Raw genomic sequence first — 42,237 nt, 5'->3', positions numbered from 1 at the left:
ATGTATTAATAACCGGCGGCATATCGGTTATTTGGGTTTTTAAATTTGCTTGTATGTTTTTATATGTGGTCAAAACTTCGGCTGCACTGTTAGTGGCCTGGGTCATATTAGTGAAATCGTGAGTTTGCCCCGAAATGAAAGCATAGTACTGATTATATACCGATTCGATTGCGTTACCGGTTTGCAACATGCCATCGATCATCAATTGATAATAATCTAATGATACTATGGGCATGAAAATGTAGTAATTGAAATTAGCAAACTTTTTTTGCCTCTCTACAAATTAAACAGACACTGATTGCACTTTTCACTAAGAAAGTTAAAGCATTATCAGGCCAAGACTCTTCTCCACGTATTCAACTGCTATTACGCCTCTATCCAGATCTAATTATACCGGCTTAATCGGAAGTTGGAGGTATGAGGCTTGGGCCCCTCCCGTATGGATTATATGCTGTCCCTTATTTTCGGGAACAAATCCGGGTGTCCCGGGCATAATCGCTCCCAGATCATTTTTTGCGCTGATTACCAGTCTTAGCTGTTGGTCCGGATAAAAAACCATGCCTATTGGGAAAAGGTCAATCTCTATTTCGGCTACTTCACCCGTTTGCAATTTCTCAACCCGGTCGAAACTGTGTGACGGAACTGCATCGGTAGAAAGCTTTTCGTCCAAATGCCGCGCCGATACGCGCAACCGGCCATTGGATCCTTTGTATCGGAGAACAGACCCACCACGCTCGGTGAGGTCTTGCATCAAAGCACCCTGATTAGGTACTACGAACTGTTGCAAATGATTGCCGTGGCGATCTAACTTTTGAAGTAGAATAAACAGGTCCATGTCGTCAGCCCCGGCAGCTTCTACCCAAAGATGCACCTTAGGATACCCAACCATAACGACTTCCTGATCGAAACGAATCGTAAAAGATGCCAGCCCCGGATCAGCTTGAGTGTCATACGCTACTTTAACTTCTTGCGAAGGTGCTTCCGGGGTCAGGGTACGTGATCTGCCGTTGAGGTAGTACCTCTTGAGGGTAACATCTTGTGGGGGGAATTCATTTGCCGGCTGATTGATATGGTCACCACCCTCAAAGTCGTGCAATGCGTACCGTACCCTCGGCGTCTGTTCCCAGCCATTTTCATTGCCCTTCAGGTAATGGTCGAAAAAGCGGCGCAGATCTTCAATATTGGCGTCTTCGTAATAGTCCGGCCATTCCTGCGTATTATGGATACGCAGCCATTTCTCTGCCGAGGCCATTCTGCGCCAGGCTCGGAAGGTACCTGCGGTATGCAGTGTGTTGGAATAACTCGCTACTACAAAGGCGGGCACGGTAATCTTATCGAACCGCGCAATTTTATCCTCCCAAACCTCATGGTTGGCCAGTGGATATCGTAACGCTTCGGCAACAACATCTTCGCGCTGCCCCTTGCCAACCTGGTTGATCTCTAATCGTTTTGTGAAGTGAAGGTCTGGCATGCCGCCGCGCTTCGTGAGGTCCCGATATGCGTCACTCAACCCTTCCCAAGGGTTAATAGCGGCCAAGTGGGGTGGCTGTTCGGCAGCAATGAACCACTGCGAGAAGGCGAGATAAGAGGTGCCGCTCATGGCCACCTTGCTGTTACACCAAGACTGAATAGCAAGCCATTCGATCAAATCATAGCAATCCTTTCCTTCCTGCCGTCCAATCATCGAACTGTCGCCTTCGGAATGGGCGATACCCCGGGCGTCAGGATTGCAAATCGCGTAGCCTTGCGCACACCAATAGGCGGGGTCGGGGCCCTCAAATTTCGCCAGGCCCGAGAGCATGCCGTTATCGAGGCCAAGCATATCGAAAAGGCCGGTCGTTTTGGGAGCCGTCCCACCGCTTTTACCGTATGGGCTCCAGGCGATAATAACAGGAACTTTTTCGGTGCTCACGGGCCGGAAAACATCAACGTAGATTCGTACGCCGTCGCGTAAGGTGATCAAAACGTCCTTTTCAAAGACAATATCAACCGGCAAAGGCCGGAATTTAGGGGCCACCTGAAAACCCGCCGGTAAGGTTCGAGTGCCCGGGTCAAGGTCACTTAGTAGTCCATGTTCAAAACCTCCGTTGTATGGGTAAGACGGCACGAAAACCTTCCTGAACTTTTCACTTTCATTTTGTAAATCTTCCATAGTACTATATTTAATTTTTAATGCGTTCTATTTACGACTAAAACAATACATGCGAAAATTAATCAAGGGATAACGATATAAATCTAACATTAAAAGGTATTCAATTCAAACAAAATACCATCCCACTGCTAAGAACCCAGTAGATGTAGAAATATTGGTTTAGAAAATGTATGGTTTAAGATCTGAACAGTAATATCTGGATTCCTTTTATGTTAGGTGGTTTATTTCGGCGTAATCTCAGACGAATTATAGGTAAAAATCTTCCTTTTACTCTCCGGTTCTTTTACCATAAGCTTTTTAAACACTGCTTTATGCACATCATCCAAAACTATAGCCGTCCTGAAATCGGCTTTATCAGCAGTTATCGATAATCCCGCAACCTGAATATTACGTGCATGGCGTATATATACTCCCCATGAAGGCAATTCGCCGAACATGTTGTATTCAGGATAGCTATCTGGCTTTTAGGGGATATTTTTCATATTATCAGTAGTTATTTTAGCCATCGCTTTTTCTGCGCCTCCCGGAAACTTGATGACTATGTTTTTAAGCGATACGTTACTGATTATTTGATCGGGCATCCCGCCAATTACTATACCCGGCATGGCTTTAAGCGGATTTTTTTCTGTGCGGATCTCCACATACACATTTTGGATAGACACATTTTTAATCTCGCTTTTGCGAGTAGGCTTGCGAGCGCCTGCGCGCAAAAAGATCGCATTACCAATGTTTATACCTACTAATCCGTCAACTCCAATATTTTCAATTGTCGCGCCGTCAACCGCTTCTAATGCGATTGCAGAACGGTTAGTGTCAAAAACTTTGTTATTTAGTATTCGGATGTTTTTAAAACCACCTAATGATGCTGTACCAAACTTGATACCGCTGGCATCAGTCGTCATGCTGTTGTTTTGGATCAGAATATTTTGGTTAGCGACATCGGGACTTAAGGACTTTAGGCAAATGCCATCATCGCTGCTGTCGAAATAAGAATTTGTAACTTTAAAATTATCGCAATCAACAATATCAATGCCGTCATTGTTCCAAAACGCGCGACTTTCCACCCGGATGCTATCAATTGTAACATTTTTACACTGATTATAACACTCCGTCCAGCAAGCCGAATTTTTAAGGGTGATATTTTTGATCACTACATTTTCACAGCCGAAAAGATTAACGATCATCGGCCGCCTGTCTTCGTCGGGACGATTTATTGAGCCACCTTTTTCTAAGCCCTTTCTTAGCAATTCACCTACGTTAGCTGCAAGTTCCTTACCCTGTCCATCAATAGTGCCCTTACCTGTAATGCTTATATTATGCTGATTGAGACCCAAAACCAGTGCAAGTGATGTACTGAAATTATGGTCGAAAGCCGTGTTTTGCCGGTCGTAATCAAAAGGATTAACAGAGCCTAATAACACGGAACCCTCATCCAGTTGAATCGTTACATCCGACTTAAAATGAATGCAACCTGTTAGATATTCTCCGGCCGGAAAAATTAGCCGACCACCACCATTTTGGCTGATATAGTCAATACCATATTGTATAGAACGCGTATTAAGTACAATGCCTCCCGCTTGTATACCAAAATATGAGGCGGCGTAGTCTTTAGCTGATGCAGAAAACGTATTTGTTAAAGCCGTGGTTGAAAGCACTAACGTAAGTAAGACTGTATTTTTATATACCTTGGTCATGTCCATGTTGTTACATTATTAACAATCTAACTTAATTGCTTCTGAAATTGTGATACTTGCTTTGCGCTCAATTTAAAACAGCAGCCCATCCGCCATTGCGGACCATTTTAATCGCCAGCTTATCGCCTGCTTTCACTTGAATCGTCTTTTTGCGATAGTCCATGGCCTGTTTGCCGGCATTGATCCCGTCCTCAAAATAAGTCATTGTATAGGTTTTGCCTTTATCTAAAAAATCGAAGTTCAATTCAATATCCCTTGATGGTTGTTTACTATTGGTTATGCCTCCGATAAACCATTTATCACCTTTGCGTTTAGCGGTCACTGCCAATTCGCCTACTGTCGCAATCAATGGTTTCGTTTCGTCCCAAGTGGTTGGTACGCTACTAATAAACTCGGTGCAATCTGCGTTTCGGTAATAAAGGGTAGGGTTATCGCACAGCATTTGCACACCACTTTCAAATACCACATACATGGCTAATTGATTAACACGGGTGCCATTTGCTGATGCGTTTGGCCGGGTAGCCTGATTAACATCCGGTTGCATATTAATCATTGCGCCAGGTGTAAAATCCATCGGACCGACGGCATTACGCATGAACGGCAAATAAATACTGTTATCCGGAAAACAACCTTGCATTTGTTCCAGTCCACGCACACCTTCATACGATATCAGGTTCGGATATTTGTACTCTAAACCCGATGGTTTAAAAGCACCGTGGAAATCAACAAATATTTGATACTTAGCGGCCTCTTTAACCACATTCTCGTAGTAGTTAACCATCCACTGGTCGCTACGGTCCATGAAATCAATTTTAACACCTTTAATGCCCCATTCCTGAAAGGTTTTAAACAAGCCCATATTATTATGGACGGTTAACCAAGTCAACCACAAAATAATATCAACATTTTTAGTTTTGCCATAGCGAATCAATTCTTTCACGTCAACTTTGGGGTTAGGCGTATATGGGTCGGTAGTTTTGTTGGCCCAGCCTTCGTCCATCACAATGTATTTAATACCGTATTTCGAGGCGAAATCTATGTAGTATTTATAAGTATCCAGATTATAACCCGATACAAAATTCACATCAGGCCCATAAGGCGTGGCATCATTCCACCACTCCCAGCTGGCCTGTCCCGGTTTGATCCAGGATGGATCAGCTATCACGCTTTTTGAGGCCAATTTCAATGTCATTGTATTAGTCATTAGTTGGCGGTCGTCTTTAGTAATTACAAAGTAGCGCCAGGGAAAATTGCGGGCGCCAATTGTTTTGGCTATATAATCGGCTGATTTTAAGATTTTTTGGCTGCGGTCGCCGTCTGGCCCAAACTCCAGTGGTGCTTTCGGAAAAGTAGCCTCGGCACCGCTGCCTGTACCTTTTAGAAACATGCCCGGATAATCTGATAAATCAGACTCACTGATCAGTATCTTGTATCGATTTTTGGTATCGATCAACGCCGGCAGGTCGGCCATTTTATCAGTTGCTTTCCAGTTGGCCGATTCGACATGCTGGTAAAGTTCTTCATATGATGTTTTAAAACTGTTATTTTGCTGTAAATGCAGCAGGTAATTACCGGGGAAATTTACCGAGAAATCTTCATTCAGAACTTCTATATTACCTTTTTTGCTGGTGATAAAACGATAAGCAACCCCATCATCAAATGCACGAAACTCAACAGCATAATTGCCTTTAAAGGTCAACAGCAAGTCGTTATACGTGCTTCTAATGGTCGAAAACTTAAGCGGTACGTAAGGTTTAATAATTTCCTCTCCTTTTGTTTTCCTGGCCGAGACAAGTATTGGGTTTTCGCCGAGTGTGCCATCGTTCAGGATCAGTCCCAAGTGATTATTGGTCAATAAGTTCTGGCTACCGCCGGCTATTGAATAGTATATTTTGTCGCTAAGGTTAATGGAAACTTTTAATTCACCATTAGGCGACACCAACTCAATGGGTTTCCTCTGTGCCAAGACTTGAGTTGCCATACCCAAGAATAAGATAAGGCTATTGGCTACTTTTTTAGATAATTTCATTTCTGATTTATAGTATAATGTTAAATTTTTGTAGCTATTAATAGTAAAGTTGCGGCAATTAATATCATGCACTCGGTGGCGGTTATTGTTCCTTGTTATCAATCAAAAGCAATTTCAATCCGGATTGGAAATCACTATTGATCCTCTGATGTAAAGGTTGCAGCAGGAAGTCCTTCTTTATTGAATAAGGTTCCAATACTTTCATCGCTCCAAGCGTATCTCACATAAAAAGGATTAATAACTGATGCGTTGCTGACCACTACTTTATTCTCTACTATTTTTGCATCCGCTTTTACATAAATTTTATCCGCACCTGCTATCTCAAAGTTATTTAAACCATTAGCCGATGAAACTAACCCCCCTCCTACAGATTCAAATTCTATGTTAATTTCTTTGCCCGAGATTATTGCCTTTTTGAATAATGGGCCTGACGCAACAAGAGATTTTTCGCCGTATTGGTTTTTTAAAGCAAATAGCGCTAACCGCTCACCGACTTGCTGTTTGTAAGGTGGGTGCGCCGTTCTCAGATAACCAACATCGAGTGTACTTACCATTCCGGTATGATGAAGGTACAATCCGTAGCGTTGCGCATCTCTCAACTTTTGCCCTTGTTCATGCTGATCGACGGCTTCATAAATATATGGTGCTATTTGCACATAGTAGAACGGTAGCTCTTCTCCCCATTGATTCCGCCAATCTTTAATTAAATTTGGGAACAGTCGTTTATATTGCTCGGCCCTGCCAACATTCGATTCGCCCTGGTACCAAATAATGCCTTTTATAGTATACTGTACTACAGGATTAATCATCCCATTGAAAAGGACTGTCGGAGAATTGCTATTGATCTTCGTTGTGTTGGTATTTTGTGTTTCCTGTTCTTCAATTATTTTATTAAAATCAATCATTTTTGATAAGTAACCTTTGCTTGTCCAAGCCTCCACCGGTGTCCCTCCTATGGAAGATTGGATGATACCAATTGGAACGTGAAGTTTTTTGTACAGAGCCTTCGCGTAGAAATATGCGGTCGCACTAAAATCACCAGCAGTTTGGGGGGAGGAGGATATCCATTTACCATCAACTGAACCTAACGGGATTGTTGATATCTTAAATGGTATTTTCATGAATCTAATGCTGGAGTACTCCGCGTTACTTATCTCTTGGGCAGAATTGAATATGGTATCGCCCGGTGGCCAGCCTTTTAACGGTATATCCATATTCGACTGACCTGAGGCAAGCCAAACTTCGCCAATCAGTACATCTTTTATATCAATAGTTTGCCCTGCGGCCACAATAACAATGCTATAAGGCCCACCCGCCTGCGGAGTTTTTATTTTCAAGTTCCATTTGCCGTTTGCCCCTGTGATGGCGCTCGCTCTTTTACCCCAACTACCTGAAACATTAACTTTTTGCCCCGGAGTTGACGAGCCCCAAATATTAACTTTCGCTTTTTGTTGAAGAATTACGTGGTCTGAAAAAAGTTGACAGGCTGTCAACTTTTTTTCTTTGTTTATATTTAACGAATAAGCAGTTCCATTAACTGTAACTATTATTAAAACAAGTAAGAATTTGGCCATTATACGGCTCAAATAAAAATGGTGCGTCATCCGTAAAATGTTTTTTAATTATTACAATTTATTTTGCTCCTTTTCAAGTTTACATTTGAAAACTGGGAGACACAAAGAACAATGGTTAGCCTATTTATAACGTATCAATTCGTACATATTTTTTGACAAGCGATACAAATAAGTCACTTCCCGGTTGTCACCATACTGCGCACAAACACATTCATAATTTCCATCAACCAATCTTTTCGCAAAATCATTGACCCGTTTTGCATCCCGTGTGGATATACTTTATAGGAAACAATGGCAACGCCAACTAACACAATAGTGACGATACCAATTAGTAGGATTAAAACATTTATTCTTTGATTTTCAGACCTGATCAGTTTCTGAGCAGCAAGAGTTAAACATCCGTTAAAGTCTTTTCCTGTAACTGGCTTTCAAAAAACCGCGCTTCAGCCTTTGCTCCATTTAACAACAATTCGGCATCGTCTAATTAGCACCGTTTTAATAGCCTTGTCCCGAGCCTGAAAATGGCTAAGGTTTGTTTGGTTGACGATTTTATATCACTAATGGCGGCTATCTTTAACTAACTTGAATTTGAATTTTTAAGAAAAGTGGAGGGATGGGTTTGAATTAAGTTGGTTTATAAGTCAAAAACCGCCTTTTAAAAAAAAGGGGGTGTATCATAAGGCAATTTGGAACAATGGTCGCCAATTAAATTTGGGAACGAGGTTTTGTAGGGAATTCAAAGCAGTTCAAAATTTAATTCTGACATCAACTGTTGATTTTGATTGCCAAATTTTGTGTTCCTTGCAGCAAATGGTTCGGCTTAGTGCTGTTGCGGCTATTAGAATCGATGTTATTAAAAAAGTAGTAAATGATAGATTACAGATTTTTTTTTCTGCCGACAGAGAGACCACAGTTCGTAAAATTAGAGTTTACGGAGCTTTTTTGAAATATAGGCCAAATCACTTAAGACCAAAAAAAAATTGATATCCATCGCCAGTAATTCGGGTTGCTCTGCGGCAGCGAAATGCCCACCTATAGGCATCTCTGTCCAGTGCTGGATATTGAAGCCTTTTTCAATGTAAGAACGGGGAGGTGTGGGCAATTCCTTGGGGAACTTCGCAAAACTAACAGGAACTTTTACAAATTCGTTCTTACCAAAGGTCAAAGGGCACTTACTATTTTCGTTATAGATTCTCATGGAGGAATAAATTGTTTGAGTAATCCAATAAAGGGTAACGTTGGCGAGCAGCTCGTCTTTGGTAAAGGTGTTTTCAATATTCCCGCGGTTATCGCTCCAGCCATTGAATTTTTCAATGATCCAGGCGCATAATCCAACAGGGGAATCGTTAAGGCCATAAGCAGCGGTAAGTGGTTTTGTCGCATGCATATATGCATAGGCACCCTCTTTTGCCGACCATTCCGCCCCTTTCTTCTGAAAAGCTAATACTTCATCCGACAATGGTTCTCCATCAGGTAAATACGGTTTATAAGAACCCGAAATATAATTTAAGTGCAAACCGATAACCTGTTCAGGATAATGCAGGGCAAGCCAGGAGCTTACACCAGAACCAATATCACCACCTTGAACACCGTATCGGTCATAGCCAAGGGCTGGCATTAACTGGTGCCAAAGATTAGCCACAAACGCGCTGTTGCAACCGGGCTGTGTTGGCTTACTTGAGAATCCAAAGCCAGGAACTGATGGGATAACAAGATCAAAAGAGAAATCAGGATCTTCAGTAAGTAAGGGTATCAATTTCATCATTTCCAGGAAGGAGCCTGGCCAACCATGGGTAATCAGTAATGGAACGGATCTTTTTCCTTTACCTTTGATATGCATAAAATGTATCTGGTGGCCTTCGATGTCCGCAAGGAAATTCGGATGGGCATTGATCGCATTTTCTGTTTTTCGCCAGTCAAACTTATCCTGCCAATACGCTGTAAGATCTTTCATGTAAGAAAGATCAGCACCGGTACCCCAACCGTAAGCCGGAAGTGCATCCGGCCAACGGCTAAGTTTTAATCTTACTTTAAGATCATCAAGTATCTCCTGTGGGATATTGGCAGAAAATGGCTTTATAATAACAGGGCTTGAAGTTTTTATATTGTCCATAAAATTACCGGCTTTTATTTGGAAAGGTAAAGAAAGAGAAGCTATCGTAATACAACCTGTCTTAATTAGTTCTCTTCTGCTAAGCATATTCACAACGTTTAATTCAATACATTAATCTTAATTTGATAAAGCGTAAAAGTAATTGATAATTAAATGCAAAAAAATGTCAATTTTGTATTGATTAATGAATTTTACGCATTAAAAAATGGATATCCAGCAAATCAGAAATTTTTTAAAACTATCGGAAGAACTTCATTTTTGGCGGACCGCGAATATGATAAATATTACCCAGTCTGCTCTGAGTAGACAGATTAAGACACTGGAAGAAGAATTAGGCGTATCACTTTTTGAGCGTAATAAACGTAATGTGAAATTAACCCCATCAGGTATATTTTTAAAAAATAAATGGTCGACACTTCTGAATGACCTGAATGAAGTGCATGTATTTGCAAAAAAAATTGGAAAAGGGGAAACAGGTCATATCCGAATTGTTCATCCCGATTCAATTTCGTTCTCAATGCTGCCAGAACTTCTGGCCCGTGTCGCTGAAAGTTATCCCGGAATAACCATTGATTTGCTTCAGCTGGTGTATGAAGATGCCCAGCAATCGTTACTGGAGTATAAAAATGATTTGGCATTTACCAGACAGGTTAGCAAGTTGCCGGACATCAGTTCAAAGTTAATTAGCAGTTTGCCTGTTGCGCTTTTTGTCCCGAAGTCGCACTCGTTTGTAACATCTGATGACATTACCAATACAAGTTTGGCTAAACAGCAATTCATTCTTCCAATTGCTAATGCAAGAAGCAACTTTTATTTTTTCGTACAGGAGATCTTTAAATTTTATCAAATAAAACCAGTGGCTACCTACCATTCAGATTTCGGGTCAAGTGTGCTTGGATTAATTTCCAGAGGATTAGGTGTTGCAATCTTACCGATAAGTTTCGTTCATCACGGCACACCAGGAATACGAGCACTCGAAATTCCCTTTAGTACGGATCTGTATGTTAGCTGGCGTAAGGACGACAGAAGCCCTGCAGTATTGAACCTACTTGAGATAATTGCAGATTTGAGTCTAACGCATCAGGAAAGTTAATAATCACAACTCCTGACTGGAAAATAAAGGGAAATATTTGCGGCAATCGCAAAAGTATATTGGTGGAACATTCTCGGGGCGATGACGCAACAGGTGTAGATGATCGGGTTTAAATAAGGCAGAAGTAAGTAATGGTAAACCCGAGATTGATTTTTTTTCAGCCCCGTCAGTAGGTGTAATATCTATAATGACTGTATACTACTGATGCGTTAAGTTTTACTAAACAAGTCTACTTGTTCTTTGACATTTTGAATGGTTTGATCTTCTGTTAACAGGTCCCTCGGCGGGGTTTTGTCAAAAGCAGAAATTCCAAGAATCTGCATGATTTCGTAAATGGAAAGGGTGCTTTTTAGTTTATGCTTTACGCAGGCTATGATCAGATACGTGCAGATAGCAGTCCAAACGTGGATATTCACAGCGTTTTCTGATTGTCCCCACAAGGATTTGATAGTTAGGTTCTGTTTTATCCATTTAAAGAAAATCTCTATCTGCCATCTGTTTCGGTATAATCTTGTAACTTCCAAAGCGGAGACATCGAAGTTGTTGGTCAGAAATGCCAGTTCGGCATCTTTTTCCTCATCGTAATATTCCACCAGTCTTAACTGTTCGGGGTAAAGTTTTTTAGTCTTGACACCATTGAGCACAATGACCTTGTCGCCTCTGAGACCTGAACGGGGATCAATGTTGAAATTGCTTTCAATAATTGAGTAATCCATAACATCTTTCGCCCTGGTGATAAAAGATGCACCACAGTTTTGGATATTGTATAATACCTTAAAATCAACATAGGCTTTATCCATAAGGTATATTGCGCCCGGAACCGGAACTAATACATCAAGCGCGTTGCTGTCATGATATTTTCCATCAGTAACCAGGATAAAGGCAGGTATATTGCCCCTTAAGTCCAATAACGTATGGATTTTGATTGCACCACGCGAATACTTTCCAGGTGCCCAACTGAAAAGTTTCAGGCTCAGGGAAACTGTTGTGGAATCCAAAGCGAATACTTCGTTGTCAATATCCACATTAGCGATAGGTTCATTGGCATACATCGGCCTCACCTCTCCAATCAGGTAATTACCAAAATCGGCGAATATCTGACAATCCCTGTTTTCATTTGCACGGGACAAGGTAGACTGATTTACATATGTCCTAATCCCCAGATGGTACAACTTGCTTCTATGGGCCTTCAAGCATCCACAAATATCCCGAAGCGAGTTACGAGAGGTCAACTGGCCGAAGAACAGTTGGATGAACTGGTTCCAGCAATTGAAATCTCTTGTCCTGAAATCACCTTTATACTTTGTAATATATTTCTCAAACTCGTACCTGTCTATAAACTGCAAAAGTTGCGCAAAAACATATTTCCCTGAATTCATAGCCTTTAAAAAGGCCAAAACTAAAAAGTCAAATCAAAATCAAAAAATCAAAGAATGACTATAATGTATTTATATTCAGCTATTTACAACAATTTATAAAATCTTAACGCATCACCACTAATGACTGTAAATGAATTATAGATATTTGCTTTTATCACTCAAACAATCGACCGTTAGCTTCCCATGAGAATTAAGAATGTTCAGGATAAATTGTTTGTAATATAAAAGATGGTTCGGTAGTACCAGAATGGTTTTATAACCCAAACGATCCATATTGCAGGACAGCTAAAATTCCTTTAACTCATTCAATACGTAGATTTGATCTTTAAAGTGGTTCGAATTACGTCCCGTATTCTAGGTTAAGCACAAATCCAAATCATTGTTCATAAATATTTTCAGGCTGCTTTTCTATAGTTTTCAACATACAATTCCCCTCTCTTGACTAATGAGAACATTCTTAAAATAAGCTTAAACTTTACATTGTTTAGAATGATTTTATAGTGCTTATTTTTAAGCTTGCGTTCTGCATAACTACGTATTTCAGCATCATGGGTTATGGCCGCTTTTGCCACTTGGTTAAGCTCTTGCTTTAATTCTTTATTAGCCATCTGACTTATGCGTTTTTTCCCATTAACGCTAGTACCTGAAGTATGTTCAAAAGAGACGACTCCTACAAAGACTGCATATTTTCGGGCATCAGTAAAGCTGACGAAGTTTTCAGTGTAAGCAATCGTCATCCAGGCGTTTATCGGCCCAATGCCTTTAATGCTTCTAAGTATCCTGTAGTTGAACAGCATAGTTGGATTAGCTGTTATTAACGTTGTTATCTCTTCCTCAATCAGCTTAACATATTTCTGGTTCGTCTTTATCTTTTCACTTGCAACTTTTATGATCGGATCCTTCTGATTTGATCCATAAATATGTTTTCTTTCTTTAACCGTTGCTGATAGGCCGGCAGTTTCCCTAACCAGTCTTTTCCGGAAGGATAGTAATTGTTTAAGCTGCAGTACATTATTATCCAATGGTTTAGCCTGTTCGAGCTTTTTTATCTTTTCTTCGCCATACTGTCCGATGCGAAAGGAGTCTACCTTGTCACTTTTGCCTCTTGTCATTCCCATCGATCTCTTGATTTCTAAGCCAGATATCCGGCAATACGCAATCGATATTGATTCACAAAATTGAATGAACCGGTACTCGTACCCGCCAGTAAATTCCATCACAACAAAGGTTTGCTGCAAATCGATTTTATTTGCTTTTGACCATTTTTTCAGATCAGAAAATCCCTTAATGGAATTCTCAATTTTAATGTGCAGCTGTTGCTCTGCACAACAAATGTCAAGTGTCATCTACGCCCAAACCACATTTGAAATTTTCCATAATCAATCATTTTAACGGTTAAAATTGCCTTTGCCAAAAACCTTTGATGGGTCGAGATACTATCCTAGTTGGGCCTTGGGCAATATAAAAGCAGGGGACTAATACTGGACTAAGTTCTTTAAACTAGTCTGGGGAATAGTTCACCCCTGTCTTTTACAATAACGTTTTCAACAAAGTTTTTGATTGTTAACACCCCCCAGCCCCCCCCATTTCCAACAATCATCAATAAATGATAATTACAAGGTTTAAGAACAAAGGTCTGGGGAGCTTCAATGAGCAGGCAAGAGAAACCTTTTGCCTGCTTTTCGTTAAGATTAACCCGATAAAGGCTGTAGCCGTCGTTGTCCCGATAATCACTTCCAGGCATAGCCACTGAACTCAATACTTTTAAATTTAAAGAGGGTTTGATAAATTTTGATGGGTAGTAGATTTAATGATTCATGATTTTTTACTCTAATAATCTAATTTCGTTCTTTTAAACAGTTCAGGTAAATATAATTACCTACTTTCCTGCCTTGGGTTTCGCCTTGCATAACGGCATTTCTAAAGTGGAAACCTACATAAATTCTCGAAAGCGAAACTTCCCTTGCCGCATCAGAAAAATTTGTAAAGCTGCGGGTAACACCGGGAAGGGCATTACTGCTGCAGGAAAAAGCCATAGCATCCGTGTTAAAAAAGTTTTTTAAAACTTCTGCTGCTGCACCGCCATCAAGCGCGTGGTTTGACGGATAATCGGGTACCGGCGGTGTTGGCGGCGATAACAAGTTCCAGGCCGCATCGCCCGCTGTGTTGGGATTGCCATCCGTTTCGGCCAGCCTTACCGCAGTTATCGGCCTCCAAAATTTATAATAAAATTTACCGTCAAAAGCACTGATGTTAGCATCGGCTTCTGCCATTTGCAGCAAAGCCAGCAGCCGTGCTGCCTTCCATCCGTTCAAGTGTTTCTGTAAAATTAGCGTGCGGGCAATCCGGTTCCAGCTCAGCGGAATATTGTCCAGCCAGAACAAGCCAATTTGTGTCTGATCTGTACTGCGTGCGGTACAGCCCTTACAGCCCAGGGTTTTGATCTCATTAAAATCGGCTGTGTAAGCATCGCTGTTAATGGCGTAGGGTGCCGGCGCTCTGAACTGATCTGCAGAGGTAACACTAAACGTTTTCACTTTCCCCCAGCCTGGCAAAACAACCAATCCGTTGTAAGGCGGCATATCAAATGGTGGCGTAGCACGGTACTCTCCCGGCAGAATACCCGGGGTAAAGGGATATTGCGCAGTCATAGAACCATCGTTTGCTCGTTTGTCCAGCATCGCTTTTGCTGCCGCCTTGCCAATTGCTATTCCTTTTTCCCTTCCTGTAGATAGATCTGCTAAACTGCTGTTCAGCAAACTATCCGTTGTTGTTTGCTGAACAGGAAACAGCGCTAACATCACATCATGAGCAGCCTGTGCAACCGCCGCATCCGGACTAGCTTCGCTGTCGTTAGAGGTAATTGAAGTGTAGGTGTCGTATTTTGGAACAATAGCGTTCAAAGCATCGTGCATAGCCAGGTTAATCATGGCATATATGCGTGATTCGGGCATCGGTTGTATACCGGTGGTTTTGGCAACTGCCTTAGTCCCGGCTTCGTTCCATTTCAGTACCATCCCGGCACTGTAAGTTTCGGTAACGTCGGGTGTTGATGGTTTGTCTTTTTTGCAGGATAACATACCGATGCTGATCACGGTAGTACACAAGAGATAAAACATTGGCTTTTTCATATGTTGATGGGTTGATTTGCCCTAAACATAAATGGAATATCTATCCCCAATTTAAATAGTAGCTATTTACCCACAGTTTGCCGACCGACGGCTGATTATAAAAGACGAACCACATTTCCTTGTGTTTACCTGTTGTTTGTTTGCGAAATCATGCTGTATGACTTCAATTAATGGCCGATGATATTTATCCGCTTAAATTGGGTAACTTTAGATAGATATGCATATCAGTGATAACAAATTAGACTATAAAGCTTTGGTGCGGAGATTTTTACTTCACCTGCTCTTCTGGGTCCTGATCGTGACCTATTTTGCCTGGGGTTTCGGGTTTAACCTTAATTATAAAAAATCGTTTTTAAACGCATTGTTTTACCTGCCGGGCCACATGTTCATCGTGTACGTATCTTTGTATTTGCTGGTGCCCCGTTATCTTATTACACGAAAATTCCTTCACTTTTTTGGCGGCTTGTTTTTAACAGTGGCTTGCTGCACTGCTTATGCAAGGGCGATGCAGCTCACCCTGGGGGCTAAAAGTAACCCGGGAGATTTTACCATGACCACGGGCAGGGCTATTCTTCCTTTTTTTCATGTTGGCGGTATCGCCATTTCTATTAAGTTATTAAGCTATTGGTACAAACAAAAGCAGCAAACCATAGCGGCGGAACAGCAGCGAACTATAGCTGAACTGCAATTATTAAAGTCACAGCTTCATCCTCACTTTTTATTTAATACGTTAAATAATTTGTATAGCCATACACTGGAACAATCGCCAAAGGCACCAGAAATTGTGTTAAAGCTTTCTGCGTTGCTCCGGTTTATGATCTACGAAAGTTCAGATTGTATTGAACTGGAAAAGGAAATTATGCTGATGGAGCACTACATCTCGCTGGAAAAATTAAGATACGGCGAAAGGCTGGATGTATCTACAGTAATTACTGGCGATACAAACCTGCATCAAATTGCACCTTTATTATTGCTTCCGTTTTTGGAGAATGCATTTAAACACGGCACCAGTAAACAACTTGATCAATGTTGGATAAGCCTCACAATGTCGGTTGATGAGGGTTTACTGTATTTTAAACTGGTAAATAGTGTTGACCGTGAGCAGGAACCAGGTAATTACAAAACAGGTGGTTTGGGCTTGCAAAATGTAAAGCGCCGGCTCGACCTGTTATATAACGGCCTTTATCATCTGGACATGCTGATGAAAGATGAGGTTTACGTGGTAAACCTTGAAATAAAGCTATCGGAATCACCGGCAAATGAAGCCCTTGAATATGCTATAGCAAAAAAAGAAGCAGTATGAATTGGAAATGCCTGATTGTAGACGATGAGCCGCCTGCAATAAAAATCATCAGAAGTTACGCGGAAATGGTAGAACAGCTGGAAGTTACAGGCAGCTGTTCAAACGCGTTACAGGCTATAGAGTTTTTAAAATCTAATAAAGTTGATTTGCTTTTTCTGGATATACAAATGCCTAAATTATTGGGCACCAGCTTTCTGAAAACCTTACAACATCCCCCCCAAGTGATTTTTACCACTGCTTACAAAGAATTTGCTACTGACGCTTTTGACCTGGATGCGGTTGATTACTTATTGAAACCCATCTCATTTGAGCGTTTTTTAAAGGCTATAAACAAAGTAACCAGCACAAATAATGTCCGGCCTGTAACGGAATCTCAGCCAATGCAAGGCTTTTTATACTTCCGGGCAGAAAGGAAAATGATAAAAGTATTCCTGTCAGACATAGTGTATGTTGAGAGCTTAAAGGATTATATCCGAATATATCGATCAGGTGATAGCCCTTTGATGGTAAAGCAATCCATTTCAACATTGGAGGCAATGCTGCCTAAAAAGATGTTTATCAGGATACACCGATCTTTTATTGTCTCCGTTGATAAGATCACGGCCTATACCAATCAAGATGTAGAGATCGGGGAATTAGAAATTCCCATTGGCAGGCAATACTCGGGCGTTTTAAAGGATTCACAGTCTAAAGCATGAACGGAATTAATATATAAAATACTTTACCAAGCTGCAACCCCAGATGGCCCTTAGCTAAACAACTAACTTTTGACTCGCAATTAGCTTGTTTTACTAAATATTTTTTATAAGTCACAAGGCTATTTTTGACACATAAGTCTCTATAGGAATTGCACGGAATTGCTCCCAGAATGGGCTAGAACACTTTACGCTAAACCGGATATCTCTTTCAAATTATATATGAAGTAGTTCGAGTCCACTCTCGGGAAGTTACTTTATTGGAGATTGATTTTGGTATTAAGCCACTATAACGATATTCATAAACTAAGTTTTAGAATTGCTATTCTCTTTTATCACGTCGAGCATAATAATACGATGTTTTACTGCCCAATCGCGAAGTTGAATGATAATAGGCGCGCAACTGCTGCCATGTTCAGAATGAGAATAAAGCACCGAATTTGCTGCCAGTGAACTTCTTTCTACTACAATAAGCCTGTTATGTTCAAGGTACCGCAATTCTCTAATTAATACCCGCGAAGTGACAGGATTTAAGTCCGCCTTGAGGTCCGAGAATCGTTTATGGCTTCCGCAAAGTGAAGCCATAATAGCACCACGCCAGCGACCTCCTATCAGTTCCAATGCATCCTGAACATCACGATGAAAAATATGTTTTTCTTTGTCTCTCATATCTTTGGTATCCTCAAAGATACCATAATCCTGCAACTAATAAGGATTGTTAATGTTACTTAGATATTATTAAAATGAAAATGATGGATAATAGACCATTTGAACTTGAGCAAGTTTATGATGCTCCCATTGAAGAAGTCTGGAGAATACTTACTGATGAAGACGATATGAAAGAATGGTATTTTCCTCAGTTAAAAAAATTTAAGCCTGTCGTCAGCTACAAATTTGAGTTTACCGACGATGGTTCAGATTATAAAAAAGAATGGCAGGTTACTAAAATTGATGAGGGACGAAAATTAGGGCATAGCTGGATTTACAAGGATTACCCAGGCAGTTCAGAAGTGATATTTGAATTGTTTCCGGTAGGCAATAAAACCAGACTTAAGCTTACCCATACAGGCTTGGCAAGCTTTCCGGATGATCCGCACTTTGCAAGACGCAGGTATGAAGATGGCTGGAAGCAGATCATCGGGAGCAACCTGAAAAATTACCTTAAAAATCAAACTAGTTAGTTATTTAATTTCCATAATCGCAAATATAACATATGAAAACATCAGGAAACACCATTTTGATTACCGGAGCAGCCAGTGGTATTGGATTAGAAATCGCCAAGTTGTTTAGCCAACAAAATAATAAGATTATCATGGCGGATAGGTCAATTGACCAACTTAAAATTGAAGCGTCAAAATTGGAAAACGCTGTAGCAATTGCTGTAGAATTGACTGACGAAAATGATATGAATAAACTCATTCAAACGATAAAGCTAAATTTTAGCGACTTGAATATTGCTATACTCAATGCTGGCGCAGCTAATGACTATTCGCTTTATAGCACAGAATATAACCTGGAATATGCGAAGTCGGAAATTCACACAAACTACATCGCAAATGTTAGGCTAACCCATGCTTTAGAACCATTATTAAGTACCAAAACGGAAGCCGCATTTGTGGTTACTACATCCGGGCTCGCATTTGTTCCAAACCTGAATTACCCAACCTACAGTGCTACCAAGGCCGCACTACATTCATTCGCCCTGGCATCGCGGCTGGCGCTGAAAAGAAAGGGGTCAAAAATTAAGTTTTTTGATTTGATGCCGCCGTTAACTGAAACGCCCTTAGCGAAAGGATTAGATGCGCCTAAAATTACCGCAGCTGAGGTGGCATCGTGGTTTATCGACAGCTTTGAAAAAGATGAATTAGAAATACATGTAGGAGATACCGAAAAAATATATCAGCTATTTCTGAGGTCTCCAGAGGAAGCTTTTATGGCGGTGAATCCCTAAAAATGAAATACCTAATTCTTAGATTAAACCGCTTGCAAATAGTTTAAAATTTTCAGTTGTTCGATAAAATGGTTCGAATTATGTCCAGGTCTGGGGAAAGATATATTATTTTTTCTATCGGTACTGACAATTAAATATCCACGTAAAAGGTGCTAACATGAAGTACATTCCTTCGGGCTTGGATCTGAAAAATTTCCGCGTCGTTAAGTCTTGTGAAGAACGACCTGCTATTAAGAAACATTGCCATGCAAACTGGCGGGAGCAGCGTAGCGATTGAAGGCAGAATGAATAATTTTCTTGATTTTTATTACACAGCGCCCGAAAAGATATTGTTCGATTGCAATATAAGGAGCAGGCAAATTTACCTGGCCGAGTTTATTGGTTTCCTGCACCAGGGCAAGCACGAGGCTCCCAAAAGCACTAACAGCGTCAACGTTATTAAGCAACTAAATAATGTTATACACAAGTGTAGTGTGGCCATACAACTGAAAGCAGCCAATGTGCATTACAATAAATTTTAGCTACGGATATTAGAGCAAACCTAAAAACCGTACCCTCGGGCATTGTTTTTAATAACATCCACCTTAACGCTTCGGGTGGTTCTCTTCAGATGAATGGAGGCATAAAGCGAAGCCATTTAATAAATATTATCAATGTAAATACAACCATCAGCAAGGTTAACGTGCGCGATTTCTTTGATAGTTTTGGCCTGAAAGAACTCACCGATCAAAATTTGAAAGGATTGCTTTCGGCAGAAACGAATGTTACGTTAAATATAAATGATAAGGCTGCATTGATCCCGCAATCCTTAAGTGGTAATGTGAAGGTCAATCTTCAAAATGCTGCTCTTATTAATTTTAAAGGGCTGCAGGGCGTTATCAAATATGCATTCCCGTTTCGCAATTTAAAGCTGATCAACATTCCAAATTTAGATGCAAACTTTGCCGTTAACGGCGATAAGATAGAAATAAGCCCGATGCAGATCAGTTCGAGCGTGTTGAATGCGGACGTAGCGGGTACTTACGGTTTAAATGGCGGCACCAATCTTACGTTTGATGTACCACTGCGTAACCCCAAAGGCGACAGTTCAATTACAGATAAAACCGAACTACTAAAGAAACGCTATAGGGGCATTGTGCTGCATTTACGAGCCAAGGCTGATGAAAACGGCAAGGTAAAGATCGGTTTCAATAAAGACCGAAAATTAAAGGCCACCAATTAACTTAAAGATATGCTAAGCAATGTATCTTACACAAATCAACCGTGTCTTTTACAATTGATAATGAAGCCCAAACGTTGCGTAAATATTGTACATATTAAATGAGATCCCGTTAAACGTTCCGGGGAATACCGGTCGCAAGCCCCAGTTTAAATCAAAATTAGCTCAGACAGCCGTGATACCACAATACACTGCTCTGAGAAAAGCTTTGAATGTTTATCAAAGCCTGACCAGTAAGGAGAAGGATATTATGGTACCTTATGCTGCTAAATTAAGTTTAATAAAACCGGGCGATACGGCATCCGTGCTTCCTATATTGCGTAAACGCCTCACTCAGCTTGGCGACCTAACAGATAACACGACAAGTAAATTTTATGATGATAGTTTGCAGGCTGCCGTTAAGCGTTTTAAAACAAGACACGGTTTAAACGTTGATGCACAGTTAAACAAAGGCTTGGTCGACGAGTTGAACGTGCCTCTTGAAAAACGCATCCAGCAGATGATCATCAACCTGGAAAGGCTGCGCTGGATCCCCGTAGATGACCATGGCGGCGAATTTATATTGGTAAATATCCCAGAGTATAAGTTACATTATTATGTAGACAACAAACTGGCTTGGAACTGCAGGGTGGTTGTAGGCAAGGTAATGACCGAAACCGTTATTTTTAGCGGGCACCTGCAATACATTGTATTTAGTCCGTACTGGTATATACCGCCAAGCATCATCAAAAAAGAAATAAAGCCCGGCATGGCACGAAACGCCAATTACCTCGCCAGCCACAATATGGAATGGAACGGTGGCAACGTGCGCCAATTGCCGGGTGTAAAAAATTCACTTGGCCTTGTCAAATTTATATTCCCTAATTCGAACAATATATACCTGCACGATACACCTGCTAAACCGCTGTTTACTAAAGAGGAAAGGGCTTTTAGCCACGGCTGTATCAGGGTAGGTGAGCCACGCGAACTGGCCATAAGATTATTGCGTAACGACAAACAATGGACTCCTGAGAAAATTGACAATGCCATGCACCGAGGTACGGAAAATACTGTTGTTTTAAAGAATAAGGTGCCCGTTTATATTGGTTACTTTACCGCGTTTGTTGATAGCCAGGGCGTGCTTAACTTCAGGAAAGATGTATACAACAGGGACGGCCGGTTGCTTGAACTACTTTTGCAGAATTAAAGCTTAGAACTTATAGCCTAAAGAAAGATAGGCCCGCCAAGGCAAACTTATTTCGTTTACAATGGTGCTTTTGCTAATAACAAAATCCACCGGGCCAATTACCGACATATAGCCGAGATGTAAGCCATAACCAATATTATCATGCCCTTTTTTAAATAAATTGGCTACTGTGTTGTATCCGTTGCTTTCGGCGGCATAACTCAGCATCGGTATAAAATAAATATTTTTAATTGGGTTGTACTGCGCCGAAAAATTAAACGCCGTTAAGCCCCTAAAAGGAAGCTCTCCCTGCCTTAAACCAATAAAGCCCTGGTTGGAATACAGGTCACGTTGATCGGTGCCGCCCAGCCCAAAATTATTATTCAGATAGAAGAAATTATTGCCATTTGCCCCAAACCGACTGCTGCTGTTAAAGCCAGTTAGTACTCCTATTTTTAACGATATTGCGGGTGTAAGAGGCAATGCAATCTCATCTTTTACGTAAAATCTGGTAATGTTACCCGGCAGGCCTTTTGGGGTATATAGGTTACTTTGCGGGTTTAAATATTGGTAAATATCAATTTCATTCGTGTCGGTTCCGGCTATGTTATTCAACTTAAGGCGATTATCAAAAGTGTATTTAAATTCCGATTCTAATTTATTGCCTGACACAGGATAATAAGCCGAAGATGTAGAATTTTGAACAAATTTCAAAAAGAAGGCTTCGTTATAATGGCGGTAAACCGTGTTGCGCTCGTCTACGCCAATTACCTTAGATACAATGCTTTTTGCCTTGTAAACATCCTCCAACTCATAACTTATCCCGGCTTGCGCATACATGGAATGGTTGAACGAATAACCTACACTGGCAGAAGTTTTAACTGAGCGGATAAAATAGTCGGGCGGGGGCGAATTAAGGTCTTTTACCGAAAACAGGGATAGCAGCAAATCGTTACTTTTTAGGTTGCGGTATTCGGCATCGCCCCTCACCCATAGCTTATTATCAGGGCTGATGAATTTGTAATAGTTTGTTCTCACTTTAAATCGCTCAGTAGCATCTACAGTAACCAAAAAGCGCGACCGGTTAAAAAGCAAGTTGTAATACGTGTAGTTTAAAATAATCCCTGCGGACTGGTCGGTATCGTAATGTACAGCGGTTTTAAAATGCCCTTTAGTTCCTTTTTTTAGGTGGATATCCATTTCCAAACCTTTGGTGCCGTTATTAAAAGTATAGAAAACCTTATCATAAAAACGAGTGCCGAAGATTTCACGAATATTGTTGTTTACCGTTGCTGCATCATAGTATTTGCCGGTATCCAACTTCCAAACATGCTGTAGCATATCAAGCTCCGCGGTATCAGTAATTTGTTTATTTCTGTTGGTGATAAAATTATATTTAACAACGGGTGTTTTTGCAGTTTCAAAATGTTGTGGCGCAGCCGTATTATGATCAGCCTTTTGCTGCTCTGCAATTTTTATTAACTGAGGCAAATATTTTTCGGCCTCTATTTCGCCCCGTTTCATTATTTTGTTATAACGGGAGAAATCGGCGGCGCTAATTCCAGCAAGCACTTCAGTGTAATCTATCAATAAGTTCGTTTGGCTTTTTTGCTTTCCAAAATCCTCTACTTCTCCAAATGACATTGTTTGCATAAGCAGATTAAAAGGTGATTCAAGCTCTTTTTCTTTTAATAGATGAAAGCCGGTGTAGCCACCTATGACATAGTCTGCACCCATGTTGCGTAATTCTGCCGCTGGATAGTTGCGTGTAACACCACCATCTACTAATATTTTGTCATCAATATAAACAGATGTAAACACAGCCGGAATGGCCATTGTAGCCCGCATAGCCAACGGCAATGACCCTGATTTTTGCATAACCACTTTTCCGTCTATAATATTTGAAGTTGTGATTTGGAGGGGAATGAATAGTTTCGAAAAGTCGGTAATGTTTCGGGCAGGATAAGTGTAGGTATTTAGTACCTCTGATAAATATTGCCCTTCAATAATTGATATCGGTATAGAGGGTTTACCTTTATGAATTGGCAGTTCCAGCAGATACCTCCCGTACTCGTCTTTTTCCTCAATATTAATTTGGCTAAGCGGTACATTGTTAGACAGTGCCAAATTCCAGTTAATACGCTTTACAATATCTTCCAATTGCCGCCCCGAGTAGCCCATAGCGTACAGGCTACCTATTACGCCGCCCATGCTGGTGCCCGTGATATAACTCACTTTGATCCCCAAAGAATCTATCTTTTTCAACAAGCCGATGTAGGCGAGCCCTTTGGCTCCACCACCGCTTAGTGCAAGCCCTATTTTAGGCTGTGATTTAGGTTGCGCGGCAATTTGATTTTGCGCAAAGCATGTGGCTCCACATACTACCAATATATAAAATAAGGAAGTCGACAGTAAAAATTTATAAGTTGCTTCGCGATAATACATTCAAAAAGAGTTGAAAGCTATATTTACCTAAGTTTAATTAAGCCCTTGATATTAGTGTTGCTTAAAGTATATTTAAGAAAAAAAGTCAAGACATCATGGTTAAAGCTAAGTTAGGTAACGACAGGCGTTTTGGGAAATTAATTGAGGAACAAAATGACATTGATTTTCCATATTATAACGGTCAACCTGTTTACTTAAAAACTTGGAAATGGATTGTGGCCTGGTTAGGGACTTTTGTAGGTTTCCTTGTGCTGAGTTTAATACCCACGCACAACAATATCGAAATGATTCCAACTCGTATCTTATTCACGGTTACACCACTGGCGATCTTTTGGTATCTTACTAAGCCTTATTGGAAAGCGATTTTCAGAAAGCCGGTTGCTAAAGATTATTGGTATATGGTCATCTTCGCTATATTAAATATAGTTATAACTACTATTATTGCCATAATTGTACAGGCACTTGGCTTTCATACTGCTGATACACCTGCAACAAATGGCCTCGGGCATGCGCATGTGGCGGAACTGGTGGCTTTCTACGTTGGAACCGGCATACAACTTTTCGGTGAAGAACTGCTTGTTGTAATTCCATTCTTAGCAGTCATGTCAATACTTCAATTAAAGTTTAGTGTATCGAGAAAAAAATCTATTCTTTGGGCGTGGCTTTTATCAGCGCTATGGTTTGGTGCTATCCACTTGACTACTTACAACTGGAATATTATACAGTGTTTTGTAATTATAGGAGGTGCCCGGATTGCCTTGACACTTGCATTCATCAGAACAAAGAATATTTGGGTGTCTACAGGCGCTCACATCTTGAATGACTGGGCACTGTTCACAGCAATTACGTTAGCTCAGGTGCTCAAATAGACCCTGTTATTTTCCATGGATTTTGCAAATTTAACTGTTCATCTGAATCTCAAACTATCCAAAGATGTGGATCCCGTCTTTAAAGAAGCACGTGTACTTGGTTAGCATCTATTTTTTAAACTGCTTTTAAAAAATAGAAAAGTCTTCATTGTTTAAGATAGCTGCCTATTATTCAAAGATAGCGAGCGATAAAAAACCAGAACTTCAGTTCGCTTTTATTTATTGAGCAACTTGATCCTGATTCCAGCATTAACCACCACACCATCCAAAGGCGCGTAAATGTTCTTGAATTTAGGAGTAGTCAAACTGCCCGTGTAAATACTGCCCCATTTGGTTTGGCGCTGATCAGTCAAATTCTCAGCGTTTACAAAAATATCCAGGTGCTTCCACATCTTCTGTACCAATAAACCAAAGGTTACGTAATCTTTTCCGGTGGTACCGTCTGATAATAACTGCGGGCCGGTATAAAAACTTTCAGCTCCGAAACGGAAACTTCCTTCAATTTCATAAGTCACATCAAAACTTAATTGATTTTTGGGCGTAAGTGTTTGTAGCTCGCTTATCCCGTTGAAATGCGTTTTGGTATCAGTGTAAGTATAGCCGACATAAAATACCAGTTCATCCATCACCAACTTGATATTGATTTCCGCGCCCTGTGTGTTTAAGTAACCGGGAGCATTAATAAAACTATTGCTTTGCAGAATCAACGGTCTGTCCACCCTTGTTGAAAAAAACAATTGGTTTACGTTAATAACCGCTTCATCGCCTAATGCACAGCGGTAATTCAGGTCGCCGTTTAAACCATAAGATTGTTCAGCTTGTGTGTTGCCGATGTTTAAGGGCTGGATATGCACATAGTCATCCTGTTCTACTTCGTCGTTGAATAAGGACGGCATTTTATAACCCAGTCCGCCGCCAATTCGGCTACTCAAATGGTCTGTGATCTTAAACAGCGCGTTTATTCTCGGCAAAATAAATAGACCCGATGATGGTGTGGCCGGTGCGGGGTTATTGATATCAAGGCGTAAACCGCTCTCTACAGAGAACCAATTATTTGCCTTGTAAGTGTTTTGTACAAAAGTCCCGATGGTAACCTGGTTATAGCTTAGGCTGTTTTGCGGGGGTTCTGCCGTAAAATGATCGGTGATCAGGTTGGCACCGGCAACCCAGGAAGCTTTTTCGCCATTACGCACATAGTTGACTTCACTGTACGAGGAAACCTGCCTGCCTTTAAAATCAAACGCTGGCCCGGCCAGATCCCGGTCAAAATAACAGATCGTATTTTTTAAATTGATCTTGCTTTCTTCATCTATCTTATGGGTAAATGAGAGCTGAGTTGAAAAGCGGAATGTTTTGTTTTGCTCAAAATATTGATGCACATTATCGGGTTGACCGGAAATGACCTGCAAATCCCCACCCAAACGGTTCTCATAAGTGGTATTTACACCGAACCAGCCGGAATTATGTTCATCCATATACAGGAATACTTTCGGGTTGATGGTAAAACGTTTGGTTAGTGGTATAGCGCTTAGCCCGGTATTCGATGGGTCATAAGCGCCATTGTAATTATAAGAACCAAATATGGTCGTGCCGATATGTTTCCACTTTTGGCTGTAATAGCCGCTGGCATCTGCACCTTTGGCGCTTGTGCCATTCAAAAGAAAAGTCAGTTCAGGTGATTTCTCCGGCACTTTGCTGATGAGGTTGACTAAACCTGCAATAGCGCCGCCGCCATATAAAGTCGAGGCTGATCCTTTGATAAATTCTACTTGTCGTAGGTCCAGCGGGCTGATCTGTAATAAACTGAGATTACCCGAAAAGCCTGAGTACAAGGGCATCCCATCTTGCAGGAGTTGCGTGTACCTGCTGCCCAAGCCCTGGATACGGAAACTGGCACTGCCGCTCACCGCTGAAGTTTGCTGGACGTGAATGCCAGTGGTTTCTCCCAGCAGCATTCTGACATCGCCGGGACGCATGGTGCTTTTTTCGTCCAGTTCTTCTAAGGGCAACGCCTCTATACGCGTTGGGATATCCCGCAGGTTCTGGTTGGTTCGGGTGGTTTGTACGGTTACTTCTGCCAGTTCACCGGTTGATGGTTCCAAGTTAATGGTCAATACCTGATCGGGAGTTTGCATTGGAAAACTGTAAACCTTTTCGCTTTTGCCAAAACCCACATAGGTGATCTCAATCTCGAATTTACCGTTAGGTATATTAGGAATAGTCAATAAGCCGCTGGTATCAGCGCTTATGCTGATCTTTAGGTCAGGAATGGTCGCGGTCGCGCCTTTCAGCGCCGCTTTGGTCTGGTCGTTGAATACTTTCGCTCGGAATGTATTCTGCGCTGATACCAAATGTGCCAGCAGCACAAAGGATATCAGCATGAAAAATCTTTTCATGTATAATATGAATATTTAGCCATAGCTATGCTCTGGCTTGCGTTAAAAACTGTATGAATAAAAATGGAGTGAGATATTTAGGCTATCGGTGGCCTGAAATGTTCATGGTGATATTCAGAAGTATAGAATAGAATGTTGTAGATAGGCTTATTAATTATGGGGTGGCTGGTAATGGTAAAAAGCCGGAATACATGCTCAACGAAGAAGATCGAAAGCGTGGGTTGATGTTGGAACTGTAGCGCCCCACCGTTTTTTGGTTGGGCGTCATGGGCGTTGTTCCCAAATAGCTCTTTACCGTGCAGTAGGTAATCGCCGACAAAATCACAAATATCCGGTGTACCAGCCTTGACCTCACAATAGGAGCGGTACATCGCAGGAAGGTCGCGCATCAAAGAAAAATCACTCAAAGGAAAGATTACGCTTCCGGCCAAAAAATAACAGGCTAATAAAGCGGTCGTGATTGATCTTTTCATTTAGTACAAATGTAGATAAATTTAGTACTATGTATAGCACGGTAATGTTTTAATTCCTTAATACCATTGGTAATTTACTTTACCATTATGTTGTGCTCAGTTTCTTCATTGGCAAATCATAGGGCGCGGATTATTCTAAAAGCACCTCTATTGCATTTACGGCTACTGGAAATAATTTTGAACTGGCAATTGCCGTGGCCATCGGTGTATTTGAGATCAATTCGGGTGAAGCCTTCGCCGGTGTGATCGGCCCGTTGGTTGAAATGCCTGCGCTCATCGCGTTAGTCAACCTTGCTTTTTACTTCCGTAAAAAATACTACACCACCAAAACTTTAACCACTGTAGAATAATAAAGATCGCTCTTTTCCGACATACACGCTAACCTACCGGCATTGGAAGCATTCTTTGCCGATATTGAAAAAACCAAGCCGGATGCGGTTTACTGCCTCGGTAACCTGGTAGGATATAATATTTGGCCAAATGAAGTGATTGACGAGATTCGCAAGCGCGGAATACCGACCATCGCCGGTAATTATGATTTTGGTATTGGGCGTCATAATGATGATTGCGGTTGCGCTTACAAAACTGACGAAGAGAAGGCTTTAGGCAAAGTGTCTATTGCTTATACCAATGAAGCGGTAAAAGATGAACAAAGGGCTTATTTGCGTACCCTGCCTGCCCACATACGGTTAGAATTTCAGTTGAACAATGATAAACTGAATGTTTTATTCGTACACGGCAACCCCCGCAAGGTAAATGAATATCTTTTTGAAGACAGGGACGAAAAAAGTATGCTGCGAATTATGGAACAGGCTGATGCCGACGTAATGTGCTTTGGCCATACGCACCAGCCCTATCACCGTATCCTACCCACACAAATTACATAGTATACGCATTACCGCCATGCCATTAATATCGGCTCGGTAGGCAAGCCAAAAGACAAAGACCCGCGCGGCGGGTATGTGTTACTGCATATCAATGAAAACAGTTCGATAAAAGACAAAGACAGTGTAAAAGTTGAGTTTATCCGCTTTGATTATGATATTGAAAAAGCGGCAAAAGCGGTTGAAGACAGCCCGTTGCCTAATGAATATGCTGATATGTTAAGAAACGCCTAATATGAAAATTGCACTCTTTTCGGATGTCCATGCCAACCTCCCGGCGTTTGAAGCGTTCCTGGCCGACGTTGACAAAAATAAACCAGATGCCATCTATTGCCTGGGCGACCTGATCGGCTACAATATTTGGCCCAATGAAGTAATTGCTGAAGTACGCAAACGTGGCCTTGCCATGCTCGCTGGTAATCATGACCTGAAGACCAAAGGTTATGCTTATGAATTGGTTACGGATGATAACAGGGTTTATTTGAATACGCTGCCTGCACATATCAGGTTGGAATTTCAGCTAAACAGCGATCACCTCAATTTGGTACTGGCACATGGCAGTACACGTAGTATCAATGAGTATGTATTAGAAGACCTTGAGGAAAACTATGTGTTAGAAATGATGGAGGAAGCCAAAGCTGATATTTTATGTATCGGCCATACGCATAAACCATACCATCGTATCATTGGGAATAATAAACACGTTGTCAATATCGGTTCTGTCGGTAAACCGAAAGATGGCAATCCGCAAGGGTGTTATGTACTTTTGACTATTGCCGAAAGCGGATCAATTAAAGTTGAATTTAAACGTTTCGATTACGACTTGGATAAGGCTGTTCAAGCGATTATAAACAGCCTTTTGCCGGATGATTTAGCAGATAAATTACATAAGGCATATTGAAATGAATTGAAAGCATTAAAAAGTTCTTAATTTTAAAGACTATGGCTATTTTCAAATCACTATTTATTTTTATTCTTGCCGGACTTTTGGAAATTGGTGGTGGTTACCTGGTTTGGCTTTGGCTAAAAGAAGATAAGCCCTGGTGGATGGGGCTTGCCGGGGGCTTCATTTTGGCCTTGTACGGCGTAGTTGCGACCTGGCAGACTGCTGGATTTGGCCGCGTATATGCCACTTACGGCGGTATCTTCATCGTTTTGGCGTTGATCTGGGCTTGGAAAGTCGATGGGTTTAAGCCTGACCGCTGGGATATAATTGGTGCTGCTATCGCTTTAATTGGTGCTTGTATGATTATTTACATGCCAAGAGCGAGATGATTTTTTAACCCCCGTTACATTTTCATACCAGCCATTTGATCGCCCCCATTTTTAAAGATCGCTTCACTATTCAATAAATATGCGCCATTGGTTACCACAATACTGCCCGGACTTAGTCCTGAAATAATAGGAAGGTAATTTTGATTTCCTGAACCCACCTTGATCATTTTGGGAGAAAAGCCACCATCTGAATTTTTTATCCAAACTTTGCTTCCTCTACCATCCGTTAAAACAGCTGAAGCGGGAACCGCCATGGTATGAACTCCGCCATTCCCGATGGTTATATAAGCCAGCATACCAGGCCTAACTAATCCTTGCGTATTCGGAATACTAATCCTTATCAGGTCAACTTTGGAGGTTTCCGATAATTCAGGGTTAACAAATCCAACTTTACCCTTGATGATTTGTCCACCCAGATCGGGAAGGGATACATTTACCAAGTCATTAACCTTGTAAATTCCAGCTTCGTTGGCGTAAAGCTGAGCCTCTACCCATAACCTGTTTAAGGACTGCGCTTTCAAAATAGTCATCCCTTCCGTTACATAATCACCCTCATGAACCGCGATATCGCTTACGGTTCCGTTTATCTTACTTAATACAACCGTTGAAGCAGATACTTTACCCGATGCTGCTAAACTATTGATCTGCGATAATGCCAAGCCCCATAATTGCAGTTTACTTTCTGCGGCAACGATCAGCTGCTGATAATCTACATCCGGGTTATGCAGTAATTTTTGTTGTTGTTTAGCCAGGAGGTATTCTTTTTCCGCTTCCTGGAGGTCTTCGCTGTAGAGGGAGTAAACAGGCTGCCCAATAGTGATTTTTTCACCAACCGCTCTCACAAAAAGTCGTTGTATCCGGCCGGCTAACCTGGCACTCAATTCCTGTGCGCCGGTTTCATCCGTTGTCACGGTTCCGGTAAGCGTTTTTTCGTTACCGGTATTTTGTTCTTTAACGGTGTCCGTTTGTATAGCCGCCAGTTGGACTTGGGTAGCGGTAAGTATGATCTTATCACCGGCCATATTATTCATCGTGCCGGTCAGTTCGACCTTGATCAGTTTCATGCTGCAAATTGGGCAATTGCCATCATGGTCTTCGTGAACTTGTGGGTGCATAGAACAGGTATAGTAGGCTTTATTTTGTGCTTTTACTACTGCCTGTTGCTTCGCTTTAGGATGGCAGGAATTCAGGCTGATCAGGAATAAAAATGCAAGGCAAAAGAGCGATACCGTTTTAAACGCTATTGTGTGATTATTGAACTTGATCATGGTTTTGTATTTTAATGAAGCTTTCGCTGTCGGATAAATATTGCGCATTGGATGCCAGGCTATCGGTCAATGATAGCCCTTTTGTGATCTGTATTTCCTTGTCATTTTTCACCCCGGTGTAAACCTGCCGGGCTTTATACAAACTACCCCGTTTTAGCCAAACCAATTGCGTACGTCCCAAGTCCAGTACTGCAGATCGGGGCACCCATAGTCCGTTCGCTTCCCCGGTTTGTATTACCGCTTTAATCAGGCTGTTCACTTTGAGTTCGTGATCCATATTGTCTAAATATACCCTGATGCTTGTTGCTTTATCACCATCCTGCAAACTTGGCTCAATGAAATTCACCTTCCCGCTGATCGATTTGCCCGGCCTATCCAGCAAGCTAATCTGTACCTTTTGATTTAGTTTTAAACCCGAAACCTGGGAGCGGTCTATTTTAATGATGGCCCAAAGCATGTGCGGGTTGACCACATTGAATAGGGTTTGGCCCTTTTCCACATACGTACCCTCTTTTATCGACAACGGGAGGTTGTTAGCATAATCCGTAGCTGTATTGCTCACTGGACTACCGGCCATTTGCGTATGCGGCATATCATGCACGTGACCTTCATAAAGGCTATAAACAGGCAGACTGTAATAGGCTTTGCCTGTTTTGATCACTTGCTCCACTTGTGCGGGTGTCATACCCAACAATAACAGTTTTTGCCGTGCCGCGTTAACGAGGCCGGTTTCCTGCGGCGAATTTTTTGTGACAAAAATTAAATCTTGCTGCGCAGTTATCAGTTCAGGGCTGTATATATCAAAGATGCGTTGCCCCGCATGGATCTCTTGAAAAGCGTATTTGATATACAGATTTTCTATCCGGCCAGTAAAACGGGATGCGATATTGTTAAATGTCCGGGTGTCAAAGTCCAGGTATCCATCGCCCGAAATGACTGTAGTTACAGCTCTTTGAACTGGCATTATATAACCTACTGAAGAAATTACACTACTGTTAACAGGTTGTAAAACCGTGTTCAGGCTTATCCCTGAACCCTCGCTGGCCTGACCCGATCTCTTAACCAGATCCATCCCGCAAATCGGGCAATTGCCCGGATGGTCTTCCATGATCTGCGGGTGCATTGGACAGGTATATTTTACATCGCTCATTTTTTTAGCCATTGTTGATTTCGCAGCCGGTTGTTTTTGATCACATGCGGCAACTGTTAGCAGGACTACCAAACTTACAGACAGTATTGCTCTAATATTGCTCATTTTCTCTTTGATAAGCTATCTGTAATTGTAAAAGCTCCTGTAAGCGGTCCAGTTGCTCCATCTTTGCTGCTTGCAGATCTTTGATCCCGTTCAGTACCGAAGGCAGATCGCCTGTGTTTTGTTCATAGGCCTGCAAGGCGGTTTTATAACTATTTTGCTGTGCGGGAATGATGTTTTGCCTATAGTTAGTCAACTGCCTTTTTTTGCTGCTGATCTCCGCTTTTAAACCGGCCAGTTGCCCTTCGGCCTGGTTAAGCAGGTCGGCCTTTTTTTGTGCCAGCGCTTCCTGCTCAAAACGGATACCTTTCAGGTTTGCCTTATACTCTTTGGAGGCCCAGGGAACAATTGGTATGGTGATCACGCCCATTAAGGTGTACTGGCTTGGCGTATTGCCCAGCCCGATCATGTGCGCGGCCTGGATGCCAAAATCCGGCTTTCGCTTGCTGTATTCCGCATCAGCGTTGAGTTGCTGTAGCTCGATGCTTCGGCTGATCCCTTTAATATCACTTCTTGAACTTACCAATCGGGCAGTATCGGTGATGGTAAGCTCATATTCCATGATGGTCACAGTCGTATCTATCATAAACTCGGTTTGCTTATCCCGGTTCATTAACGTATTCAGCAATATGTTTTTTTGCCGGATCTCATTATTCAATTGTTCCCGGATATTATCCAGTTGATACAGGTCGGCTTTGGCTTTATAAATGTTATTTAGCTTTTCTTTTCCATAGGTAAGCTTGATATTAGCATCTTTCAGCATATATTCTAATAGTCCTTGTGTACTTTGCAGTAACGTCAACTTTTTTTCCAGTACAACCCGATCATAATAAGATAGCCTTGCTTGCGCGATCAATTGGTTTTTCAGATAGTTCTTATCTTCTACAGTCACTTTGGACACTCCTTTAAGGTAAGCTTCCTTTGCTCTCAGTTTAGCCGGATTCGTAAATGTTTGCTCGCCGTAGATCATAAACCAGCCGGCATATGGCTTTGGCTGGTAATTGGTCTGGTACTGCCCGGCACTGATCTTTGGTGCTTCGAGACTCTTGGCACCAGCTACATAAGCATCTTCCGCGTTGATCTTTTGATCAAATGAAATCAAAGAGGGGTTAAATGTAATTCGTGACAGGACACTATCCAGCGACAAGCGCTGAACCTGCGCTTTTGCCGATAAGCTTAATAAGCTCGCCAGCAGCATATATATGATTTGATGTTTCTTTTTCATGTTCATTATTCCTTTACGTCCAATACTTCTAGCTTGCTATGTTTTTTGAGTTCATATTCCTTCACCATCAAAAAGATGAGCGGAGTAACCAATAAAATATGAGTGGAAGAAGTTAATACGCCGCCGATCATCGGCAACACAATAGGTAGCATTACATCGCTGCCCGTACCGGTTGCCCAAAGCACCGGCACTAAACCGAACAAGGCAACGCAAACCGTCATCAATTTGGGGCGCAATCGTTTTACAGCCCCGTTCATTACATAGAAGCGAAGGTCTTCACGGGTAATGGTTTCCTTTGAATTTCCTTTTAAAGTGACCAGTTGCTGCATGGCATCATTCAGGTAAATAACCATTACAATACCCGTTTCCACCGCGATCCCAAAAAGCGCGATAAAACCAACTGCTACGGCTACCGATAAATGCACCCCGAAGAAATACACCATATAAGCCCCGCCGATCAATGCGAAAGGAATAGAGATCAGGCTAAAGAATGCCTCCCTTATCGAATGAAAAGCAAAGTACAGACAGGCAAAGATGATGAGGAGTACCACGGGTAAGATCAGCTTCAACGTATGTTCTGCCCGGATCAGGTTTTCGTACTGGCCGCTCCATTCAATGAAATAGCCTTTCGGCAAGGTTTTGACCATCGTGTTCAATCTTTCCTGTGCTTCCTGTACCGTACTGCCCAGGTCACGGTCACGGACATTAAATAAAACGGTGCCGCGTAACAAGGCATTTTCAGATTGTATCATGGCCGGGCCATCACTGATCTTAATATCGGCGACGGCTGACAATGGCACAGGCCCGTAAGATGGCGTTTGCACCAATGTCCGTTTGATCGCGTCCAGGTTGCTGCGGTAATCCTGCGCCATCCGTACATTCACGCTGAAACGCTGCCTGCCCTCAATGGTAGTTGTTAAATTCATGCCACCTAAGGCGCTTTCCACCACTTCGTTTACATCATCTACACTTAAACCATACCTGCCGATGGCATCTTTGTTCACCTGTATATCGACATATTTACCACCGGTTATCGGATCGACGTACATATCCTTTATTCCGCCAACCCCCTGTAAGGCACGTTTCATTTGATTGGACAAGGCACTGATGGTATCTAAATTTTGGCCATAAACTTTAAGCCCCACATCGGTACGGATACCTGTGGATAGCATATTGATGCGGTTAATGATGGGCTGTGTCCAGCCGTTTACTATGCCTGGAATTTGAAGTTTGGCATTCAGTTCGTTGATAATATCTTCCTTTTTGATACCCTTGCGCCATTGGTCTTTTGGCTTCAGCAAAATTATGGTTTCCGTCATGCTGATCGGCGAATTATCAGTAGCGGTATTCGCCCGGCCTGCTTTGCCCAATACGTTCGCAACTTCGGGTATGCTTTTAATGATCCTGTCCTGTACCTGCAGCAATTGCTTAGCTTCTGCATTGGATATATCGGGCTGTGTAACCGGCATGAACAAGATCGTGCCTTCATCCAATGGTGGCATAAATTCGCTGCCGAGGCTTAATAAAAGCGGAATGCTAATGAGCAATGCTATAATATTAATCCCGATAGTGGTTTTGCGCCAGGTTACGCACCAGTTGAGTATGGGGCGGTATATCTTTTCCAGTCCACGGTTCAACGGGTTATGGTCGTCCGTCCTTAATTTCCCTTTCAGGAAAAAGGAGATCAGCACGGGAGCCAGCGTTACCGCTAAAATAGCGTCTATCGCCAGTATGAATGTTTTCGTCCAGGCTAAGGGGCCGAACAACTTACCTTCCTGTCCTTCCAATAAAAATACGGGTAAGAATGATGCAACGATGATCAGCGTGGAAAAGAACACGCCGCGGCCCACCTGTTTACAGGATGCTTCAATGATCTTGATTCTTTCTGCTGTGGTCATGATCTTTCCTTTTCTTGTGCAATAGCTAAATTGCGGTGTGAGTTTTCTACCATGACAATGCCGTTATCCACGATCACCCCGATTGCTAAAGCAATACCGGTTAAGGACATGATATTGGAACTGATGCCAAAAGCATTAAGTAAAATAAAACTGGCGGCTATGGTAATGGGTATCTGTATAATGATGCTTAACGCGCTACGCCAGCTAAACAGGAACAGGATAACGATGATAGATACCGTGATCATTTCTTCGATCAGCGTATGCTTAACCGAGTTAACCGCGCTTTCTATCAATTCGCTGCGGTCATAAGCGATCTTAAATTTAACACCGGGTGGCAAGCCTTTTTGAATATCAGCCATTTTATCCTTGACCGCATGGATCACCTTATCGGCATTTTCGCCGTAGCGCATCACTACAATGCCACCCACGGCTTCGCCTTCGCCATTCTGATCAAAAATGCCCAGGCGTTCATCACCACCCATTTGAACAGTGGCAATATCTTTTATCCTAACAGGGACAGTTTTGATCACGCCCACACTGATATTTTCAACGTCGGATAGCGTTTTAATATAACCCAATCCGCGAACGATATAACCGGTCCCGTTCATTTCAAACTTGCGGCCGCCAACATCGTTGTTATTACTTTTTACCGCTTTGAGTACCTGCGATAAGGGGATGTTATAATAGTTAAGTTTATGGGGATCAATGCTGACCTGATATTGTTTTTCAAAACCGCCGAAAGAAGCAACTTCACTTACCCCAGGAACGGTCTGTAAGCCCAGTTTCACATACCAGTCCTGTAAGGCACGTTGTTCACCGAGGTCTATCCCTTTCGCATCCAGCGTGTACCATAAGATATGCCCGACACCCGTACCATCAGGGCCTAATGTTGGCGTGATGCCTTGTGGTAATATACGCTGTGCGTAGTTCAGGCGTTCCAATACCCGGCTACGTGCCCAATACACATCGGCTTTATCTTCAAAAACAATGTAAACAAAGCTCATTCCGAACATGGAAGTAGCCCGGATGGCTTTTACTTTGGGGATGCCCTGCAAATTACTCACCAACGGGTAAGTGACCTGGTCTTCCATGATCTGCGGACTGCGCCCTTGCCATTCGGTAAAAACGATCACTTGGTTATCCGAAAGGTCGGGTATGGCATCGATCGGGTTCTCCTTTACCGCGTAGGCTCCCCATCCGAAAAGGGCAACTGCGATCAGCAGAACGATATACCTGTTTTTTAAGGACAGGGAAATAAGTTGATTAATCATCTTAATTGCTTTAATCAGTCCCTGGCCGCCAACTGACAGACAGCGGCTGAATGGAATTACATCTTCATTTTTTCTGCGGGTTTCTTTTTGGCATCGGTCTTTTTAACCAGGGCCATACCACATTTCGAGCATTTGCCCGGCTTGTCGCTTAATACTTCCGGATGCATGGTACAGGTGTATTGTACTTTTGCAGGTTTTACTTTTTTAGTGGAGTCGGCGGACATTTTACCATTGTGGGTGTCGACAGCGAACACGGTTGCGGCAGAAAACAGTATGGCCATAGCCATCAGCGTTACTTTTTTCATGATTTTGAAAATTGAAAAATGAATAAATAGCAAAGGCAGAGCCTGTGCGTGGAATTATAAATTAAGATGAATTACAAGGGAGGTATAGCCGGATGCAGAAATGCAGGGCTATAGCAAAGCTCAGGATCAGATCCTGTAAGTACAGTTTAAGGTGTAAGCAGGTGTATCGGAATGTCCGGGGGGAGCATTACCGTTATACATTATCTTCGTTTGCAAATAAGTTAAAGCCGGTGAAGGGTACGGCATTACTAATGACGGGATCAGCGCGGGTGCCGGGTGATCCAAAGCAGCAGCAACTACGGTAAAATGGCTGTCCTTTACTTTGAAACTTAGTTTTTCATGTTTGCAGCAATTATCCTTTGTACCGGGTTCCTTTGGGCTATTATCTTGCATAGCATACGTAAAGGTAACAGATGCCAGTTTACCACAGCAATAAAAACGGTTAACCCCAATACCCACACAGGATATAAGATAAACAGCAATTAAAAAGATGAGCGTGGTACGTTTCACAAATCGAAGATAATAAAATTATACGTGCTACAGGGCAATGTTGTTGTAAAGCCGCCCCTAAAAGAGGCGGCTTGTTATATTACAACTTACATTTAGTCGTACATTCTCCTGAAGCCTTACAGGTCTTACTGCAATAATCCCTGCAGTTTGGCCCGCAGCTTTTTGCACAGGTTGTACAGTGGTTCATTTTACTATTGCAACATGGAGTGTTGGCAAAAGTGATTGATATAGCGGATAATAACATCACCATAGTGATGAAAAGGAACTTTTTCATGATCTTGAATTTAAAGATTAATAATTAATTGAATAATACGGTCATAGACTGGCCGCGACAAGAATTGAATTATTAAACTTTCGGAGGGTTCCAGCCGTTATCGTGATAATCTGATAATGCACCAGCTTTAAAAGGGTAGGCAGCTTGCTGATAAAGATCAATAACCGCAGGTAAATAGGAAATCGGGGTAGTTAAGATAAAACCACATGTTCCGCAAGACAACATGGCATTGCAATTGCCTTTGGCACAATCATCTTTTGTTTCTTGCTTTTGGTGTCTACAGCAATCCTTGTGCATTTTTGCTACACAGCAATCTGCTTTTACATGATGAATATTCGCCATACCCGTCATGGAGGATAACAGCAAAATATTCAGGATAAGAAAAACAGCTATGGATCTCATGTACTTATTAAAACGTTTATCGTTGGAAATATTGCGACATAGATCGCTTAAATACTCTGCCGTAAATATAGAAGCTACTCTTGCTGATCATTTTATATAATTCCGATTAAAATTTATATCTTATTGTACTAAGCTTTTACTTTTAACAAGCTGGCATTGATCGCAACAACAACGGTGCTGACGGTCATTAGCACGGCACCTGCTGCCGGACTTAATACAATGCCCTGGTTGTAAAGCACACCTGCGGCCAATGGTAAAGCAATTACATTATAACCTGTTGCCCAGATCAGGTTTTGTATCATTTTGCGATAAGTCGCTTTGCCAAACAGGATCAGACTTACAATATCCTTTGGATTACTGTTCACTAAAACGATCCCTGCTGTTTCTGCCGCAATATCGCTTCCCGACCCTACAGCTATGCCGATATCTGCTTGGGCAAGAGCCGGCGCATCGTTAACACCATCGCCGGTCATCGCTACAAACTCACCTTTACTTTGTAATTCTTTGATCTTTTCTAATTTTTGATGTGGCAATACCTCGGCAATGAAGCTATCCATGCCTAACGTTTTACTTACACTGGCTGCTACTTTGCTGTTATCGCCTGTTAGCAAAATGGATTTAATATTTTCTTCCCTTAGTGTTTTAATCGCTTCCGCTGATTCGGGACGCAGTTCATCTGATAGGGCAATGTATCCCGCCAGTTTTTGATCGATCAATATAAACACCACCGTTTCGGTGTCATTGGCGGTAAATCCATCCGGTACAGCTAATTTATTTTCATTCAAATAACCAGGACTAACTACCAATAGCGTTTTGCCCTCGACAGTCGCTTCTACGCCCTGGCCCGTGATCGCCTTAAAGTTTTCAGCTTGCGGGATCGTTAGTTTCAGGTCTTTTACTTTTTGCAGGATGCCGGTAGCAATGGGATGTTCAGACTTTTGCTCCAGCGCTGACGACAAACGAATCAACTCATCTTCCTTAAATTCCTTATTTAGGGAAACCACCTTTGACACTTCAAACTTTCCTACGGTAAGCGTACCCGTTTTATCGAATACAATGGTGGTAATTTTCCTTGCATTCTCAAACGCGGTTCGATTTTTAATGAGCAAGCCATGTTTGGCTGACAAGGCGGTTGACTTAGCCACAACAAGCGGTACTGCTAACCCCAAAGCATGAGGGCAACAAATAACGATCACCGTTACCATTCTTTCCATAGCAAATGCTAAGGTTTGGCCTGTTAAATACCAATACAGGAACGTGCCGATGCCCGTAACCAACGCGATAACGGTTAGCCATTTTGCGGCGGTATCTGCTAAAAGCTGTGTTTGAGATTTGGATTTTTGTGCATCGTCCACCAATTTAACAACCTGCGACAAATAGGAATCTTTAGCTGCGTGAGATACGGTTACCTTAAAAGAGCCATTTCCATTGATAGAGCCGGCAATTACTTTATCGCCCTTTGCTTTTAATACCGGCTTGGATTCACCGGTCAGCATCGATTCATTCAGGTAACTTTCACCCTCCAATATGATCCCATCTGCTGCGACTTTCTCGCCGGGCTTGATCAGGATAATATCGTTCTCTTTTAGCGTATCTGTTTTTACATCATGCACCATATCCGGCATGACCATGTGCGCATCTGAGGGCATGAGCTGAACCAACAACTCCAGTTCATTTGATGCGCCCATTACGGACTTCATTTCTATCCAGTGCCCTAACAGCATGATCAGGATAAGCGTAGCCAGTTCCCAAAAGAAGTCCATTCCCTTTAAACCGAATACAATAGCAACGCTATAGCAATAAGCAACCGTTATGGCAAACCCGATCAGGAACATCATACCGGGATTTTTTGACTTTACCTCATCAACGAGTCCAGTTAAAAATGGCCAGCCACCATAAACAAACACCACCGATGATAAGGCAAACAAAATATAGGAAGAACCTGTAAAAGTCCAGTTTACGCCCATAAAATGCTGTATCATGGTTGATAGCAGCATAATAGGAATGGTCAATGCCAACACCACATAAAACCGCTTTTTAAAATCAGCGATCATCATGGCGTGGTGGTCATGCTCCGACATTCCCTTATGCTGGTCATTGCCTTTGTGCATTTTACTGTGATCCATACCTTCCGGCATTTTGTTCATGTCCATAATTGTAAATTATTTGGCTAAATCCGTTTCAAGTATCTTTTTCTTCTCGTGGTATTCTTCCGTCGTGATTTCACCGGCAGCAAATCGCTTTTGTAGCATATTCAGCGGCGTGTCTTTCCGCTTCCGTTGGCCCGGAATATCATAAGGTGTCGCGAATATCCAAAACAGCAGGATCATCCAAATGAACCACCATATCAAATGCATTCCTCCAAAATTTCCGTAGTACATCATGATCTTAAATTTTAATATCAGTTAAATAATTATGATTTTTTTACTGCTTGTTCCTTTGCCTTCATTAACCAGTAGCAATGCGCGGCGCAAGCATGGAGCTTATAGTTTTTGTGTGTCGTTCCGAAATTATGCCCCTGCGGATCTAAGATGGCGCAATTCTCCTTGTCAATATCTTTGGTGTTTAAAACATTCTCGCCGTTGATATTATAGTACGATCCATTCTTTTTCGCCATACCTAATTTTCGTCCGTCGGAGCCAATAACACTACCATCTTTATCGATAAAATATAACTCCTTGCCGGTGTTATCCCTAACCATATTGTTTTTATCAATATAGCCAAGTTTTGTCCCGGCATGGTTATGTATCCCACCCTTGGCGTTAATAAATATTTTTTGGGAAGAATCGCGGACGGTTTGGGCGAATGTACCCGTGGCGCCACTTGTTATGACCAATAAGATCAGCAACAGCAGATTTAGTTTTTTCATGATTTGATTGTTTAATGGAAGTAAATGTTATTTATCACAAAAATCCACTAATTGGCCTTATATTTATCTGATCATCAACAAGTTCATAAGTGATAAGAATCACTTATGAACTATGCTGCCACTATATTTAATAAGTCAGCGTCAATCCACCACCCAAGCCCATATCACTATCGTAGTGCGTTGACAAGGAGAAATACTTAGTAACAATATATCTTAAACCAGCCGCATATTCTTTGTCGGTGTTCACCATGATATTGAAGCGTAAACGGCTCGAAACCGGTATGTCGTCCCGTCCTAACTGGAAGCGCAACTTACCGTTGCCGTCGATACGTGCATCCGCCACAAAAAGCATCGGCAAGGTATAGGCAACACCGGCCACTACGGTATGTCGGTTATTCTTATTGCTCACCTGTCCGAACAAATTCTTGTAGTCACTTCCAAAAATGTTTTTTTCGTTGGGATTGAACTTTTTATAGTGATAATCAAAGCCAATGTAAGGATATAACCATTGGTTACGACCGATATAACGGCCAACCATCGTTTCACTTTCATAACCCATCTTAGCATTGGTGCCTAAATGCCACATCGTACTGGCTTGCCAGCGGGTGTTAGATAGCATAAATTGCGCATCGCTTCCGTTACTTTCCAATCCAAGTTTGCCCATGAAATGTGGCATCTGGTCGTCCATGTTCAACATCTTCCGCGCCAGCTTGGGATCAGGTATTTCTGGGTTAGGCGGTGAATCTTCATAACTGAATATCCTGCCCATACCGCTCATCATGTGGTATAAAATATGGCAATGAAAGAACCAATCGCCGCCAGGTTCAGAGGCGTTGAACTCTATGGTATCCCGTTCCATCGGCATAATATCCACCACGTTTTTCATTGGGGCATTTTCACCTTGGCCATTAATTATCCTGAAATCGTGCCCATGCAGGTGCATCGGGTGGCGCATCATACTGTTGTTGTATAGAATGATCCTTAAGTTTTCACCTTTTTTGATCAAGATCCGATCTGATTCGGATACCGTTTTATTATCCATTGTCCAAACATAACGGTTCATGTTGCCGGTCAGATCGAATTTAAGTTCCCTCATCGGGCCTTTGGGTAATGTCGTATTATG

The 42,237-nt window shown here is 41.9% G+C and carries 39 protein-coding genes and 1 pseudogene (1 of these 40 cut by a window edge); 14 read left to right on the top strand and 26 right to left on the bottom strand.

Annotated features, from left to right (window positions below):
* The 6 genes from EPL05_RS19840 to EPL05_RS19815 form a co-directional block, all read right to left on the bottom strand.
* Positions 1 to 235, bottom strand: a 235-nt coding sequence (locus EPL05_RS19840; RefSeq protein WP_134240086.1) for a hypothetical protein, incomplete at its 3' end; no start/stop codon positions are given.
* 153 nt (positions 236 to 388) lie between these two features.
* A complete protein-coding gene (locus EPL05_RS19835) occupies positions 389 to 2,152 on the bottom strand; it encodes a CocE/NonD family hydrolase (protein WP_128535740.1) in 1,764 nt (587 codons plus the stop codon).
* A 464-nt stretch (positions 2,153 to 2,616) separates the two neighbouring features.
* Entirely contained in the window at positions 2,617 to 3,852 is a 1,236-nt protein-coding gene (locus tag EPL05_RS19830; RefSeq protein WP_208394795.1) for a glycoside hydrolase family 28 protein, read from the bottom strand.
* A gap of 61 nt (positions 3,853 to 3,913) precedes the next feature.
* The gene (locus tag EPL05_RS19825; RefSeq protein ID WP_128535739.1) at positions 3,914 to 5,875 is read right to left on the bottom strand and encodes a glycoside hydrolase family 97 protein; all 1,962 of its coding nucleotides are present in this window, start codon (positions 5,873 to 5,875) and stop codon (positions 3,914 to 3,916) included.
* A 134-nt stretch (positions 5,876 to 6,009) separates the two neighbouring features.
* A complete protein-coding gene (locus tag EPL05_RS19820; RefSeq protein ID WP_166727764.1) occupies positions 6,010 to 7,449 on the bottom strand; it encodes a sialate O-acetylesterase in 1,440 nt (479 codons plus the stop codon).
* A 922-nt stretch (positions 7,450 to 8,371) separates the two neighbouring features.
* Positions 8,372 to 9,562, bottom strand: a complete 1,191-nt coding sequence (locus tag EPL05_RS19815; protein ID WP_128535737.1) for an epoxide hydrolase family protein — start codon at positions 9,560 to 9,562, stop codon at positions 8,372 to 8,374.
* Positions 9,563 to 9,767: 205 nt separating this feature from the next.
* Between EPL05_RS19815 and EPL05_RS19810 the strand changes: the two genes are divergently transcribed.
* On the top strand, positions 9,768 to 10,655 hold the full coding sequence (locus tag EPL05_RS19810) for a LysR family transcriptional regulator (RefSeq protein WP_128535736.1): 888 nt from the start codon (positions 9,768 to 9,770) through the stop codon (positions 10,653 to 10,655).
* A gap of 209 nt (positions 10,656 to 10,864) precedes the next feature.
* Here the strand turns inward: EPL05_RS19810 and EPL05_RS19805 are convergent, their stop codons facing one another.
* The 4 genes from EPL05_RS19805 to EPL05_RS19790 all read right to left on the bottom strand — a co-directional run bounded on the left by EPL05_RS19805 (position 10,865) and on the right by EPL05_RS19790 (position 15,165).
* Positions 10,865 to 12,034, bottom strand: coding sequence for an IS4 family transposase (locus EPL05_RS19805; RefSeq protein WP_128535735.1), 1,170 nt, complete (start codon positions 12,032 to 12,034; stop codon positions 10,865 to 10,867).
* 395 nt (positions 12,035 to 12,429) lie between these two features.
* Positions 12,430 to 13,380 carry a transposase gene (locus tag EPL05_RS19800; protein ID WP_128535734.1) on the bottom strand — a complete coding sequence of 317 codons (951 nt, stop codon included), beginning with the start codon at positions 13,378 to 13,380 and terminating at the stop codon, positions 12,430 to 12,432.
* 149 nt (positions 13,381 to 13,529) lie between these two features.
* On the bottom strand, positions 13,530 to 13,793 hold the full coding sequence (locus EPL05_RS19795; protein WP_128535733.1) for a hypothetical protein: 264 nt from the start codon (positions 13,791 to 13,793) through the stop codon (positions 13,530 to 13,532).
* Between the two features lie 79 nt (positions 13,794 to 13,872).
* A complete protein-coding gene (locus EPL05_RS19790) occupies positions 13,873 to 15,165 on the bottom strand; it encodes a vanadium-dependent haloperoxidase (RefSeq protein WP_128535732.1) in 1,293 nt (430 codons plus the stop codon).
* Positions 15,166 to 15,382: 217 nt separating this feature from the next.
* Between EPL05_RS19790 and EPL05_RS19785 the strand changes: the two genes are divergently transcribed.
* Positions 15,383 to 16,468 carry a sensor histidine kinase gene (locus tag EPL05_RS19785; protein WP_128535731.1) on the top strand — a complete coding sequence of 362 codons (1,086 nt, stop codon included), beginning with the start codon at positions 15,383 to 15,385 and terminating at the stop codon, positions 16,466 to 16,468.
* Positions 16,465 to 17,166 (top strand): LytR/AlgR family response regulator transcription factor, encoded by a 702-nt coding sequence (locus tag EPL05_RS19780; RefSeq protein ID WP_128535730.1) that lies wholly within the window; start codon positions 16,465 to 16,467, stop codon positions 17,164 to 17,166. Before EPL05_RS19785 ends, EPL05_RS19780 begins: the two co-directional genes overlap by 4 nt.
* A 303-nt stretch (positions 17,167 to 17,469) precedes the next feature.
* Here the strand turns inward: EPL05_RS19780 and EPL05_RS19775 are convergent, their stop codons facing one another.
* Positions 17,470 to 17,832, bottom strand: a complete 363-nt coding sequence (locus tag EPL05_RS19775) for a winged helix-turn-helix transcriptional regulator (protein WP_128535729.1) — start codon at positions 17,830 to 17,832, stop codon at positions 17,470 to 17,472.
* Positions 17,833 to 17,906: 74 nt separating this feature from the next.
* Between EPL05_RS19775 and EPL05_RS19770 the strand changes: the two genes are divergently transcribed.
* The 5 genes from EPL05_RS19770 (at position 17,907) to EPL05_RS19750 (ending at position 21,519) form a co-directional block, all read left to right on the top strand.
* Positions 17,907 to 18,344 carry an SRPBCC family protein gene (locus tag EPL05_RS19770; protein WP_208394794.1) on the top strand — a complete coding sequence of 146 codons (438 nt, stop codon included), beginning with the start codon at positions 17,907 to 17,909 and terminating at the stop codon, positions 18,342 to 18,344.
* Between the two features lie 32 nt (positions 18,345 to 18,376).
* Complete coding sequence (locus tag EPL05_RS19765; RefSeq protein WP_128535728.1) at positions 18,377 to 19,114, top strand: SDR family oxidoreductase; 738 nt, start codon at positions 18,377 to 18,379, stop codon at positions 19,112 to 19,114.
* Positions 19,115 to 19,326: 212 nt separating this feature from the next.
* Positions 19,327 to 19,635: a hypothetical protein gene (locus EPL05_RS19760; RefSeq protein WP_166727763.1), complete on the top strand. Its 309-nt coding sequence runs from the start codon at positions 19,327 to 19,329 to the stop codon at positions 19,633 to 19,635.
* A gap of 89 nt (positions 19,636 to 19,724) precedes the next feature.
* Complete coding sequence (locus tag EPL05_RS19755) at positions 19,725 to 20,336, top strand: hypothetical protein (RefSeq protein WP_449406715.1); 612 nt, start codon at positions 19,725 to 19,727, stop codon at positions 20,334 to 20,336.
* An 85-nt stretch (positions 20,337 to 20,421) separates the two neighbouring features.
* On the top strand, positions 20,422 to 21,519 hold the full coding sequence (locus EPL05_RS19750; protein WP_166727762.1) for a L,D-transpeptidase family protein: 1,098 nt from the start codon (positions 20,422 to 20,424) through the stop codon (positions 21,517 to 21,519).
* Positions 21,520 to 21,522: 3 nt separating this feature from the next.
* Here EPL05_RS19750 and EPL05_RS19745 read toward each other — a convergent pair whose 3' ends face one another.
* Entirely contained in the window at positions 21,523 to 23,943 is a 2,421-nt protein-coding gene (locus EPL05_RS19745; RefSeq protein ID WP_128535724.1) for a patatin-like phospholipase family protein, read from the bottom strand.
* Positions 23,944 to 24,038: 95 nt separating this feature from the next.
* Here EPL05_RS19745 and EPL05_RS19740 point away from each other — a divergent pair, with 95 nt between their 5' ends.
* Positions 24,039 to 24,812, top strand: a complete 774-nt coding sequence (locus EPL05_RS19740; RefSeq protein WP_128535723.1) for a CPBP family intramembrane glutamic endopeptidase — start codon at positions 24,039 to 24,041, stop codon at positions 24,810 to 24,812.
* 215 nt (positions 24,813 to 25,027) lie between these two features.
* On the opposite strand, the gene EPL05_RS19735 is transcribed toward EPL05_RS19740, so the two are convergent.
* A complete protein-coding gene (locus tag EPL05_RS19735; RefSeq protein ID WP_128535722.1) occupies positions 25,028 to 27,208 on the bottom strand; it encodes a TonB-dependent receptor in 2,181 nt (726 codons plus the stop codon).
* A gap of 77 nt (positions 27,209 to 27,285) precedes the next feature.
* On the bottom strand, positions 27,286 to 27,681 hold the full coding sequence (locus EPL05_RS19730) for a hypothetical protein (RefSeq protein ID WP_128535721.1): 396 nt from the start codon (positions 27,679 to 27,681) through the stop codon (positions 27,286 to 27,288).
* Between the two features lie 60 nt (positions 27,682 to 27,741).
* Between EPL05_RS19730 and EPL05_RS19725 the strand changes: the two are divergent.
* The 5 genes and pseudogenes from EPL05_RS19725 to EPL05_RS19710 all read left to right on the top strand — a co-directional run.
* Positions 27,742 to 28,031 (top strand): annotated as a pseudogene (locus EPL05_RS19725) (arsenic resistance protein); the annotation flags it as partial.
* Between the two features lie 21 nt (positions 28,032 to 28,052).
* On the top strand, positions 28,053 to 28,568 hold the full coding sequence (locus EPL05_RS19720; protein WP_262708205.1) for a metallophosphoesterase family protein: 516 nt from the start codon (positions 28,053 to 28,055) through the stop codon (positions 28,566 to 28,568).
* A gap of 75 nt (positions 28,569 to 28,643) precedes the next feature.
* Positions 28,644 to 28,799: a hypothetical protein gene (locus EPL05_RS24400; protein WP_243837333.1), complete on the top strand. Its 156-nt coding sequence runs from the start codon at positions 28,644 to 28,646 to the stop codon at positions 28,797 to 28,799.
* 1 nt (position 28,800) lies between these two features.
* The gene (locus EPL05_RS19715) at positions 28,801 to 29,466 is read left to right on the top strand and encodes a metallophosphoesterase family protein (protein WP_128535720.1); all 666 of its coding nucleotides are present in this window, start codon (positions 28,801 to 28,803) and stop codon (positions 29,464 to 29,466) included.
* 41 nt (positions 29,467 to 29,507) lie between these two features.
* The gene (locus EPL05_RS19710) at positions 29,508 to 29,840 is read left to right on the top strand and encodes a YnfA family protein (RefSeq protein WP_128535719.1); all 333 of its coding nucleotides are present in this window, start codon (positions 29,508 to 29,510) and stop codon (positions 29,838 to 29,840) included.
* Between the two features lie 14 nt (positions 29,841 to 29,854).
* Here the strand turns inward: EPL05_RS19710 and EPL05_RS19705 are convergent, their stop codons facing one another.
* The 12 genes from EPL05_RS19705 to EPL05_RS19650 all read right to left on the bottom strand — a co-directional run.
* On the bottom strand, positions 29,855 to 31,108 hold the full coding sequence (locus tag EPL05_RS19705) for an efflux RND transporter periplasmic adaptor subunit (RefSeq protein ID WP_166727761.1): 1,254 nt from the start codon (positions 31,106 to 31,108) through the stop codon (positions 29,855 to 29,857).
* Positions 31,092 to 32,258, bottom strand: a complete 1,167-nt coding sequence (locus EPL05_RS19700; protein WP_166727760.1) for an efflux RND transporter periplasmic adaptor subunit — start codon at positions 32,256 to 32,258, stop codon at positions 31,092 to 31,094. The genes EPL05_RS19705 and EPL05_RS19700 overlap by 17 nt, the downstream gene beginning before the upstream one ends.
* Before the next feature lie 91 nt (positions 32,259 to 32,349).
* The gene (locus EPL05_RS19695; protein ID WP_166727759.1) at positions 32,350 to 33,585 is read right to left on the bottom strand and encodes a TolC family protein; all 1,236 of its coding nucleotides are present in this window, start codon (positions 33,583 to 33,585) and stop codon (positions 32,350 to 32,352) included.
* A 5-nt stretch (positions 33,586 to 33,590) separates the two neighbouring features.
* Positions 33,591 to 35,483 carry an efflux RND transporter permease subunit gene (locus tag EPL05_RS24525; RefSeq protein ID WP_128535715.1) on the bottom strand — a complete coding sequence of 631 codons (1,893 nt, stop codon included), beginning with the start codon at positions 35,481 to 35,483 and terminating at the stop codon, positions 33,591 to 33,593.
* Positions 35,480 to 36,754: an efflux RND transporter permease subunit gene (locus EPL05_RS24520; protein ID WP_128535714.1), complete on the bottom strand. Its 1,275-nt coding sequence runs from the start codon at positions 36,752 to 36,754 to the stop codon at positions 35,480 to 35,482. The genes EPL05_RS24525 and EPL05_RS24520 overlap by 4 nt, the downstream gene beginning before the upstream one ends.
* 56 nt (positions 36,755 to 36,810) lie before the next feature.
* Positions 36,811 to 37,059 (bottom strand): heavy metal-binding domain-containing protein, encoded by a 249-nt coding sequence (locus tag EPL05_RS19680; protein ID WP_128535713.1) that lies wholly within the window; start codon positions 37,057 to 37,059, stop codon positions 36,811 to 36,813.
* A 126-nt stretch (positions 37,060 to 37,185) separates the two neighbouring features.
* Complete coding sequence (locus tag EPL05_RS19675; protein ID WP_128535712.1) at positions 37,186 to 37,569, bottom strand: HYC_CC_PP family protein; 384 nt, start codon at positions 37,567 to 37,569, stop codon at positions 37,186 to 37,188.
* Between the two features lie 346 nt (positions 37,570 to 37,915).
* A complete protein-coding gene (locus EPL05_RS19670) occupies positions 37,916 to 38,245 on the bottom strand; it encodes a hypothetical protein (RefSeq protein ID WP_128535711.1) in 330 nt (109 codons plus the stop codon).
* A gap of 128 nt (positions 38,246 to 38,373) precedes the next feature.
* Complete coding sequence (locus EPL05_RS19665; RefSeq protein WP_128535710.1) at positions 38,374 to 40,398, bottom strand: copper-translocating P-type ATPase; 2,025 nt, start codon at positions 40,396 to 40,398, stop codon at positions 38,374 to 38,376.
* A 9-nt stretch (positions 40,399 to 40,407) separates the two neighbouring features.
* Positions 40,408 to 40,629: an SHOCT domain-containing protein gene (locus EPL05_RS19660; protein WP_208394793.1), complete on the bottom strand. Its 222-nt coding sequence runs from the start codon at positions 40,627 to 40,629 to the stop codon at positions 40,408 to 40,410.
* A gap of 29 nt (positions 40,630 to 40,658) precedes the next feature.
* A complete protein-coding gene (locus tag EPL05_RS19655) occupies positions 40,659 to 41,114 on the bottom strand; it encodes a 5-fold beta-flower protein (RefSeq protein ID WP_128535708.1) in 456 nt (151 codons plus the stop codon).
* 127 nt (positions 41,115 to 41,241) lie between these two features.
* Positions 41,242 to 42,237: the end of a multicopper oxidase domain-containing protein gene (locus EPL05_RS19650; protein ID WP_128535707.1), read on the bottom strand. The gene runs 1,680 nt beyond the window's last position; the window shows 996 of its 2,676 coding nt (coding positions 1,681-2,676); the start codon falls outside the window, past its right edge; its stop codon occupies positions 41,242 to 41,244.

It is taken from the genome of Mucilaginibacter gilvus, assembly GCF_004054195.1.
GTDB classification, from domain to species: Bacteria; Bacteroidota; Bacteroidia; order Sphingobacteriales; family Sphingobacteriaceae; genus Mucilaginibacter; species Mucilaginibacter gilvus.
This window is presented reverse-complemented; position numbering and strand designations above follow the sequence as displayed.

What these genes read in the sequence shown, in the direction of transcription:
- EPL05_RS19655 (WP_128535708.1), bottom strand. Translation starts at nt 41,114, where the DNA reads ATGAAAAAACTAAATCTGCTGTTGCTGATCTTATTGGTCATAACAAGT.
- EPL05_RS19810 (WP_128535736.1), top strand. Translation starts at nt 9,768, where the DNA reads ATGGATATCCAGCAAATCAGAAATTTTTTAAAACTATCGGAAGAACTT.
- EPL05_RS24520 (WP_128535714.1), bottom strand. Translation starts at nt 36,754, where the DNA reads ATGATTAATCAACTTATTTCCCTGTCCTTAAAAAACAGGTATATCGTT.
- EPL05_RS19835 (WP_128535740.1), bottom strand. Translation starts at nt 2,152, where the DNA reads ATGGAAGATTTACAAAATGAAAGTGAAAAGTTCAGGAAGGTTTTCGTG.
- EPL05_RS19730 (WP_128535721.1), bottom strand. Translation starts at nt 27,681, where the DNA reads ATGAAAAGATCAATCACGACCGCTTTATTAGCCTGTTATTTTTTGGCC.
- EPL05_RS19830 (WP_208394795.1), bottom strand. Translation starts at nt 3,852, where the DNA reads ATGGACATGACCAAGGTATATAAAAATACAGTCTTACTTACGTTAGTG.
- EPL05_RS19805 (WP_128535735.1), bottom strand. Translation starts at nt 12,034, where the DNA reads ATGAATTCAGGGAAATATGTTTTTGCGCAACTTTTGCAGTTTATAGAC.
- EPL05_RS19670 (WP_128535711.1), bottom strand. Translation starts at nt 38,245, where the DNA reads ATGAGATCCATAGCTGTTTTTCTTATCCTGAATATTTTGCTGTTATCC.
- EPL05_RS19715 (WP_128535720.1), top strand. Translation starts at nt 28,801, where the DNA reads ATGAAAATTGCACTCTTTTCGGATGTCCATGCCAACCTCCCGGCGTTT.
- EPL05_RS19735 (WP_128535722.1), bottom strand. Translation starts at nt 27,208, where the DNA reads ATGAAAAGATTTTTCATGCTGATATCCTTTGTGCTGCTGGCACATTTG.
- EPL05_RS19705 (WP_166727761.1), bottom strand. Translation starts at nt 31,108, where the DNA reads ATGATCAAGTTCAATAATCACACAATAGCGTTTAAAACGGTATCGCTC.
- EPL05_RS19740 (WP_128535723.1), top strand. Translation starts at nt 24,039, where the DNA reads ATGGTTAAAGCTAAGTTAGGTAACGACAGGCGTTTTGGGAAATTAATT.
- EPL05_RS24525 (WP_128535715.1), bottom strand. Translation starts at nt 35,483, where the DNA reads ATGACCACAGCAGAAAGAATCAAGATCATTGAAGCATCCTGTAAACAG.
- EPL05_RS19745 (WP_128535724.1), bottom strand. Translation starts at nt 23,943, where the DNA reads ATGTATTATCGCGAAGCAACTTATAAATTTTTACTGTCGACTTCCTTA.
- EPL05_RS19680 (WP_128535713.1), bottom strand. Translation starts at nt 37,059, where the DNA reads ATGAAAAAAGTAACGCTGATGGCTATGGCCATACTGTTTTCTGCCGCA.
- EPL05_RS19665 (WP_128535710.1), bottom strand. Translation starts at nt 40,398, where the DNA reads ATGGACATGAACAAAATGCCGGAAGGTATGGATCACAGTAAAATGCAC.
- EPL05_RS19815 (WP_128535737.1), bottom strand. Translation starts at nt 9,562, where the DNA reads ATGGACAATATAAAAACTTCAAGCCCTGTTATTATAAAGCCATTTTCT.
- EPL05_RS19660 (WP_208394793.1), bottom strand. Translation starts at nt 40,629, where the DNA reads ATGATGTACTACGGAAATTTTGGAGGAATGCATTTGATATGGTGGTTC.
- EPL05_RS19800 (WP_128535734.1), bottom strand. Translation starts at nt 13,380, where the DNA reads ATGACACTTGACATTTGTTGTGCAGAGCAACAGCTGCACATTAAAATT.
- EPL05_RS19780 (WP_128535730.1), top strand. Translation starts at nt 16,465, where the DNA reads ATGAATTGGAAATGCCTGATTGTAGACGATGAGCCGCCTGCAATAAAA.
- EPL05_RS19785 (WP_128535731.1), top strand. Translation starts at nt 15,383, where the DNA reads ATGCATATCAGTGATAACAAATTAGACTATAAAGCTTTGGTGCGGAGA.
- EPL05_RS19755 (WP_449406715.1), top strand. Translation starts at nt 19,725, where the DNA reads ATGAATGGAGGCATAAAGCGAAGCCATTTAATAAATATTATCAATGTA.
- EPL05_RS19825 (WP_128535739.1), bottom strand. Translation starts at nt 5,875, where the DNA reads ATGAAATTATCTAAAAAAGTAGCCAATAGCCTTATCTTATTCTTGGGT.
- EPL05_RS19765 (WP_128535728.1), top strand. Translation starts at nt 18,377, where the DNA reads ATGAAAACATCAGGAAACACCATTTTGATTACCGGAGCAGCCAGTGGT.
- EPL05_RS19775 (WP_128535729.1), bottom strand. Translation starts at nt 17,832, where the DNA reads ATGAGAGACAAAGAAAAACATATTTTTCATCGTGATGTTCAGGATGCA.
- EPL05_RS19790 (WP_128535732.1), bottom strand. Translation starts at nt 15,165, where the DNA reads ATGAAAAAGCCAATGTTTTATCTCTTGTGTACTACCGTGATCAGCATC.
- EPL05_RS19700 (WP_166727760.1), bottom strand. Translation starts at nt 32,258, where the DNA reads ATGAGCGATGTAAAATATACCTGTCCAATGCACCCGCAGATCATGGAA.
- EPL05_RS19820 (WP_166727764.1), bottom strand. Translation starts at nt 7,449, where the DNA reads ATGGCCAAATTCTTACTTGTTTTAATAATAGTTACAGTTAATGGAACT.
- EPL05_RS19695 (WP_166727759.1), bottom strand. Translation starts at nt 33,585, where the DNA reads ATGAAAAAGAAACATCAAATCATATATATGCTGCTGGCGAGCTTATTA.
- EPL05_RS19770 (WP_208394794.1), top strand. Translation starts at nt 17,907, where the DNA reads ATGAAAATGATGGATAATAGACCATTTGAACTTGAGCAAGTTTATGAT.
- EPL05_RS19710 (WP_128535719.1), top strand. Translation starts at nt 29,508, where the DNA reads ATGGCTATTTTCAAATCACTATTTATTTTTATTCTTGCCGGACTTTTG.